56 protein-coding genes (2 of these 56 only partly in view) are annotated in these 56120 nt (G+C 64.9%); 28 read left to right on the forward strand and 28 right to left on the reverse strand.

Annotation, left to right across the window (positions count from 1 at the left end):
* The 4 genes from C4S73_RS07025 to C4S73_RS07040 all read left to right on the forward strand — a co-directional run.
* Positions 1-129: the 3' portion of an HIT domain-containing protein gene (locus C4S73_RS07025; RefSeq protein ID WP_103871729.1), read on the forward strand. Its footprint begins 300 nt before the window's first position; the window shows 129 of its 429 coding nt (coding positions 301-429); the start codon falls outside the window, past its left edge; it ends in the stop codon at positions 127-129.
* A 62-nt stretch (positions 130-191) separates the two neighbouring features.
* Positions 192-656 carry a carboxymuconolactone decarboxylase family protein gene (locus C4S73_RS07030; protein WP_103871881.1) on the forward strand — a complete coding sequence of 155 codons (465 nt, stop codon included), beginning with the start codon at positions 192-194 and terminating at the stop codon, positions 654-656.
* Positions 657-765: 109 nt separating this feature from the next.
* Positions 766-1239: a carboxymuconolactone decarboxylase family protein gene (locus C4S73_RS07035; RefSeq protein ID WP_103871730.1), complete on the forward strand. Its 474-nt coding sequence runs from the start codon at positions 766-768 to the stop codon at positions 1237-1239.
* 9 nt (positions 1240-1248) lie between these two features.
* Positions 1249-2151, forward strand: coding sequence for a sigma-70 family RNA polymerase sigma factor (locus C4S73_RS07040; protein ID WP_244595473.1), 903 nt, complete (start codon positions 1249-1251; stop codon positions 2149-2151).
* Here the strand turns inward: C4S73_RS07040 and C4S73_RS07045 are convergent.
* The 5 genes from C4S73_RS07045 to clpS form a co-directional block, all read right to left on the reverse strand.
* Positions 2148-2504 carry an AzlD domain-containing protein gene (locus C4S73_RS07045; protein WP_103871731.1) on the reverse strand — a complete coding sequence of 119 codons (357 nt, stop codon included), beginning with the start codon at positions 2502-2504 and terminating at the stop codon, positions 2148-2150. The two genes, C4S73_RS07040 and C4S73_RS07045, sit on opposite strands and share 4 nt — an antisense overlap.
* Positions 2501-3223: an AzlC family ABC transporter permease gene (locus C4S73_RS07050; protein ID WP_103871732.1), complete on the reverse strand. Its 723-nt coding sequence runs from the start codon at positions 3221-3223 to the stop codon at positions 2501-2503. The genes C4S73_RS07045 and C4S73_RS07050 overlap by 4 nt, the downstream gene beginning before the upstream one ends.
* A 156-nt stretch (positions 3224-3379) precedes the next feature.
* Entirely contained in the window at positions 3380-3658 is a 279-nt protein-coding gene (locus tag C4S73_RS07055; RefSeq protein ID WP_103871733.1) for a hypothetical protein, read from the reverse strand.
* 4 nt (positions 3659-3662) lie between these two features.
* Entirely contained in the window at positions 3663-6197 is a 2535-nt protein-coding gene (gene clpA / locus C4S73_RS07060; RefSeq protein ID WP_103871734.1) for an ATP-dependent Clp protease ATP-binding subunit ClpA, read from the reverse strand.
* 46 nt (positions 6198-6243) lie between these two features.
* Positions 6244-6585, reverse strand: a complete 342-nt coding sequence (gene clpS, locus C4S73_RS07065; RefSeq protein ID WP_103871883.1) for an ATP-dependent Clp protease adapter ClpS — start codon at positions 6583-6585, stop codon at positions 6244-6246.
* 280 nt (positions 6586-6865) lie between these two features.
* Here clpS and kdsA point away from each other — a divergent pair, with 280 nt between their 5' ends.
* Positions 6866-7735, forward strand: coding sequence for a 3-deoxy-8-phosphooctulonate synthase (kdsA, locus tag C4S73_RS07070; protein WP_103871735.1), 870 nt, complete (start codon positions 6866-6868; stop codon positions 7733-7735).
* Entirely contained in the window at positions 7728-8933 is a 1206-nt protein-coding gene (locus C4S73_RS07075; protein WP_103871736.1) for an MFS transporter, read from the forward strand. Before kdsA ends, C4S73_RS07075 begins: the two co-directional genes overlap by 8 nt.
* 17 nt (positions 8934-8950) lie before the next feature.
* Here the strand turns inward: C4S73_RS07075 and queF are convergent, their stop codons facing one another.
* Positions 8951-9406: a preQ(1) synthase gene (queF, locus tag C4S73_RS07080; protein WP_103871737.1), complete on the reverse strand. Its 456-nt coding sequence runs from the start codon at positions 9404-9406 to the stop codon at positions 8951-8953.
* A gap of 386 nt (positions 9407-9792) precedes the next feature.
* Here queF and C4S73_RS28150 point away from each other — a divergent pair, with 386 nt between their 5' ends.
* The gene (locus C4S73_RS28150) at positions 9793-9933 is read left to right on the forward strand and encodes a hypothetical protein (protein WP_160115684.1); all 141 of its coding nucleotides are present in this window, start codon (positions 9793-9795) and stop codon (positions 9931-9933) included.
* Here the strand turns inward: C4S73_RS28150 and C4S73_RS28875 are convergent, their stop codons facing one another.
* On the reverse strand, positions 9934-10059 hold the full coding sequence (locus C4S73_RS28875) for a hypothetical protein (RefSeq protein ID WP_280177576.1): 126 nt from the start codon (positions 10057-10059) through the stop codon (positions 9934-9936).
* 248 nt (positions 10060-10307) lie between these two features.
* On the opposite strand from C4S73_RS28875, the gene eno reads away from it, so the two are divergent.
* Positions 10308-11591 (forward strand): phosphopyruvate hydratase, encoded by a 1284-nt coding sequence (gene eno / locus C4S73_RS07085; protein ID WP_103871738.1) that lies wholly within the window; start codon positions 10308-10310, stop codon positions 11589-11591.
* A 19-nt stretch (positions 11592-11610) separates the two neighbouring features.
* On the opposite strand, the gene C4S73_RS07090 is transcribed toward eno, so the two are convergent.
* Positions 11611-12282: a hypothetical protein gene (locus C4S73_RS07090; RefSeq protein WP_103871739.1), complete on the reverse strand. Its 672-nt coding sequence runs from the start codon at positions 12280-12282 to the stop codon at positions 11611-11613.
* 182 nt (positions 12283-12464) lie between these two features.
* On the opposite strand from C4S73_RS07090, the gene C4S73_RS07095 reads away from it, so the two are divergent.
* Complete coding sequence (locus C4S73_RS07095; protein ID WP_103871740.1) at positions 12465-13457, forward strand: DMT family transporter; 993 nt, start codon at positions 12465-12467, stop codon at positions 13455-13457.
* On the opposite strand, the gene C4S73_RS27865 is transcribed toward C4S73_RS07095, so the two are convergent.
* The 10 genes from C4S73_RS27865 to C4S73_RS07140 all read right to left on the reverse strand — a co-directional run bounded on the left by C4S73_RS27865 (position 13365) and on the right by C4S73_RS07140 (position 25351).
* Positions 13365-14177, reverse strand: a complete 813-nt coding sequence (locus tag C4S73_RS27865) for a hypothetical protein (RefSeq protein ID WP_146071292.1) — start codon at positions 14175-14177, stop codon at positions 13365-13367. The genes C4S73_RS07095 and C4S73_RS27865 overlap by 93 nt on opposite strands.
* On the reverse strand, positions 14174-15310 hold the full coding sequence (gene tgt, locus C4S73_RS07100; protein WP_103871884.1) for a tRNA guanosine(34) transglycosylase Tgt: 1137 nt from the start codon (positions 15308-15310) through the stop codon (positions 14174-14176). Before tgt ends, C4S73_RS27865 begins: the two co-directional genes overlap by 4 nt.
* A 193-nt stretch (positions 15311-15503) precedes the next feature.
* Positions 15504-15857: an ArsC family reductase gene (locus tag C4S73_RS07105; protein ID WP_200827944.1), complete on the reverse strand. Its 354-nt coding sequence runs from the start codon at positions 15855-15857 to the stop codon at positions 15504-15506.
* Between the two features lie 43 nt (positions 15858-15900).
* Positions 15901-16605: a glutathione S-transferase N-terminal domain-containing protein gene (locus C4S73_RS07110; RefSeq protein WP_103871742.1), complete on the reverse strand. Its 705-nt coding sequence runs from the start codon at positions 16603-16605 to the stop codon at positions 15901-15903.
* 143 nt (positions 16606-16748) lie between these two features.
* Positions 16749-18017, reverse strand: coding sequence for a YncE family protein (locus tag C4S73_RS07115; protein WP_103871743.1), 1269 nt, complete (start codon positions 18015-18017; stop codon positions 16749-16751).
* Between the two features lie 138 nt (positions 18018-18155).
* A complete protein-coding gene (locus C4S73_RS07120) occupies positions 18156-21089 on the reverse strand; it encodes an FAD-binding and (Fe-S)-binding domain-containing protein (RefSeq protein ID WP_103871744.1) in 2934 nt (977 codons plus the stop codon).
* A gap of 149 nt (positions 21090-21238) precedes the next feature.
* On the reverse strand, positions 21239-22765 hold the full coding sequence (locus C4S73_RS07125; protein WP_103871745.1) for a tripartite tricarboxylate transporter permease: 1527 nt from the start codon (positions 22763-22765) through the stop codon (positions 21239-21241).
* Between the two features lie 9 nt (positions 22766-22774).
* Positions 22775-23278 carry a tripartite tricarboxylate transporter TctB family protein gene (locus C4S73_RS07130; RefSeq protein WP_103871746.1) on the reverse strand — a complete coding sequence of 168 codons (504 nt, stop codon included), beginning with the start codon at positions 23276-23278 and terminating at the stop codon, positions 22775-22777.
* 192 nt (positions 23279-23470) lie between these two features.
* Positions 23471-24454, reverse strand: coding sequence for a Bug family tripartite tricarboxylate transporter substrate binding protein (locus tag C4S73_RS07135; protein WP_103871747.1), 984 nt, complete (start codon positions 24452-24454; stop codon positions 23471-23473).
* Positions 24455-24658: 204 nt separating this feature from the next.
* A complete protein-coding gene (locus C4S73_RS07140) occupies positions 24659-25351 on the reverse strand; it encodes a GntR family transcriptional regulator (RefSeq protein WP_244595474.1) in 693 nt (230 codons plus the stop codon).
* 190 nt (positions 25352-25541) lie between these two features.
* Here C4S73_RS07140 and C4S73_RS07145 point away from each other — a divergent pair, with 190 nt between their 5' ends.
* Positions 25542-26744 (forward strand): pyridoxal-phosphate-dependent aminotransferase family protein, encoded by a 1203-nt coding sequence (locus C4S73_RS07145; RefSeq protein ID WP_103871885.1) that lies wholly within the window; start codon positions 25542-25544, stop codon positions 26742-26744.
* A gap of 504 nt (positions 26745-27248) precedes the next feature.
* Here the strand turns inward: C4S73_RS07145 and C4S73_RS07150 are convergent.
* The gene (locus C4S73_RS07150; protein ID WP_103871749.1) at positions 27249-27482 is read right to left on the reverse strand and encodes a hypothetical protein; all 234 of its coding nucleotides are present in this window, start codon (positions 27480-27482) and stop codon (positions 27249-27251) included.
* Between C4S73_RS07150 and C4S73_RS07155 the strand changes: the two genes are divergently transcribed.
* The 7 genes from C4S73_RS07155 (at position 27481) to C4S73_RS07185 (ending at position 35425) form a co-directional block, all read left to right on the forward strand.
* Positions 27481-28485 carry an LLM class flavin-dependent oxidoreductase gene (locus C4S73_RS07155; protein ID WP_103871750.1) on the forward strand — a complete coding sequence of 335 codons (1005 nt, stop codon included), beginning with the start codon at positions 27481-27483 and terminating at the stop codon, positions 28483-28485. The two genes, C4S73_RS07150 and C4S73_RS07155, sit on opposite strands and share 2 nt — an antisense overlap.
* 23 nt (positions 28486-28508) lie before the next feature.
* A complete protein-coding gene (locus C4S73_RS07160) occupies positions 28509-29861 on the forward strand; it encodes an LLM class flavin-dependent oxidoreductase (RefSeq protein WP_103871751.1) in 1353 nt (450 codons plus the stop codon).
* Between the two features lie 80 nt (positions 29862-29941).
* Positions 29942-30493: a GNAT family N-acetyltransferase gene (locus tag C4S73_RS07165; protein WP_103871752.1), complete on the forward strand. Its 552-nt coding sequence runs from the start codon at positions 29942-29944 to the stop codon at positions 30491-30493.
* Between the two features lie 59 nt (positions 30494-30552).
* A complete protein-coding gene (locus C4S73_RS28880) occupies positions 30553-32346 on the forward strand; it encodes an amino acid ABC transporter permease/ATP-binding protein (protein ID WP_103871753.1) in 1794 nt (597 codons plus the stop codon).
* A gap of 29 nt (positions 32347-32375) precedes the next feature.
* Positions 32376-33311 carry an ABC transporter substrate-binding protein gene (locus tag C4S73_RS07175; RefSeq protein WP_103871754.1) on the forward strand — a complete coding sequence of 312 codons (936 nt, stop codon included), beginning with the start codon at positions 32376-32378 and terminating at the stop codon, positions 33309-33311.
* A 117-nt stretch (positions 33312-33428) separates the two neighbouring features.
* Positions 33429-34349 (forward strand): ABC transporter substrate-binding protein, encoded by a 921-nt coding sequence (locus C4S73_RS07180; RefSeq protein WP_103871886.1) that lies wholly within the window; start codon positions 33429-33431, stop codon positions 34347-34349.
* 23 nt (positions 34350-34372) lie between these two features.
* The gene (locus C4S73_RS07185; RefSeq protein ID WP_103871755.1) at positions 34373-35425 is read left to right on the forward strand and encodes an LLM class flavin-dependent oxidoreductase; all 1053 of its coding nucleotides are present in this window, start codon (positions 34373-34375) and stop codon (positions 35423-35425) included.
* A gap of 9 nt (positions 35426-35434) precedes the next feature.
* Here the strand turns inward: C4S73_RS07185 and C4S73_RS07190 are convergent, their stop codons facing one another.
* Positions 35435-35971: a 2'-5' RNA ligase family protein gene (locus tag C4S73_RS07190; RefSeq protein ID WP_146071294.1), complete on the reverse strand. Its 537-nt coding sequence runs from the start codon at positions 35969-35971 to the stop codon at positions 35435-35437.
* A 384-nt stretch (positions 35972-36355) separates the two neighbouring features.
* Between C4S73_RS07190 and C4S73_RS07195 the strand changes: the two genes are divergently transcribed.
* The 6 genes from C4S73_RS07195 to C4S73_RS07220 are packed head-to-tail and all read left to right on the forward strand — an operon-like array spanning position 36356 to position 43206.
* Positions 36356-36778, forward strand: a complete 423-nt coding sequence (locus tag C4S73_RS07195) for a Rid family hydrolase (protein ID WP_160115685.1) — start codon at positions 36356-36358, stop codon at positions 36776-36778.
* Between the two features lie 4 nt (positions 36779-36782).
* Positions 36783-37952 (forward strand): NAD(P)/FAD-dependent oxidoreductase, encoded by a 1170-nt coding sequence (locus C4S73_RS07200; protein ID WP_103871758.1) that lies wholly within the window; start codon positions 36783-36785, stop codon positions 37950-37952.
* Positions 37953-38002: 50 nt separating this feature from the next.
* On the forward strand, positions 38003-39574 hold the full coding sequence (locus C4S73_RS07205; protein WP_200827945.1) for an ABC transporter substrate-binding protein: 1572 nt from the start codon (positions 38003-38005) through the stop codon (positions 39572-39574).
* A 4-nt stretch (positions 39575-39578) separates the two neighbouring features.
* Positions 39579-40520, forward strand: coding sequence for an ABC transporter permease (locus C4S73_RS07210; RefSeq protein WP_103871759.1), 942 nt, complete (start codon positions 39579-39581; stop codon positions 40518-40520).
* Entirely contained in the window at positions 40517-41422 is a 906-nt protein-coding gene (locus C4S73_RS07215; protein ID WP_103871760.1) for an ABC transporter permease, read from the forward strand. The genes C4S73_RS07210 and C4S73_RS07215 overlap by 4 nt, the downstream gene beginning before the upstream one ends.
* The gene (locus C4S73_RS07220) at positions 41419-43206 is read left to right on the forward strand and encodes an ABC transporter ATP-binding protein (protein WP_103871761.1); all 1788 of its coding nucleotides are present in this window, start codon (positions 41419-41421) and stop codon (positions 43204-43206) included. Before C4S73_RS07215 ends, C4S73_RS07220 begins: the two co-directional genes overlap by 4 nt.
* A 333-nt stretch (positions 43207-43539) precedes the next feature.
* Here the strand turns inward: C4S73_RS07220 and C4S73_RS07225 are convergent, their stop codons facing one another.
* Both C4S73_RS07225 and C4S73_RS07230 read right to left on the reverse strand, forming a co-directional pair.
* Positions 43540-44544: a Gfo/Idh/MocA family protein gene (locus C4S73_RS07225; protein ID WP_103871762.1), complete on the reverse strand. Its 1005-nt coding sequence runs from the start codon at positions 44542-44544 to the stop codon at positions 43540-43542.
* A 23-nt stretch (positions 44545-44567) separates the two neighbouring features.
* A complete protein-coding gene (locus C4S73_RS07230; RefSeq protein ID WP_103871763.1) occupies positions 44568-45716 on the reverse strand; it encodes an NAD(P)/FAD-dependent oxidoreductase in 1149 nt (382 codons plus the stop codon).
* A gap of 152 nt (positions 45717-45868) precedes the next feature.
* On the opposite strand from C4S73_RS07230, the gene C4S73_RS07235 reads away from it, so the two are divergent.
* A complete protein-coding gene (locus C4S73_RS07235) occupies positions 45869-46615 on the forward strand; it encodes an IclR family transcriptional regulator (protein WP_103871764.1) in 747 nt (248 codons plus the stop codon).
* Positions 46616-46669: 54 nt separating this feature from the next.
* Here C4S73_RS07235 and C4S73_RS07240 read toward each other — a convergent pair whose 3' ends face one another.
* The 5 genes from C4S73_RS07240 to argH form a co-directional block, all read right to left on the reverse strand.
* Complete coding sequence (locus tag C4S73_RS07240; protein WP_103871765.1) at positions 46670-47434, reverse strand: amino acid ABC transporter ATP-binding protein; 765 nt, start codon at positions 47432-47434, stop codon at positions 46670-46672.
* Entirely contained in the window at positions 47431-48144 is a 714-nt protein-coding gene (locus C4S73_RS07245) for an amino acid ABC transporter permease (protein WP_103871766.1), read from the reverse strand. The genes C4S73_RS07240 and C4S73_RS07245 overlap by 4 nt, the downstream gene beginning before the upstream one ends.
* Positions 48141-48803, reverse strand: coding sequence for an amino acid ABC transporter permease (locus tag C4S73_RS07250; RefSeq protein WP_103871767.1), 663 nt, complete (start codon positions 48801-48803; stop codon positions 48141-48143). The genes C4S73_RS07245 and C4S73_RS07250 overlap by 4 nt, the downstream gene beginning before the upstream one ends.
* A gap of 33 nt (positions 48804-48836) precedes the next feature.
* Positions 48837-49673, reverse strand: coding sequence for a transporter substrate-binding domain-containing protein (locus tag C4S73_RS07255; RefSeq protein WP_103871768.1), 837 nt, complete (start codon positions 49671-49673; stop codon positions 48837-48839).
* 104 nt (positions 49674-49777) lie between these two features.
* The gene (argH, locus tag C4S73_RS07260; RefSeq protein ID WP_103871769.1) at positions 49778-51310 is read right to left on the reverse strand and encodes an argininosuccinate lyase; all 1533 of its coding nucleotides are present in this window, start codon (positions 51308-51310) and stop codon (positions 49778-49780) included.
* Positions 51311-51482: 172 nt separating this feature from the next.
* On the opposite strand from argH, the gene C4S73_RS07265 reads away from it, so the two are divergent.
* The 4 genes from C4S73_RS07265 (at position 51483) to C4S73_RS07280 (ending at position 55479) form a co-directional block, all read left to right on the forward strand.
* Positions 51483-52496: a LacI family DNA-binding transcriptional regulator gene (locus C4S73_RS07265; protein ID WP_103871770.1), complete on the forward strand. Its 1014-nt coding sequence runs from the start codon at positions 51483-51485 to the stop codon at positions 52494-52496.
* A 103-nt stretch (positions 52497-52599) separates the two neighbouring features.
* Positions 52600-53385, forward strand: a complete 786-nt coding sequence (locus C4S73_RS07270) for an SDR family NAD(P)-dependent oxidoreductase (RefSeq protein ID WP_103871771.1) — start codon at positions 52600-52602, stop codon at positions 53383-53385.
* Between the two features lie 48 nt (positions 53386-53433).
* The gene (locus C4S73_RS07275; protein WP_103871772.1) at positions 53434-54276 is read left to right on the forward strand and encodes a cyclase family protein; all 843 of its coding nucleotides are present in this window, start codon (positions 53434-53436) and stop codon (positions 54274-54276) included.
* Positions 54277-54351: 75 nt separating this feature from the next.
* Complete coding sequence (locus C4S73_RS07280) at positions 54352-55479, forward strand: NAD(P)/FAD-dependent oxidoreductase (RefSeq protein ID WP_103871773.1); 1128 nt, start codon at positions 54352-54354, stop codon at positions 55477-55479.
* A 468-nt stretch (positions 55480-55947) separates the two neighbouring features.
* Here the strand turns inward: C4S73_RS07280 and C4S73_RS07285 are convergent, their stop codons facing one another.
* Positions 55948-56120: the 3' portion of a winged helix-turn-helix transcriptional regulator gene (locus C4S73_RS07285; protein ID WP_244595475.1), read on the reverse strand. It continues 91 nt past the right edge of the window; 173 of the gene's 264 nt are visible here — the last part of the coding sequence; its start codon lies beyond the right edge, outside the window; the stop codon is at positions 55948-55950.

The raw sequence follows: 56120 nt of genomic DNA on the forward strand, positions 1-56120 counted from the left end.
CACATGCATGTCCATGTCATGCCGCGCCATGACGGCGTTGCGCTGCGGCCCCATACCAGCGCCATGGAGAAGAACGAAATCCTCGCCGCCAGGGCTGAAGAAATCCGGGACGCGCTGAAAAATCTCTGAGCGATGTCACAACGGCCTGGGCTGCCTCGTCTTGTTTCCATCAGACATGGATGGAGACGATCATGACCCAACGGCTCAACGCTTTTCAGGCCTCGCCCGCAGCGATCAATGCGCTGCTGGCCACATCGAAATACACCGAGGAGTGCGGGCTCGAACACAGCCTGCTCGAACTGGTGAAGATGCGCGCCTCCCAGATCAATGGCTGCGCCTACTGCCTGCACATGCATGCGATCGACGCACGCAAGGCCGGCGAGACCGAGGCGCGGCTCTATCTGCTCAACGCCTGGCATGAATCGGACCTCTACACCCCGCGCGAGCGCGCCGCGCTTGGCTGGACCGAGGCTCTGACGCGGCTCTCCGAGGCTGCGCCCAGCGATGCGGCCTTTGCCGAATTGCGCGCGCATTTCAGCGAGGCCGAATGCGTCGACCTGTCCATGGCCATCAGCGTGATCAACAGCTGGAACCGGATCAATGCCGGCTTCCAGACGCGCCATCCGCAGGATCGGCAGCGGCCGGTCGCAGCCTGACCAGGCGAGATACCGCAAGCCGCCACCCATTTTCGGCATTATGCTGAGCGCAGCGGATCGAGCCAGAAGCGGCTCGATCCGCTGCGCGTACACCTTTTGGAGACGCCCCATGAGCAAGCGCTTGAATCCCTACACCGTCGCGCCCGAGACCATGAAGCCGCTGATCGCGCTCGAAGCATCCATCAAGGAGAGCGGGCTCGAACACAGCCTGATCGAACTGGTCAAGATGCGGGCGTCGCAGATCAACGGCTGCGCCTATTGCCTGCACATGCACTCGTCCGAGGCGCGCCAGGCCGGCGAAAGCGAAGCGCGACTGTATCTGCTCGATGCCTGGCACGAATCCGAGCTCTACAGCCCGCGTGAGCGCGCTGCCCTGGCCTGGACGGAAGCCCTGACCCTGATTTCCCAGACACATGCTCCCGACTCCGCCTATGAGGAGGCCCTGCGCCATTTCGGCGAAGCGGAGATGGTGAAATTGACGCTGCTGATCGGCACGATCAACCTGTGGAACCGGATTGCGATCGGCTTCCGGTCCAACCATCCCAATGATCGCCCCCGCGCATCGGCCGCTGCAGCAGGTTGACCACCCGTTTTGCTGACCACGACAACAACAGCCGAACCGGTATTCGAGGCCCATCGCCGCTACCTGAGCCAGCTTGCCTACCGCATGCTCGGCTCGGTCAGCGATGCCGAGGACATCGTGCAGGATGCCTGGTTGCGCTGGAACGAGGCCAGTCGCGAGGAAGTCGTCGACCCGCGCGCCTATCTGGCGCGCATCGTGACGCGGCTATGCCTCGACCAGATGAAATCGGCGCGCCGGCGCCGCGAACTCTATGTCGGCGCCTGGTTGCCTGAGCCCCTGATCGAGACGCTCGGCGCTGCCAATTCGCGCGATGACGATCTCGACGTACCCATCGCGTTGATGGTGGCGCTGGAGCGGCTCTCGCCGCTCGAACGCGCGGCCTTCCTGCTGCGCGACATCTTCGATGTCGAGTTTTCCGAGATCGCTCGCATGCTCGAACGCAGCGAAAGCACCTGCCGCCAGCTCGCCAGCAGGGCGCGCCAGCATGTTCAGCAGGACAAGGTGCGCCATCACGTGTCACCAGCCGATGCGGAGCGCTACGCCAAGGCCTTTTTCGAGGCCTCACATGGTGCCGACCCGCACGCCCTGCAGAGCCTGCTGGCACGCGACGTCGTGTTGCATAGCGATGGCGGCGGCAAGGTGCTCGCCGTCCTCAACCCGATATTGGGCGCGGACAAGGTGACCCGCTTCTACGCTGGCCTCGCGCAGAAGGTCGCAAAGCTCGGTCTCACGACGCAAGCCTATGAGCCGGTTCTGATCAACGGAATGCCGGGCTTTATCAGCCTCGAGCGCGGCGAGACCTTGCAAACGACGGCGCTCGATATCCGCGACGGCAAGATCGTCGCGGTCTACATTCTGCGCAATCCCGACAAGCTGAGACATGTCCGGTCACCCGCCGCAGCGCCGATCTAGATCAGCAGCCAGCCGCCCCCGACCAGCACGACCTCGCCTGCCAGAACCGCCCACAGGACCTTGCGCCTGTCGAAGATCATGATCGCCAGCGTGACGGCGAGTGCGCCGACCCGCAGGCCGAGCGGCAAGGCAGCCAACGCGCCGGGCGGCGCGATAATGAGTTTGGCGACGACACCGGCCAGAAGTGCGGTCGCAACCGAGCGCACCCACTCGACCACGGCGGATTCCGGATCGATGCGGCGCGAAAAGGCGACCGCCAGCCAGCGCCAGATTTCCGTCGGCAGGACAGCAAAGAGCAGCAGCGCGAGATAAGGCCATAATGGGCCATCGAGCCAGGCGATCGGCTGGGTCATGCCGCTCTCCGCCGGCGTTGCCAGGCAAAGGCCACGCTGCCGCCGATCAGCCCGGCAATGATCAGGTCGAACCCTCCCCCGATCAGGCGGTCGAACAGAGGGGCGAGCGTCAGCCCCAGCGCCATGGCGACGACGTCCCCGCGATGGCGGACGCCGGCCGCCAACGAGGCGAGAAAGAAGATCGGCGTCAGGCAGAGCAGCCCTGCCGCCAGCGGCACCGGCAATGCACTGATGAGATAATAGCCCGCATAGGTGCCAAGCGCGCTGACCGCCATGCAGGTGTTGGCGAAGCCCAGGAAATAGGCCGTGCGCTGATGCGGCGCGATCGCCGGCAGGCGCCGCAGCCCTTCCGTCCAGGCGGTGACGGCGACATAATGGGCCAGCAGGAGCTGCATCCCGAGGCCCTGCCCGGGCCGTTTCAGCAGCGGCAGGATCGCGACCGTCATCGGCAGGAAGCGCAATGAGGCGAAGCCGATGGCGATCGCAATCGCGCTCCAGGCCGCGCCAGCCGCGATCGATCCGAAGAAGATGACCTGCGAAGGACCGGCCCAGACCAGGATGGTTGAGAGGACGGCGACATCGACGGGATAGCCGACATCGCGCGCCAGAGAGCCGATGCCGACCAGCCCGAGGCCCACGACCCAGGCGGGCAGCGACAGCGCGTCGCGCATGCCGGCGAGCGCCACGCGCTTCCAGTTCCAGTCGGCCGATACGGTCATGGAATGGTTTGCAACACTGCCGGTTAGCGGTCGAAGGGACAATGCCGGCGCCTGAAACAGCGCCGGCCCGTCCGTTCTAACCCGCAATGTCGGGCAAGCCGACCTCCGACAGCAAACTGTCGGCCCTGCGTCAATTGCAAAGGACGAGTGGCCCGGTCAGTGCGAGGCCTTGAATGCCAGGCCGATCAGCTCGTTTCCGAAGTCGATCAGTTCTTTGGGGATGCCACCGATCGACTTCACGCCGAGATAGATCAGGTAGATGAAGGCCGGGACCAGAATCCAGCCGAGCACCTCTTCGAAAACCTTGCGCCGGCGCCGGCGGCGGTCACGCTTCTCGAACCAGCCGAGTTTCTGCTTGCGCGCAGGAACGGCGTGGTCGGGCCCAGGCTCTGCCGCCTGCGCCGCGAGACCGGCGGATTTTCGTCTGAAAAACACGACATCAGGCCTTCGTCAACGGAACCTTCGGTACGCTTCTGACAGGCCGCTGCGTCGCCTTGGGAGGCTCGGCCGGTCCACCAGACTTTCCGCCGTCACCGCTGCCCTTGCCGCCCCGACGCGAAGGCGTCGCGGCAGCCGGCTTTGCAGCAGTTGCGGCCTTGGCGCGTGGCTTACGCTTTTCGGCCGCTGCTGCAACATCCTTTTCAGGCTTCGGCTTGACCGGACCGTCGGGGAATTCGAGGCCGAGCACCTTGATGCCCGTCTCCGACTGCACGACCACGACCTTCACGGCGCCGCCATTCTTGAGCCGCCCGAACAGAACCTCGTCCGCCAGCGGCGTTTTGATGGTCGACTGGATAAGCCGCGCCATCGGCCTTGCGCCCATAGCCTCGTCATAGCCGTTCTCGACCAGCCATTCGCGGGCTTCGTCGCTGAGCTCGATCGTGACGTTGCGGTCGGCGAGCTGAGCCTCGAGCTGCAGCACGAACTTGTCGACGACGCGCGCCACCACGGTCTTGGGCAGATGGCCGAAGGAGATCACCGAGTCGAGCCGGTTGCGGAACTCCGGCGCGAACAGCTTGTTGATCGCCTCCGTATCGTCGCCTTCGCGCTTGGTCCGGGTGAAACCATAGGCGTTGCGTGCCATGTCGGCCGCCCCCGCATTGGTGGTCATGATCAGGATGACGTTCCTGAAATCGACCTGCTTGCCGTTATTGTCGGTCAGCTTGCCGTGATCCATGACCTGCAGGAGGATGTTGAACAGGTCCGGATGGGCCTTCTCGATCTCGTCGAGCAGCAGCACGGAATGCGGATGCTGGTCGATCTGGTCGGTCAGAAGCCCGCCCTGGTCGAAGCCGACATAGCCGGGAGGCGCGCCGATCAGCCGTGAGACGGTGTGACGCTCCATATATTCCGACATGTCGAAGCGGATCAGCTCGACGCCCAGCGAAGACGCAAGCTGACGGGCAACCTCCGTCTTGCCGACACCGGTGGGCCCGGCGAACAGATAGCAGCCGATCGGCTTCTCGCCATCGCGCAGCCCGGCACGCGCCAGCTTGATCGAGGAGGACAAGGCCTCGATCGCCTTTTCCTGGCCGTAGACCGTGCGCTTCAGCGTGTTTTCGAGGTTGCGCAGCACCTCGGCGTCGTCCTTCGAGACCGTCTTGGCCGGGATGCGAGCCATGGTGGCGATCGCGGCCTCGATCTCCTTCACGCCGATGACCTTCTTGCGCTTGTTCTCGGGCACCAGCATCTGCGAGGCGCCGGTCTCGTCGATCACGTCAATCGCCTTGTCCGGCAGCTTGCGGTCATGGATGTAGCGCGCCGAGAGCTCGACCGCCGCCTTGATGGCATCGGCCGTATAGCGCAGCTTGTGGAACTCCTCGAAATAGGGCTTCAGCCCCTTCAGGATCTCGATCGTATCGGGAACCGATGGTTCGTTGACGTCGATCTTCTGGAAGCGACGCACAAGCGCCCGGTCCTTCTCGAAATACTGGCGGTATTCCTTGTAGGTCGTCGAGCCGATGCAGCGCAGTCCGCCCGAGGCGAGCGCCGGCTTCAGCAGATTGGACGCATCCATCGCGCCGCCCGAGGTCGCGCCAGCGCCGATCACCGTATGGATCTCGTCGATGAACATGATCGCCTTGGGGTGGGCCTCGATCTCCTTCATCACCTGCTTGAGGCGTTCCTCGAAATCGCCGCGATAACGCGTGCCCGCCAGCAATGTGCCCATGTCGAGCGAGAAGACGGTCGCGTCCTCCAGCACCTCAGGCACCTCGCCGCGGATGATCTTCAGCGCCAGGCCTTCGGCGATGGCGGTCTTGCCGACGCCGGGATCGCCGACGAGCAGCGGGTTGTTCTTCTGCCGGCGGCAGAGGATCTGGATGGTGCGCTGGACCTCGGCCTCGCGGCCGATCAGCGGATCGATGCGGCCGTCGCGCGCCTTGCGGTTGAGGTTGACGCAATAGGCGTCGAGCGCGCTTTCCTTCTTCTTCTTGTCCTTGTCGGCGTCGTTGGCCTGGTCGGCGCGGGAATCACGCTGCTGCTGCTCGGGCTCTTCCTCGACACCGCGCACCGGCCTCGCCTCGCTGGCGCCGGGGCGCTTGGCGATGCCGTGGCTGATGTAATTGACCGCGTCATAACGCGTCATGTCCTGCTCCTGCAGGAAATAGGCGGCATGGCTCTCGCGCTCGGCGAACATGGCGACGAGCACATTGGCGCCCGTGACCTCCTCGCGGCCCGAGGACTGGACATGGATGACCGCGCGCTGGATCACGCGCTGGAAGCCTGCCGTGGGCTTGGAATCGTCGCGCCCATCGGTGACGAGATTGGTCAGCTCGGCATCGATGTAGTCGACGAGATTGCGCCTTAGCGTGTCGAGATCGACGCTACAGGCGCGCATCACCGCGGCCGCGTCCTGATCGTCGACGAGGGCGAGCAGCAGATGTTCAAGGGTGGCGTATTCATGACGGCGCTCATTGGCCAAAGCCAGAGCCCGGTGAAGCGCCTGTTCGAGACTGCGCGAGAAACTCGGCACTGATAGCGCTCCTATTTCGATTCCGGAAACGTGGTCGAATTCAAGATCACTTCTTCTCCATCACGCATTGCAGCGGATGCATGTGTTTTCGAGCGAGGTCCATCACAAGGGTCACCTTCGTCTCGGCGACCTCATAGGTAAAGATGCCGCACTCGCCGACGCCGTTCTGATGCACATGCATCATGATCTGCGTGGCTTCGGCGCGATCCTTGTTGAAGAACCGCTCCAGAACATGAACGACGAATTCCATGGGCGTGTAGTCGTCGTTCAGCAGCAGGACCCGGTAGAGATTGGGCTTGCGGGTCCGCGTGCGGGTCAGCACGGCGGTGCCGGCACCGTCCCGCCCACCATCGGCCGGCGGGCCCGAGCGTTTGGGGCGATCGGCCATTCTCACATCTTCCTCGACCGCCAGCGACCAGGGCGCGATGGCGGCATGCAACCCTGTGCCATCCCTTGCCATCATCATCCTCGCCGCCGCTGTCCTCAACTTCGATCCTGTCGCGTTCCCACCCGAGATAGTGCTTCGCGAATGAATTTACAGACCTCCCCGCTGCTTCGCCAGTCCGTTTGACATGATGTCGTGCAAGTTGTGATCGCAGGACGGAGGAACTTGACCCCGCGCCCCTCCCGGACATAAGCCCGGCGACATTTTCCGACAGGATCCCGCCATGACCGCCAACGCCATCGTCTCAGTCGGCGCCGATCTCGCCCAGCCGGTCCGTTTCGGCAATGCGCTCCCGCTCGCCATCATCGCCGGCCCCTGCCAGATGGAGAGCCGCGACCACGCGCTCGAAATGGCGTTCGCGCTCAAGGAGATAGCCGACAAGCTCGGCTTCGGCCTGATCTACAAGACCTCCTTCGACAAGGCCAACCGCACCAGCGCCAAAGGCCAGCGCGGCATGGGCATGGCGGCGGCCCTGCCCGTCTTCGCCGAGATCCGCGAGCGCACGGGGCTGCCGGTGCTGACCGATGTGCATGACGCCGCCCAGTGCGCGCCCGTGGCCGAGATCGTCGACGTGCTGCAGATTCCGGCCTTTCTCTGCCGCCAGACGGACCTGCTTGTCGCAGCCGCGAAGACCGGCCGCGTCGTCAACGTCAAGAAAGGCCAGTTCCTGGCACCCTGGGACATGGTCAATGTCGCAGCCAAGATCACCGAAAGCGGCAACCCCAACGTGATGCTGACCGAGCGCGGCGCCTCCTTCGGCTACAACACGCTGGTCTCCGACATGCGCAGCCTGCCGATCATGGCCGAGATCGGCGCGCCGGTGATTTTCGACGCGACACATTCGGTACAGCAGCCGGGCGGCAAGGGCTCGTCCTCCGGCGGCCAGCGCGAATTCGTGCCGGTACTGGCTAGAGCGGCCGTCGCGGTCGGCGTCGCCGGCGTCTTCATCGAGACGCATCCCGACCCCGACAAGGCCCCCTCGGACGGGCCCAACATGGTGCCGCTCAGCGAGTTCTCCGCGCTGATCGCAGAGCTGCAAGGCTTTGATCGCCTTGCCAAGGCGCGGCTGGCGCCTACGCTGGCTTATGTCTGAGACACAAGCTGCGGCACCGACGCCGGCCTCCCTTCGCCCCCTCATCCTCGTCCTAGGCGCCTGCGGCTTCGCATCGACCTTCACGATGCGCATTCTCGACCCGCTGGTGCCGACGCTGGCGACGGAATTCGACCGGACGATCCCGCAGGTCGCGGCCGTGGCGACGGCGTTTTCCTTCGCTTATGCGGTCGGCCAGCCCTTTCTGGGGCCGATCGCGGATTCCGTCGGAAAGCTGCGAACGATCTCGGTCTGCCTTGGACTGCTGGCGCTGCTCTCTGTCGTCGCCGCCTTCTCGGCCTCCTTCGACATCCTGACGGTTGTGCGCGCCTCCACCGGCATCGTCGCCGGCGGCGTCATTCCGGTGGCGATGGCTGCCATCGGCGACCGCGCTCCGATGGCCGAGCGCCAGATTATGCTCGGGCGCTTCCTGGTGCTGATGATCGTCGGGCAGATGGCCGGCGCGGCCTGCTCGGGCATCATCGCCGAGCATTTCGGCTGGCGCGGCGTCTTCGTCATGGCCGGTGCCATGGCCGCAATCGCCGCCCTGCTGGTCGTGCTCGTCCTCAAGCCGCGTAAAAATGCGGAGCGAGCGCCGCTGAGCTTCAAAGGCGCTTTGGCGAACTATGCCGCGGTCTTCGCCAATCCCAGGACGAAACTGCTTTATGCGCTGGTCATCACCGAAGGCAGCCTGATCTTCGGCATGCCGCCCTATGTCGCCGCGATCCTCAAGGAGCGCTCCGAGATCGGGCCGTCGCTTGCAGGGCTCGTGATTGCCGGCACGGGGCTGGGCGGCATCATCTACGGCCTGCTGACGCGCATTCTCGTCGAACGGCTGGGCCCCGCGCGGATGACGATCACCGGGGGCCTCCTGATGGCAATCGGCTATGGGCTGTTCGCGCTGCCCTTCCTGCCATGGTGGAGCGCGATCGGCTTCTTCGTCCTGAACGGCTTCGGCTTCTTCCTGATGCACGGCACCTTTCAGGCGCAGGCGACGGAGCTCGCGCCAACCGCGCGCGGCTCGGCGGTGGCGCTCTTCGCCTGCTCGCTGTTCCTGGGCCATGCGATCGGCCCGGTCGTGATGGGGCTGGCGCTCCATCTGCTCGGCCCGACCGGTGCAATCCTGCTGTTTGCGCTGGGCATCGGCCTGCTTGGCCTCGTCACGCCCCGCATCCTGCCGCTGGCCGGCAGCCGGACCTGAGACGCAGCGGGCGCTTTTCAGCGCCCGCGATAGGGTGCGACGCCCTGATCAGGCAGCCATAGCCCCTTGGGCGGCTCGCCCGTCTGCCAGAACACGTCGATCGGGATGCCGCCGCGCGGATACCAGTAGCCGCCGATGCGGAACCAGGTCGGGTCCAATAGCTCCACGAGCGTCTTGCCGATGCCGACCGTACAATCCTCGTGGAAGGCGCCGTGATTGCGGAATGCGGCGAGGTAGAGCTTCAGCGACTTGGATTCGACCAGCCAATCGCCCGGCAGATAGTCGATCACCAGGATGCCGAAATCCGGCTGACCAGTGACCGGGCAGATCGAGGTGAATTCGGGACAGGTGAAACGGGCGAGATAGCTCGTGCCGGCATGGGGGTTGGGCACGCGATCGAGCCGCGCTTCCTCCGGGGAGGTCGGCAAGTGCGTGGCTTGACCCAGCTGCAAGGTGGTGGCGTCGATCGACATCGGATGCTCCTGAAGTTTGGCGCCTTCTAAAGCGCTGGCGTCCCCGATGGAAGCGAGGCGTCACTCACGCGCCACGCCTGCACGTACCACGCACGGCTCGCATGTCGGGCGGCAAGCCCGTAGCCGCAGCGCGACAGCAACCCGAAACATCGACGGATAAAAATCTCGAATACTCTATAATATAGCTATAATTTTACTCGTATTTTATCGATCTTCCACAGCTCGACTTGTCAATTTCTGGTCTAACACACTAACAGTACGCCCACCCGGACTAGGCCTGAACGATTTAATTCAAAACAATGATAATTGCAGGAATACTATTTCTGGTAGGCATCCTGATCGGCCTCTCCTACAGATTCATGGCGATACTGGCAGCGAGCCTGGCAATGACGCTCGTCATCGTGCCGCTATGGCTGATGCGCGACGAACTGACGTTCTTCAGCCTTTTCGTCTGGATCGGCTACCTCTTCGCGCTTCAGAGCGGCTATCTCGTCGGAGGCTATGTCGGCACGGAAGACGACAGCTGACTACCAGAGCCAGATGAGCCGGCCGGAGACGAGGCAGAGCGCACTCCACCACAGCACGGTCACGGCAACCCAGATCAGTACGGTCGACAATGACGGACGCCGGTGGCCTGGCAAAATTTGGAACATGATTGTTTCCCGATGACACAGTCTGCTGATGACCTTGGGAAAGCAGCAAGATCGGGTCCGCAATGCGACGCTGCCGTGAAGGTTGCGGTTGCCTTGCGTCATCGGCCCGTGTTCGCCGCGGTTTGAGCCGGAACATCGTCTCCCTTCGAGTCCCGCGGCAGAAAAGAACACGGATTGAGGCTTCCCGAGCGGGAGCCTGTTGGTTAGAAGCGCGCTCATCAACGTCCTCGTCCGCCACGGAGCCTCCCATGACCGCGATCATCGACATTATCGGCCGCCAGATCCTCGACAGCCGCGGCAATCCCACGGTCGAGGTCGATGTCGTGCTCGAGGACGGCTCGATGGGCCGCGCCGCCGTACCGTCGGGCGCCTCCACCGGCGCGCATGAGGCCGTCGAACTGCGCGACGGCGACAAGAGCCGCTATCTCGGCAAGGGTGTCCTCAAGGCGGTCGAAGCCGTCAATGTCAGCATCGCCGAAGCACTCGTCGCCATGGATGCCGAGGACCAGGCAGCCATCGACGAGACGATGATCGAACTCGACGGCACCCCCAACAAGAGCAAGCTCGGCGCCAACGCCATTCTCGGCGTCTCGCTCGCTGTCGCCAAGGCAGCCGCGGAGGCTGTCGGCCTGCCGCTCTATCGCTATGTCGGCGGCACCGCCGCGCGCGTCCTGCCGGTGCCGATGATGAACATCGTCAATGGCGGCGCCCATGCCGACAATCCGATCGACTTCCAGGAATTCATGGTCATGCCGATCGGCGCGACGTCCTTCTCGGAAGGGTTGCGGATGGGTTCGGAGATCTTCCACACGCTGAAGAAGGCGCTGCATGACGCCGGCCACAACACCAATGTCGGCGACGAGGGCGGCTTCGCGCCGAACCTGAAGTCGGCGGAGGCCGCGCTCGACTTCGTCATGGAAGCGGTCGAGAAGGCCGGCTACAAGCCCGGCGAGGACATCGCGCTCGCCCTGGATTGCGCGGCGACGGAGTTCTTCAAGGACGGCTCGTATGTCTATGAAGGCGAACGCAAAACCCGCGATCCAAAGACGCAGGCCAAGTATCTCGCCAAGCTCGTCGCGAACTACCCGATCGTCTCGATCGAGGACGGCATGTCGGAGGACGATTGGGAGGGCTGGAAGACCCTGACCGATCTGGTCGGCTCCAAGTGCCAGCTCGTCGGCGACGATCTCTTCGTCACCAACGTCACGCGCCTGTCGCGCGGCATCAAGGCGAAGACGGCCAACTCGATCCTGGTCAAGGTGAACCAGATCGGCACGCTGACCGAGACCCTCGCCGCGGTCGAAATGGCGCAGCGCGCCGGCTATACCGCCGTGATGTCGCACCGCTCGGGCGAAACCGAGGACGCCACCATCGCCGATCTCGCGGTCGCGACCAATTGCGGGCAGATCAAGACCGGCTCGCTCGCCCGCTCGGATCGGACTGCGAAATACAACCAGCTGCTGCGTATCGAGGAAGAGCTCGGCGCCCAGGCGATCTATGCCGGCCGCAGCGCCCTGAAGGCGCTCGCCTGAGCAGCGAAAGGCTGCCGCGCTACCAGCGCGGCAGCAGGCCAGTGGCCTGCGACACGGTCCAGGAGCCAGCCGCGCCGACAAGCCCGGCTGCGCTCGTAACCATCCCCGTCGCACGCGCCAGGGGTTCGGGAATAGCCCGGCCCAGCAGTTCGGCAGGCGGCCTCGGCGCGTCGGAATCCGTAACAGAGACGACAGCGGTAACCGCAGGCGGCGTGATCTGCATGGGGGCGCTGACGGCCACGAGCTTCGGCCGCTCGACGGTTACGACGGCCTTGCGGACAGGCGCGGCCGCCACGACCGGAGCATGTTGCTCGGTTTCCAGCACGAGATCGGCCACCTGCGCCGGCTGCGCGAAAACCGGCTGCGGCCAGTTGACCGACATCGGCATCGCAAGCGAGGCCGGGGTTGCGCGGAACCCACCGAGGGCGGCCGTGCCTGCCTCGATCTCCGAAGCGTCGCGATGGCGCTCCCTGATCTTGCCATTGGCGGCCACCGGCGAGATCCAAGCAGCCGCCTGAGATTTGTCCACTTTCGTCTCCGCCACTGCGGGCGCGTCGCGCCTGCCGAACAGGAAATCGGGAACCGCAAAGACTCCGGCGACACCGGCGGAAACGGCGACGGACATGACAACCTGACCGCCAAAATTGCGCATGAACCGGCTTGCAGTGGCGTAGGAGAACGATTCGAGCATCGACAGATTTCCCAATGGACGATGCGAGAAAAACCGTGGCGCCGGGCATCAGAAAGGCCGAAAACGGGCTTAATTGCGATGCGTCATCAGCCCACGCGCTTTTTTGCGATGCACAAGCCACGCAGGGCGCCATGCGTGCAGGCACGTAACGCAGGCCATGCGTTCAACGATATGTAAGGGCCATGCATCAGACCGTATCTCTGTCAGGCGCCACCGCGGCGCGAGAACGGCGGCGCTGGCGGCTTGCCGTCGCGGGAATGCTGCTGAGCGTCCTGATCTTCGGCTCCAATTTCGTCATCAGCCGCCATGCCGTCCTCAACGGATTGAGCCCGCACGACCTGCTGGCGCTGCGCTTCGGCACGGCGGGCCTGCTGCTTTTGCCGATATTCCTGAGACCGGGCCTGGCCAAATGCGGTGGCGTCGGCTGGAAGCGAGGTTTCTGGCTGGCGGTGACCAGCGGCTTCCCGATGACCTATCTGATGCTGACCGGGCTGACGCTGGCGCCCGCCGCGCATGGCGCGACGATCGGGCCGGGCACGGTGACCCTGATCGGCATCATCGGCGGTGTCGTCCTGTTTGGCGCCGTGCTCTCGGGCCGTCTCATCTTCGGCATACTCGGCGTGCTCAGCGGACTGGCCTGCCTCGCCGTAGCAGGCAGCACGGGCTCGACCGCGGGCACGTTGCGCGGCGATCTGTGCTTCCTTGGGGTCGGCCTGCTCTGGGGCTTCTATCCCCTGCTGATCCAGCTCTGGAAGATCGATGGCCTGAAGGCGGCAGCGGTCGTCTCGGTGCTGTCGATGGTCTATCTGCCGTTCTACTTCCTGTTCTTCTTCCGAGGGTTCGACGTCGCGCCGTGGTGGGTGCTGCTGCTCCACGCGCTGAATCAGGGCGTGCTCAACGTCATCATCGGACTGTGGATCTGGGGCTGGGCGGCTCATGTGCTTGGCGCCGCCAGCGTCGGCCGCTTCCCGCCGCTGATCCCGGTCACCGGAACGCTGCTCGCCATCCCTATACTCGGGGAAATTCCCGGTCCGCTTCAGGTCGCGGGCTTCGCGCTGATCATCGGCGGCCTGTTCATCGCCTCATGGCGACGCCCGGGGCGGACGCCGAGTGTTGCCCAGCCGAGCATTGCCCATCAAGGCGAGGTTCCAGCCGCTGCAGATCACAAGTCCTAGCGCCAGCGCCGGCCATGTCCCGAGCGGCACGGCGGTCAGGTGAACCACGGCGATCCCCAGTCCGAAGCCGAGCAGCCCAAGCACGCTATTGGCGATGACGGCGGCAGCAACCGGCCCGCCCATGCGGGGCTGAAGCATGACGACGAGGCTCGATAGCACGATAGGCAGGCCAGCAAGCACGCCCGACCACATCCCCCCGACATGGGAGCTCGCCATGGTCGCAGTGCCGGCGAGCAGCGCGACACAGGCTGCCCGCAACGGGATCGCATACCATGGCCGCTCCGGCGGGCCGGCAGGCCGTGCCGCCAGATAAGGCCGGACCGCCAGATGCACCGCGCCGAAGATCAGCGGGGTGAGACCAACGATCGCGGCGAAGGGCAGCGCAAGCGTTCTGAGCGTCAAGACAGCCGCGAGCCATACGAGCAGGCCCAACCCCAGGCTCGGGAGGGTCGTGAAGCGCTGGGCGAGCAGCACATAGACCAGCATCAGGCAGGCATTGGCGAGGTTGGATGCCATGCTGCCCAGGGCCGCCTCCGCTATGAAGGCGGGGCCGTGGTCCAGGGCCAGGAAAACATAAACGGGTCCGAGCGAGATCGGCAGGGTCGCGATCATCGCCGCCAGAAGCGGGCCGGAACGCTCCGCCAGCAGCGAGCAGCCGACGACGATGCCGGCCGCAATCGCCATCTTGATCAGCAGCAGGCCAAGCCAGGCGTCGATCACACGGGCTCGCCCTTCAGCCAGCCTTCCTTGGTCTCGGCGATGAAATCATCCAGCCGGCCCGCTGCGATCGCGCCGCGCAGGCCCGCCATCAGATCCTGGTAATAGGCCAGGTTCACCCAGGTCAGAAGCATCTTGCCGAGCATTTCCTCGGCCTTGACCAGATGATGCAGATAGGCGCGCGAATAGGTGTTCGCCGCCGGGCAAGTCGATTGGGGATCGATCGGCCGGGAATCGTCGGCATGTTTGGCATTCTTCAGGTTCATGCGACCGAAGCGCGTGAAGATCTGGCCGTGACGGCCAGCGCGCGTCGGCATCACGCAATCGAACATGTCGATGCCGCGCGCGACCGCCTGGACGATGTCGTCGGGCGTGCCGACGCCCATCAGATAGCGCGGCTTCTCCTGCGGCAGATGCGGCTCGACCGTTTCGATCATCGCCAGCATGACGTCCTGGGGTTCACCGACCGCGAGGCCGCCGATGGCGTAGCCCTTCAGGTCCATCGCGACCAGGCTCTTGGCGCTCTCGATGCGCAGAGCCGGCACCTCACCGCCCTGGACGATGCCGAAGAGCGCCCTCCCCGCCGGATTTCCGAATGCCGCCTTGCAGCGCTCGGCCCAGCGCAGCGACAGCCGCATCGCCTTTTCGGCGACGGCGAGCTCGCAGGGCAGCGAGACGCATTCGTCGAGCTGCATGACGATGTCGGACCCGAGCAGGTTCTGGATCTCGACCGAACGCTCGGGGGTGAGCACATGCTTCGAGCCATCGATATGCGACTGGAAGGTGACGCCCTCCTCGGTCAGCTTCCGCAGCTGCGAAAGCGACATCACCTGGAAGCCCCCGGAATCGGTGAGGATCGGATGGGGCCAGTTCATGAATTTGTGCAGGCCGCCGAGCCCCGCCACCCGCTCCGCGCCGGGACGCAGCATCAGGTGATAGGTGTTGCCGAGCACGACATCGGCGCCCAGCGCCTTGACCTGTTCGGGATACATGCCCTTCACGGTCGCAGCCGTGCCGACCGGCATGAAGGCCGGCGTACGGATGACGCCGCGCGGCATGCGGATTTCGCCGGTACGGGCGGCACCGTCCCGGCCGAGCAGGTGGAAGCCGAATTCGGTTGTCGTCGAGCTTGTCATCGAGATTGTCATGGCGCTGGCAGGTAGCGCAGCGCGCGGCGGAGAGGAAGTCCCGCGCGCGCTGGCCGCCTGTGACGCAGAGGCGGCGCGGCTAGATCATCGGATGGGATATCGCACCCGATCCGCTGATCTAGCTCTTTGTTTTTGCATCGGCTTTTCCCGAAAATCGGATTCCACCTTTCGGGCCCGTGCTCTAAGCCGCCGCGAACGCCGCCTGATAGATTTCGGGCTTGAAGCCGACGACCCGGCGCGTGCCGAGATCGAGGACCGGGCGCTTGATCATGGAGGGCTGGGCCAGCATCAGCGCGATGGCCCGGCCGGCGTCGAGGTTCTGCTTGTCAGCGTCGGGCAGCGCTCGAAACGTGGTTCCGGCGCGATTGAGCACCGTCTCCCAGCCGTGCTCCTCGACCCACCCCGTCAGCGTCGGACGATCGATGCCGCCCGCCTTGTAGTCGTGGAACGCATGGGCAATCCCATGCGTCTCCAGCCAGCTACGCGCCTTCTTCATCGTGTCGCAGTTCTTGATGCCGTAGATCGTGACGGTCACGCGATATGCTCCGGAAATGCTGTCTGGCTCGGGCGGTTCGACATCACGGCCGCTGGGGGATGTCGAGGCCGCGCTGCACCGCCGGGCGCGCCAGGCAGCGCTCCAGCCAGATCGGCACATTCGTCAGCGTCGCGTAGTCGACAAGTTCGCCCGCGCCGTAGAAGCCAACCAGATTGCGCACCCAACCGAGGATGGCGATATCGGCGATGGTGTAGTCGTCGCCCATGATCCAGGCGCGGGTGGCAAGCCTGTCCTCGAGCACACCGAGCAGGCGCTTGCTCTCGCTGGCATAGCGATCACGCGGGCGCTTGTCCTCATATTCGCGCCCGGCGAATTTGTGGAAGAAGCCGAGTTGGCCGAACATCGGGCCGATCGCCGCCATCTGGAAGAACACCCACTGGATGGTCTCGTAGCGCTGGGCAGGATCCTTCGGCAGCAGCTTGCCCGTCTTCTCGGCGAGGTAGAGCAGGATCGCGCCGGACTCCCACAGGCCGAGCGGTTTCCCGCCCGGACCGTCGGGATCGATGATCGCCGGGATCTTGCCGTTGGGGTTGAGCGAGAGGAATTCGGGCCCCCAGGTCTCATTCTTGCCGATGTCGATGGTATGCGGCTCGTAGGGCAGCCCAAGTTCCTCGAGCACGATCGAGGCCTTGACCCCATTCGGTGTCGGCAAGGAGTAAAGCTGAATCCGGTCGGGGTGTTTTGCCGGCCAACGCTTGGTGATCGGGAATGCGGAAAGATCGGACATCCGGAGCTCCAGGGGGAATCGAGGCAGTTTCGCGCAGGACGATAGCCTCGGTTCGGCAGGGCGCAACTTCACATCCGTATCATCTGCCCCGCCTTCGATCCGGCCACGGTCGGTCCGCAGCCGGATCGCCAAGGTGTGAAGCTCTACGGAGCCTGGAAGGCTCCGATCATATAGCTCTCATTGCCGATCTCGGTGACACGGCCTTTGACCTCGTAGCTGGCGAGATCGACGATCCAGATCACGCTCGAATTCGGTTTGCCCTTGGGCGCGCCGGTGATCGCGGCGTATTTGCCGTCGGGCGTGATGGCGATGCCGCGCGGGCGCGAGGGCTCGCCGCCGGGCGTCTTCAGTTCGACCCGCTTGATCGTCGCGGGCTGGCCGGCGATCGCCTTCTCGACATCGATGAAGTCGATGTTGTTCGAGCGGAAATGCGTCGAGAGGATGCGTTTGCCATCCGGCAGGAAGGCGGCCACGAAGGGGCGTGTCGGGACCGACTTGTCGTCCGTGCCGACCAGGACGCGGGCAACTTCCGCCTTGGCGGGATCGGACAGCGCCTTTTCGACATCGATGATCGAGACCGTGTTGCCGGGCGTATCGGTCTGGGCGTTTTCGCGCGAGGCATGCGCCACGAGCTTGCCGTCAGGGCTGGTCGAGATACCGAAGCCACCGGCCTGCACGGGAATGCGCGCGACTTCCGCGCCCGCCGCGCCGGCAATGGCCTTCTGCAGGCTGATCACCGAAATGTCGTCGGTGCCGCCATTGGCGCCGAAGATCGTGCCGCCACCGAGCGGGCTGATCGTCACGCCGTTGGTGTCGGGGAAGCAGCCGAATTTCGGGTCCGGCGCCCGGTGAGGCACCGGGTCGGGCGGGCACGGGAAGCCGGGCTTGCCATAGGCCTGCTCGATCCGCTGGATGACCTTGTTGGTCGCGAGGTCGACGATGCTGATATGGCGGCCGCCATCCTCGTCGCCTTCGCGCTCGGCATGGGCGAGAGCCGCGTGCTTGCCATCGGCGGTGATGGCAAAGCCGGTCGGCCCGAAGCCTCCGGTCTCGATATAGCCCTCCACAGCCGCGAGTGTGTTGTTACTGGCGGGGTCGAGCGCCTTCTTCAGGTCGATCACGGTCACGGTGCCGGCATGGCCATGCTGGAAGGCGGCGGCGGCTTCCGGCCTGGTGCGGCCGGAATGGTTGATCGCATAGGCGCGCTTGTAGTCGGGTGCGATCGCGATCGTGATCGGCTGGCCGCTGGAGATGACCGTCTTGCCGTCAACCTCAATGTCGGGCGTGACGCGAAGCCGGTTCACCACGGCTTTGGCCGTGCCGTCATTGGCCGGGTCGATCGCCTTTTCGAGGTCGATCACCAGGACGACATTGTCCCAGCGACCGCTTGCGAGGAAATAGTCCTTCGCCATTGCGCCTTGTGTCCCTCCCGAAAAACTGAGCGCCGTCACACCAGTCAAAAACATCGTCCGTAGCATGGTCCGTCCTCCTCGGTTCGCCCGTTTCCCGGGCCTGTCGTTCGGATATCGGCGGCGCTCGGCTTGGTCCGGTCAGGTCTCCAGCGCCATGTCTTGCAGCGCCATGTCGAGCACGCGCGCGACGTGCAGCGCCTCGCGTGCCGCGCCGTCGTGGATCTGGTGGCGACAGCTCGTGCCGTCGGCCACGATGAGATCGCCCGCCCCCGCCTGGCGCACGGCCGGAAGCAGCGAAAGCTCCGCCATGGCCAAGGAGACGTCGATCGTCGCGGCGCCATAGCCGAAGGCGCCCGACATGCCGCAGCAACTCGACTCGATCGGGCGGACATCGAGGCCGGGTATGGCGCGCAAGGTCGTCTCGACCGCGCCCATCGCGGCAAAGGCCTTCTGGTGACAATGGCCGTGCAGATGCGCGATGCGGCCGCCCTGATCCCTCAGCGGCAGGCTGGTCGTGCCCGCCTTGAGGTCGGCCGCCAGCAGTTCCTCGAGCAGGAAGGCAGCCTTGGCGGTCGGCTCGACCTCCTCCTTCGGCAGAATCGCTCCGAACTCGTCGCGGAAGGTCAAAAGGCAGGAGGGTTCGAGCCCGACGATGCGCGCGCCCCTGGCGACATAAGGTGACAGCGCGGCCAGCGTGCGTCTTGCTTCCGTGCGGGCGTCATCGACCAGCCCGGCGGAGAGGAAGGTGCGTCCGCAGCAGAGCGGCCGGCCGCCATCCTCGGCCAAGACCTTGTGGATGCGATATCCACCCGCCGCTAGCACCCGTTCGGCCGCTTCCAGATTCTCGCGCTCGAAATAGCGGTTGAAGGTGTCGCCGAAGAGGACGATGTCGCGACCGTCGCCCCGAACATCGGCCGCCGTCGCGGGCTTCCCGCCTTGCGACCAGGGCCTGCGCCAGACCGGCAGACTCCGGCGCGCACTGAAGCCGAGCCATTTTTCGCTCAGCCGCGCCAATAGCGGAATCTTGTCGCGCAGGTTCATCAGAGGCGCCAGCTTCGCCGCCCAAGGCGCATAGCGCGGCAGGAACGCGATCAGCCGCTCCTTCAACGGCAGGCCGTGGCGCTGATGGTAGTGATGCAGGAACTCGATCTTCATGCGCGCCATGTCGACGCCGGTCGGGCAATCGCGCTTGCAGCCCTTGCAGGAGACGCAGAGATCGAGCGTTTCCTTCATCTCCGGCGAGGTGAAGGCGTCCGGTCCGAGCTGCCCGGAAATGGCGAGCCGCAGCGTGTTGGCACGGCCGCGCGTGACATGCGTCTCGTCCTTTGTCGCGCGGTAGGACGGGCACATCGTGCCGCCGGACATCTTCCGGCAGGTGCCGTTGTTGTTGCACATCTCGACGGCGCCGCCGAGGCCGCCCCAGTCGGACCAGTCGAGGGCGGTCGCAGCAGGAACCGGCGTCGCATAACCCGGCGGAAAGCGCATCAGCGAGCGATCGTCCATGCGCAGCGGGCGGACGATCTTGCCGGGGTTCAGGCGGTTGTCGGGGTCGAAGCCATCCTTGACCTGCTCGAAAGCGCGGGTGAGCGGCGCGCCGAACATCGGCTCGACGAATTCCGAGCGCGAAATGCCGTCGCCATGCTCCCCGGAATACGAGCCCTTGAACCGGCGCACCAGCTCGCAGGCCTCCTCGGCGATGCCGCGCATCGCCTTCACCCCCGCCTCGTCCTTCATGTTCAAGATCGGGCGGACATGGAGGCAGCCGACAGAGGCATGTGCATACCAGGTGCCGCGCGTGCCGTGTCTCTCGAACAGGGCGGTGACGGCGTCGGTGTAATCGGCGAGGTGCTCGAGCGGGACGGCGCAATCCTCAATGAAGGAGACCGGCTTTCCGTCTGATTTCATCGACATCATGATGTTGAGGCAGGCTTCTCGCACCTCCCAGACTGGCTTCTGGCGGGCGGGCTCGACGACCTCGACGACGGCGTCGGAAAAGCCGTGATCGGCCATGCATTGGTCGAGGCGTTTCAAATCGTGCTTCAGCGCGCCGAGATCATCCCCGGCGAACTCGACCAGCAGCAGGCAGTTGGGTTGGCCCCTGGTGATGTCAGCCAGAGTGCGCACAAACAGCGGAATGTCGGCGCCGAGCACCAGCACGTTGTTGTCGACGAGTTCGACTGCGGCTGGACCGAGCGCCACGATATGACGCGTCGTCTCCATGGCGGCGCGGAAGCTCGGGAAATGGCAGACGCCCATGACGCGATGCGCCGGCAGCGGCGACAGCTTCAGCGTCGCCTCTGTGGTGATGGCAAGCGTGCCCTCCGACCCCACCAGCAGATGCGACAGGTTCGGGTTCGCCGGCAGCAGTTCGTCGAGATTGTAGCCGCCGACGCGACGCTGAACTTTCGGGAAGATCGCCTCGATCTCAGCCCCGTGCCCATCCGCGAGCTGGAGCATGCGGGTCATCAGATCGCGCGCCCGCACGGAGGTGTTGCTGCCGATGGCCGAGGCGCCCAGCGCAAAGGGTTCGCCATCGTGGAACATCGCGCGCATCGAGACGACATTGTCGACCGTCTTGCCGTAGCGCAGCGAGCGCGCGCCGGAGGAATTATTGCCGGTCATGCCGCCTATGGTGCAGCGGCTCGCGGTGGAGGGTTCGACGGGGAAGAACAGCCCGTCCTTCCTGAGATGCGTATTGAGCTGTTCCAGCACGAGCCCCGGCGCGACCGAGATCGTCTGCGCAGCTGGATCGTAATCGCGGATCGCGTTGAAATGCCGGCTCATGTCGAGGATCAGCGCATCGCCGATCGGCTGGCCGTTCTGCGAGGTGCCGCCACCGCGCGCGATCACCGGCACGCCATGCTCGGCCGCGATCTGGAGGCTCGCGGCGATATCGGCCTCGTGTTTCGGGAAGACCACACCCTGGGGAATGATCTGGTAGATCGAGGCGTCGGTGGCATAGCGCCCGCGCGTGAAAGCGTCGAAGCGCACCTCGCCTTCGAGCGCCTGGACCAGCCGGCGTTCCAGGCCGAGATTGCGGGCGTGGGGTTTGGCGAGAGCAGTCTGGTTCATCGTTTCGCAGTTCCGACCAACATCCGCGCCGTCATCCCGGACGCAGCGAAGCGGAGATCCGGGATCCATCGTAGAATGCTGAGCCCTCCGATGGATTCCGGGTCAAGCCTGGAATGACGGTGTGGTTCAAGTGTCTGCGCCATGACCGCTCAACCGACCTCTGCCGGCTTCTCCTGACGCCGCCCCCTGCCCCGCGCAGCGCCGATCAGGTCCATCACCGGCCCCCATAGCAGCAACAGCAGCGCCAGAACCACGAGCGTGCCGACCAGGCCGTTGGCGGCGAAAACGTTGAGGCTGCCGCCCGAGCCGAGCAGCGCCTGCCGGAACGAATCCTCCGCCCTGTCGCCGAGCACCAGCGCCAGGACGAGCGGGGCGAGCGGATAGTCGAGCTTCTTGAAGACATAGCCGACGATACCGAAACCCAGCATCAGCCAGATGTCGAAGATCGAGTTCGAGATCGTGTAGGCGCCGATGGCGCAGACGATCAGGATCACCGGCGCGACATAGGAGAACGGCACCCGCATGATCGCCGCGAACAAGGGAACCGTGGCGAGGACGATGATGAGGCCGGCGAGATTGCCGAGATACATCGAGGCGATCAGCCCCCAGACGAACTCCTTCTGCTCGACGAAGAGCAGCGGCCCGGGCTGCAGGCCCCAGACCAACAACCCCCCGAGCAGAACTGCAGCAGTGGCCGAGCCGGGAATGCCGAGCGCCAGCATCGGCAGCAGCGCGCTGGTGCCGGCGGCATGGGCTGCGGTTTCCGGCGCCAGGACGCCCTCGATCTCGCCCCTGCCGAAATTCGCGCCGCGCTTGGAGAAGCGCTTGGCGAGGCCATAGCCCATGAAGGATGCCGCAATCGCGCCGCCGGGCGTCACGCCCATCCACATCCCGACCAATGCCGAGCGCACCAGCGTCGCCCAGTAGCGCGGCAGGCCGGCCCAGGTGCGCAGGACGACCCTGAGGTCGATTTTTGCCTGCTTGCCCTTGAAGACCAGGCCTTCCTCGACCGTGAGCAGGATTTCGCTGACGCCGAACAGGCCGATGACCACGACGAGGAAATCGAAGCCGCGCATCAGCTCCGTCGAGCCGAAGGTCATGCGCAGATCGCCCGAGATCGAATCGAGCCCCACCGCCGCGAGCAGAAAGCCGATGCAGAGCGAGGCGAGGATTTTCGCGCGGTTCTCACGGCCCATGCCGATGAAAGAGCAAAAGGTCAAAAGGAACACCGCAAAGAACTCGGCCGGGCCGAAGCGCAAGGCGAAGGACGCGACGAGCGGGGCGACGAAGGTGATCAGGATCACGCCTGACAACGCCCCGATGAAGGAGGCGGTGAAGGCGGCCGTCAGGGCTTCCGCGGCTTTGCCCTGCACGGCCATCGGGTAACCATCGAAGGTCGTCGCCACCGACCAGGCTTCGCCGGGAATGTTGAACAGGATCGAGGTGATCGCCCCGCCAAACAGCGCGCCCCAATAGATCGAGGAGAGCAGGATGATCGCCGAGGTCGGGTCCATGCCGAAGGTCAGCGGCAGCAGGATCGCGACGCCATTGGGGCCGCCAAGGCCCGGCAGCACGCCGACGATGATGCCCAGCACCACCCCCACCGCCATGAAGCCGACATTGTGCCAGGAAAGCGCGACCTGAAAGCCGGCCATCAGCGAGGCGAAATCATCCATCGTTTGACCTCAGTAGCCGAGCGCGGCTTCGAGCGGGCCTTTGGGCAAGGGCACGCGGAACTGGAGTTCGAACACCCAGAAGCAGACGAGCGGCACGAGGATCGCCGTCAGCACGATCGACCACCAGCGCGAGGTCGCGACGACCCCCATGAAGACGATGATGAAGACGCTCGCCGCCACATAAAGTCCGAGCGGCTGGATCAGCGCCACGAAGAGCAAGAGCGGCCCGAGCACGCGCGTGACCTGGCCGAGCTGCTCATAGGTGACGAAGACCCCGTCCTGCGGCGAGCGAAACGACTGCACGAGGATGAAGAGCGAGGCGGCCAGGAAAATCCAGCCGACACGTGCCGGAAAGAAGCCGTTCTCGGGCCCGTTATCCCAGCCTGCGCCGCGACCATAGGAGTCGTAGAGCACGACGAAGGCGAGTGCGATCAGAACGAATGCCACGATGCGTTCGACCGGGCGGCGCGAGAGGCCGCGTGGGGCGCTTTCCGTTTCGATTGGCAAGGTCATTGGTCGTTCTCCGCGACGTCATCCCGGACAAGCCGCGAAGCGGCGCCGATCCGGGATCCATTCCTGATGCGTTCGGGTGGATCCCGGGTCTCCCTTCGGTCGCCCGGGATGACGCACGCTTTGACGTGGTCGCCGCGCTGGCCGAGGCTACCTTGGCCGTGCCTCACTTGGCCTTGCCTCACTTGGCTTGCCTCACTTGGCCATGAAGCCGGCGTCGCTCATCAGCTTGGCGTGCTTTTCCTCGTCGGCCTTGAGGAACTGCACGAAGGCGTCGCCGTCGCGATAGTCGGGCACCAGCGCGCTGCGCGCGAGATAGTCCTTCCATTCGGCGGTGTCGGAGACCTTCTTGAACAGGCCGACATAATAGGCCTGCTGATCCTTGGTGACCTTGCCGGGCATGAACATGCCGCGCAGCATCTGGTAGGTGACGTTGAGCCCCTGCGACGTGCAGGTCGGGATATCGGCCCAGGACTTTCCGTCTGCGACCGGCGTCGTATAGGCCATTTTCTGCTCGGAGAAGACGCAGAGCGGCTTGGTCGCGCCGCCGCGCCAATTGGCGACATCCTCGGCGGGATTGTTGGTGCTGGCCTCGATATGGCCGCCCGAAAGCTGGGTCGAGGCCTGGCCGCCGCTGGTATGGGGGATATAGGCGAACTTGACGCCGCCGGCCTTTTCCATCGCGAAGACGATCAGGTTGTCCTCGCGCTTGGAGGAGGTTCCGCCCAGCTTCAGCGGGAGCGACGCCGCCTTGGCGGCCGCCATGAAGTCGCCGGCGTTTTGATAGGGCGCCTTGGCGTTGACCCAGAGCACGAATGAATCCTGCGCCATCATCGCGACCGGGGTGTACTCGGTCCAGTTCAGCGGCAGCTTGGTCGCCATCGGCGTCATGAAGATGCCGCTCGAGGTCGTGATCAGCTTATGGGGATCGCCGGCCGATTTCTGGATTTCGAGCATGCCTTCGGCGCCACCGGCGGCGGGCTTGTTGACGACGATGATGGGCTGGCTGCTGAGATTGTTCTTCTGGATGATGCCCTGAATGGTCCGGGCCATCTGGTCGGAGGCACCGCCGGCGGCGAATGGCACCACGATCTCGATTGCCTTGGTCGGCTCCCAGGCGAATGCAGGCGTCACGCCTGTGAGAAGACAAGCGGATGCGGCAAGCCAATGCTGCTTCATGATGTCGAATCTCCCTTTGGTCGCGCTCTGATGGCGTCGTGGCAGGGAGCCTAGAACCAATAAATTTTGCATTCAATCCGAAAATCGCAACGCAAGCGATTGACTGCGAAAGACCGGCTCCATCAGCCGGCGGTTATACAAAGCTGTCGACAAAGCGCGGCATCGACAGCAGCCACCGAGGCAGCGCCCTGAAACCGAAGCCTGTCAGGCCGAAGCCTCGGCCTGAGCCGCCTTGCGCTTGTTGCGCAGGTGCAGGAACAGGATGTCGCTGAGCTCGTTCCCGGCGCGCCGGCGCAGCGCGTCCAGGATCATCTCATGCTCGCGCATCGCCTCGCCCCAACGATCGCGCTCCTTGGCGAGGTTGGCGGAGTAGCGCACGCGGCGGATGCGTCCGGCGAAGCTCGCATAGGTCGCGCTCAGCGCCGCATTGGCGGCCGCCTCGACGATCATGCGGTGGATCGCCTGATTGCACTGGAAATAGCCGTGCATCTCGCGGCGCAGGTAAAACCGGTACATATCATGGTGAACGCGCTCGATTTCCGCCACTTCGGCGTCCGATATGCGCTCGCAAGCCAACCGTCCGGCCAGAGCTTCAAGACCGCCCATCACATCGAACAGCTCGCGCAATTCTTCGGAGCCGAGCTCGCGAATCCGGGCACCGCGATTGGGCAGCAGATCGATCAACCCCTCGGCAGCGAGCACCTTGAGGGCTTCGCGCAAAGGCGTACGGGATATCCCGAAGCGCTCGCAAAGTTGGCGCTCGGGCACGCGCGCGCCATCGGCAAGGTGGCCCTCGACGATGTAGTCACGCAGCGCGACCAGCAATTCGTCATGCAAGGAAACGCCCGGCCGCGCGGACTCGCCCTGAAGCGGCATCGCTGGCGCGACGACCGGCATATCGGCTTCCTGCAGGTCAGAAATCGGGGTTATCATCATTATTCGCTACTTTAAGCGGCGCGCCCTGTCGAGATCGCGAGCGCCATAATTGCATTATAGCACTCAGTTGCATTCCTAAAAAATGAATGCAAAAGATCGGCATCACGCGACATCCACCGACAGAATGCGTCGCGCCCAGGGAGACAATGCCATGGCAACGCAGCAGGGCCGCCATTTTCTGCACATCCCCGGCCCGAGCCCGATTCCGGACCGCATCCTGCGAGCCATCGCGATGCCGATCATCGATCACCGCAGCGCCGAATTCGCGACGCTGGGCAAGGAGGTCCTCGAAGGCTGCAAGACGATCTTCAAGACCAAACAGCCCGTCGTGATCTACCCGGCGTCCGGAACCGGCGCGTGGGAGGCCGCGATCGTCAATACGCTGTCTCCGGGCGATACGGTTCTGATGGCGGAAACCGGCCATTTCGCCACGCTCTGGCGACAGATCGCGGCGCGGTTCGGCATCACCGTGGACTTCATTCCCGGCGACTGGCGTCGCGGCGCCGATCCGGCAGCGATCGAGGCCAGGCTCGCCGAGGACAAGGCTCACACCATCAAGGCGGTGATGGTCGTCCATAACGAGACCTCGACCGGCTCGACCAGCCGCATCGCCGAGATCCGCAAGGCCATCGACGCGGCCGGGCACCCTGCCCTGTTCATGGTCGACACCATCTCCTCACTCGCCTCGGTCGATTACCGGCATGATGAGTGGCAGGTCGACGTCACCGTCTCCGGCTCCCAGAAAGGGCTGATGCTGCCGCCGGGCCTGAGCTTCAATGCCGTCTCAGAGAAGGCCATGGCGGCCTCCCGGACCAACACCCTGCCGCGTTCTTATTGGGACTGGCAGGAGATGGTGAAGATCAATGCGGGCGGCTTCTTTCCCTACACGCCGGCAACCAACCTGCTCTACGGCCTCAAGGAGGCCATCGCGATGCTGCATGAGGAAGGCCTGCCTGCCGTCTTCGCCCGGCACCAGCGCCTGGCCTCGGCAACCCGCGCCGCCGTCAAGGCCTGGGGGCTGGAAGTGCTCTGCGAGAATCCGGCCGAGCAGTCGCCGGTGCTGACCGCCGTGATGATGCCGCCGAGTTACGACGCCGACAAATACCGCAAGGTCGCGCTGGAGAAGTACAACATCTCGCTCGGCTCGGGGCTGGGCAAGGTTGCCGGCAAGGTCTTCCGCATCGGGCATCTCGGCGAGTGCAATGAGTTGATGCTGCTGGGCGCGCTGTCGGGGGTCGAGATGGGGCTGGCGGCAGCGGGCGTGCCGCACCGCAGCGGCGGCGTGATGGCGGCCATGGCGGATCTGGCGGGCTCGGACGAGCCTGTCACGGGCAATGTCGCCGCCGTAGCCTGAGCAAGACCACTCGGCACCAAACCGACGGGACGACACATCCAGGCGCGGGCCATAGCCCGAGCCTGGATTTTTTATGGGTCCGTGCGCCCATTGCAACGAGCGGCCGGCACAATGACCGCCATCGCCGCCGCGCATGCGGGGCAAGAGCAGGCGGCCTGCCCCCAAGAGCGCAGACTCTCACGCGAAACGCCGCGAATGGCGTGCGGGAACGGCCATCAGCGAAATCCGCTCGTCCTCGACCGCTGCGAGAGGTCGTTATCCCAGCGTCGGCCCGAATTTCGGCAAGACGTTTCATTGACCTGGCGCGGTCCATGGAGAATTATTCAAGTATCGAAACGGCCTCGTCCGGAGCGATCGCGGGATTTGCTGGAGCAGCTTGCACCGCGTCATCAATGCTAAAAGCACCACGATGAATTCGTGGGCTCCCGATCGCTGGAGACCGATTCATGACCTTCCGTTTTGCGGGCTCAATAGTCGCCGCGACAATACACTCGTCGATTAGAACTACAGTATCGGACCGAATATCATATTCGATCCGATACTGTAGGCCTTTGATTTCGCATCGGCTTGTCCCGAAAACCGCGTTCCACTTTTCGGACCGATGCTCAGCCCGATGTTGATCGCATCAGCCCCGCGAGGCTGACGCGGCAGGCGCCGCGCGCCCATCCCCCAACACAGCATCATGGAGGTGCCGGCGCTCGTCGGTTCCGCCAGACGCGCATCTGTGAAATTCGCCATGGCCTATCGTCTCAGCCTGCTCGACAAGAGCCCCATCCTCGATGGGGAAAGCGCCAGCAGCGCGCTCTCGCGCACCGTTGCATTGGCTCAGAAGGCCGAGCGCTGGGGCTTTCATCGCTTCTGGCTCGCCGAACATCACGGCATGATTGGGCTCGCCAGCTCCGCCCCGGAAATCCTCGTCTCCTACATTCTGGCCAATACCTCGCGGATCCGCGTCGGTTCGGGCGGCGTGCTGCTGCAGCACTACAGCCCCTACAAGGTCGCGGAGAGTTTCAATCTCCTCGCTGCACTTGCGCCCGGCCGCGTCGATCTCGGCATTGGCAAGGCGCCGGGCGGTCTGCCGCTCTCGACCAAAGCACTGCAATGGCATCACGGCCCGGACAACAAAACCGAGCTTGCCGAGCAGTTGCGCCAGCTCAACGGCTTTCTCGACCGGCGCATCGATGCCGACCACCCCTTGTCCGGCGCGCTTGCAGCCCCCATTCCGCCGACGCCGCCTGAGCGCTTCCTGCTCGGCGCCAGTCCCGACAGCGCGCGACTCGCCGCCGAGCATGGCTGGAGCTTCGTCTTCGCGGGACAACTCAATGGCGACCCGGAGGCAATCGAACGCAGCTTCGACGCCTATGCCGGAGCCGGAGGCAAGGGTGAACTGCTGCTCGCGCTCGCCGTCCTTGCAGCCGAGACGCAGGACGAAGCCGAGCGGCTGGTTTCCGGCGTCAAGATCGTGCGGCTGCATCTGAGCAGCGGGCAGAGCGTTAATCTCGGCAGCGAGGAGCAGGCGATCGAATTCGCCCGCCAATCGGGCGCAGACAGCTACCGCACGGAAATCCGCCGGCCGAGCATTCTGGCCGGCACGGCCGCGCATATACGCCGCGAACTCGATGCGCTGCACCGACGCTTCGGCGTCCGCGAATTCATCCTCGACACGCCCGTCGCAGCCAAATCCGAACGGCTCGCCTCGATCGCATTGCTCGCCGACGAAATCCTCGCCGTCGACGCCTGAACCCAGCAGCGGAGAGCCTCGCCATGAGCGGCAAACGCATCACCTTCGGCATCATGCTTCAAGGCCCCGGCGGCCACATGAATTCATGGCGCCATCCAAGCAGCCCGCCCGACGCCAGCGTCAATCTCGAGTTCTTCCAGCGCACGGCACGCAAGGCCGAGGAGAACGGCATCGCCTTCGCCTTCGTCGCGGACGGGCTCTACATCAACGACAGGTCGATCCCGCATTTCCTCAATCGCTTCGAGCCGATCTCGATCCTCTCGGCGCTGGCTGCGACGACGAGCAAGCTGGGTCTCGTCGGCACGGTTTCGACCTCCTATAGCGACCCGTTCACGATCGCGCGGCAGTTCGGCTCGCTCGACCTGATCAGCGGCGGGCGCGCAGGCTGGAATGCCGTGACCTCGCCGCTGGAAGGTTCGGGCCGAAACTACAGCCGTCCCCATCCAGAACACGCCCTGCGCTACGAGATCGCGACCGAGTATCTCGACGTGATCAAGGGGCTCTGGGATTCCTGGGACGACGACGCCTTCGTGCGGGACCGCGAAAGGGGCGTCTTCTTCGACAAAGAGAAGCTCCATACGCTTTCTCACAAGGGTCGCTTCTTCTCCGTCGAAGGCCCGCTCAACATTGCACGCTCGGCGCAGGGACAGCCGGTCGTTTTCCAGGCCGGCGCGTCGGAGGCCGGCATCGGCCTTGCCGGCAAGCATGCCGACGCCGTGTTCAGCAACAATGTCGCGCTCGAAGAAGCGCAGGCCTTCTACCGCAACATCAAGAACAGCGCGATCGCCCATGGCCGCAGCGCGGACGACATCAAGATCTTCCCCGGTGTCGGACCGATCGTCGGCAAGACTGCAGCGGAAGCCGAGGAGAAATATCGGGCGATCCGCGAGCTCGTCTCGATCAACGAGGCCCTGCTTTATCTCGGCCGCTATTTCGATCATCACGATTTCAGCGCCTATCCGCTCGACCAGCCGTTCCCCGATCTCGGCGAAATCGGCAAGAACAGCTTCCGCTCGACCACCGACCGCATCAAGCGCAACGCTGCGCTGAAGGGCTTGAGCCTGCGCGAGGTCGCGTTGGAGGCAGCGACGCCGCGCACCGACTTCATCGGCGCGGCCGATGTCATCGCCGACCAGTTGATCGCCCGTGTGGAGCGACAGGCCGCCGACGGCTTCATCCTCGGCTTCCCCGTCATCGCTGAAGGCTTCGACGACTTCCTGCGGCTCGTCCTCCCGATCCTCGAGGAGCGCGGCGTCCATGACCGGACATTGCCGGGCACCACGCTGCGCGACCATCTCGGCCTGCCCCGCCGCGAAAGCCGTTACGCCCAGGGTGACGGCAGCAGCGTTCAGGCTCTCAGAAAGACCGCGGGCTGATGACGATCCACACAGCCGCAACCTATTGGGCGCGCCTTGCTCAGACATTCCTCGCCTGAACGACCGGAAAGGTAACCACCATGTCCGACAGCTTCATCTACACCACGCCGCTGGATGTCCGCTCCCAGCCTCTCGTCGAGGCGCTGACCTGGGAATATGCGACGCGCTACGGCAGCTATTTCGGCGAACCGCCGGGAGCCGAGATGAGCCGCTATCCGGCCGAGCTGTTTGCTCCGCCGCACGGCAATTTCGTGCTGCTGGTCCGCGATGGACGCACCATCGCGGGAGGCGCCTTCAAGCGCTATGACGAGCGTACCGCCGAGTTGAAGCGCATCTGGACGCATGCCGATTTCCGCCGCCAGGGCCTTGCGCGCAAGATCGTCGACGAGCTGGAAGCCCAGGCGCTCCGCCAGGGCTACGCCAGGATCTATCTGACCACCGGATTCCGCCAGCCGGAGGCGAGCGCGCTCTATCTGCGCACCGGCTACACGCCGCTCTTCGACACGACGGTCGATCCCGAGATCCACAAGAAGCTGGCCTTCGAGAAGGATCTGGCCGCCGCGGCGGGCCGGCCCTTCAACGCCGCCGCCCATACGCCGCATCCGCCGCAGGCCTCTTCCAGCGCAGCCTGATCAGGCGCGGTTCCGGGCGCGACGATTGCGCGCCGTCCCCCCAGCGAAACGTGAGCAACATGGCCCTGACCGGCAATTTCGACGCAGTTGGCGCCAGCGCCCTGCAAACCGAACGCAAGCGCGATTTTAGGCATTTTCGCGTCGTGCCGGCGACATATCCGGCACGCACGGTCGGCACCGTCTTCGCCGTCATCGTGATCTTCGCGATCCTGAACTCGGTCTTCTCCAATCCACGCTGGGGCTGGGATGTCTTCGCCGAATGGTTCTTCGCCGAGCCCGTGATCGCGGGACTGGGCCGAACCCTGCTGCTGACGCTGCTGGGCGCGACCTTCGGCTTCCTGCTCGGTACGGCGCTGGCGCTGGCGCGGGTGTCAGGCTCGCCGCTGCTGGCCTCGCTGTCCTGGGCGTATGTCTGGCTGTTCCGCTCGATCCCGCTGATCGTGCTGCTGCTGGTGTTGAATAATCTCGGCTATCTCTACGAGACGATCACGCTCGGCGTGCCTTTCACCGACATCTCCTTCTTCAGCTACCAGACCACGCAGCTGCTGACGCCATTTGCGGCGGCGGTTCTCGGGCTGACGCTCAATCAGGCAGCCTTCTGCTCCGAGATCATTCGCGGCGGCATCCTGTCGGTCGACCAGGGCCAGCTCGAGGCGGCTGCCGCGCTCGGTCTGCCGCGCTCGCGCCAGGCATCCCGGATCGTGCTGCCGCAGGCGATGCGCACCATCCTGCCCACCGGCTTCAACGAGATCATCGGTTTGGCCAAGGGCACGTCGATGGTCTACATCCTCGCCCTGCCGGAACTCTTCTATACGATCCAGATCATCTATCGCCGGAACCTTGAAGTCATTCCGCTGCTGATGGTTGCGACGGTCTGGTACCTCGTCATTCTCAGTGTACTGTCCTTCATCCAGCATCATATCGAGCGCTATTACTCGAAGGGCGCGCTGCGCAATCCGCCGCCTTCGCTGATCGGGACCGCGCTGGTCCGCCTGCGCCGCACGCCGACGACCACCACCACCACAGTGCGCCCGGTCGCCGAGCCTGCCCGCGCCGACCCGGCTGTGACCAACTGGACCTCGCTCACCCGTGGTGGCGGCGAAGTCCGGATTCAGGGCGTGAGCAAGAGCTTCGGACCGCTCAAGGTGCTCGACGATGTCAGCCTGACCGTCCCACCCGGCAGCGTCACGGTCATTCTCGGCCAGTCGGGATCGGGCAAGTCGACGCTGCTGCGCTCGATCAACCATCTGGAGCGCGTCGATGACGGCTTCGTCGCTATCGATGGCGAGCTGATCGGCTACCGCCAGGACGGCGACACGCTCTACGAGCTGAAGGAGAAGGACATCCTGAAGCGCCGGGTCGATGTCGGCATGGTGTTCCAGAACTTCAACCTGTTCCCGCATCTGACCGCGCTCGAAAACGTCATCGAGGCCCCGATCGTGGTGCGCGGTGCGAGCCGTGAAGAGGCAGCCGCCCGGGCCCGCGAACTGCTCGCCCGCGTGGGTCTCAGCGAAAAGGCCGATGTCTATCCGCGCCAGCTGTCGGGTGGCCAGCAGCAGCGCGTCGCCATCGCACGGGCGCTGGCATTGCGGCCCAAGGTCCTGCTCTTCGATGAGCCGACCTCGGCGCTCGACCCTGAACTGGTCGGCGAAGTGCTCGACGTGATCAAGGAGCTCGCCCGCTCCGGCACCACGCTGATCATCGTCACCCACGAGATCGGCTTCGCGCGCGAGGTCGCCGACCGCGTCGTCTTCATGGAGCAGGGCCGCATCCTCGAGACCGGCGCGCCCGAAGCGGTCTTCAACGCCCCCGAACACCCGCGCACGCGCGAATTCCTCGCCAAAGTTCTCTGATCCTCCTCACGCCCAAGGACATCCTGCCCATGATTGCCGCAACCAGACTCGCCCCGCTCCTGCTCGGTGCCCTGATCGCCGCCGCCACCCTCTCCAGCAGCGTATCGGCGCAGCAGGTCTTCGATCTCAGCCCCGAGCAGCCCGGCCGGCCACGCGCCGAGAAGAACGAGGAGGCGATCAAGCTGATCGGGAAGGACGCCAAATTCGCGAAGGACGGCGTCTTCACCGTCGCGATCGCCTCGACCCGCCTGCCCTTCGGCGCCTATGGCACGGACACCAGGACGCTCGTCGGCTCCGAACCCGATATCGCGCAGCTCGTCGCCGACAGCCTCGGCCGGAAGCTCGAGATCGTCAGTGTCGCCTGGGCCGACTGGCCGCTGGGCGTTGCCTCGGGAAAATACGATGCCGTCGTGTCCAACGTCACGGTCACCGAGGCGCGCAAGGAGAAGTTCGACTTCTCGACCTATCGCAAGGACCTGCTCGGCTTCTACGTGAAAGCCAGCAATCCGATCAGCATCAAGGAGCCGAAGGACGTTGCCGGCCTCAAGGTCATCGTCAGCTCCGGCACCAACCAGGAACAGATCCTGCTGCGCTGGAACGAGCAGAACATCAAGGATGGCCTGAAGCCCGTCGAGTTGCAGTATCACGACGACGACGTCGTGCTGTATCTCGCGCTCGAATCGGGACGCGCCGACGCCTATCTGGGACCCAATGCCCTGCTCGGCTTCAGGGCGGCGCGCGAAGCCAAGACAAGGCTCGCCGGCAATTTCAGCGGCGGCTGGCCGCTTCTCGCGGAAATCGCGGTGACGACCCGCAAGGGCAACGGCCTGGCCGAGGCGATCACCCAGGCCATCAACACCCAGATCGGCAACGGCAACTATGCCAAAGCGCTCACGCGTTGGAATCTCGCGCCCGAGGCGATCGAAAAATCCGCCACCAATCCGGCCGGCCTGCCCAAAAGCTAGCTTCATCGCTCAACGCCGCCGCCTCCGACAGGGAGCGGCGTGGGTCGGCCCGACCAGCGCGGCTGCCAGCACGTAGATTTTCAAAAGACGGAGACAATCATGATCCTGCGGCGCGCAATGCTGTCGTTCATTCTCGGCGCCTCGGTGGCGGCCGGCCTCGTTCCGGCCGCGCTGCGCGCGCAGGACAAGTTCGATTTCAGCCCGGAACAGCCCGGCCGGATCAGGGCCGGGACGAACCCCGACGCCATCAAGGCGATCCCGCAGAGCTTCAAATTCGCCGAGCCCGGCGTGCTGACTGTCGGGATCAGCCCTGGCGGCCCGCCGCTCGGGGCCTATGCGACCGATACCAGGACCGTGGTCGGCGCCGATCCGGATTTCGCGCAGCTCATCGCCGACAGCCTGGGGCTGAAGCTCAATCTCGTCGCGATCGCCTGGGCGGACTGGCCGCTCGGATTGACCTCCGGCAAATACGATGCGGTCATTTCCAATGTCGGCGTCACCGAGCAGCGCAAGGAGAAGTTCGACTTCTCCACCTATCGGCTCGGGCTGCACGGCTTCTTCGTGAGAACAGACAGCAAGATCGCGGCGATCAAGGAGCCCGCGGATGCCGCCGGCCTGCGCATCATCCTCGGCCCCGGGACCAATCAGGAGCGCATCCTGCTGGAATGGAACAAGCAGAACGTCGCCGCCGGGCTCAAGCCGCTGGAGCTGCATTATTTCGACGACGAGGCCTCGCGCCTGCTGGCTCTCGCTTCGGGCCGCGCCGATGTGATCGTGCAGCCGCATGCTCAGCTCGTCTTCTTCGCCGCGCGCGACCAGAACCTGAAGAAGGTCGGCACGCTCAGCGCCGGCTGGCCGCTGAAATCCGACGTCGCCATCACCACGAAGAAAGGCAACGGGCTGGTCGACGCGCTGACGCTCGCCACCAACACGCTGATCGGGAACGGCAAATATCGCCAGTCGCTCGCGCGCTGGGGCATCGAGGCGGAGGCCGTCGCGCTATCCGAGACGAATCCGCCCGGCCTGCCCAGGCTGTAAGCGACAGGGCCAGGATCGCTCAGATGACCTCCCCGCTCGCCATCGGCCATGTCGGCTTCCTGACACCCGGCAATTATGCCGAGAACGATCCCCTCAAGGGGCTCGAAGACACGCTTCAGCTCTTCGCGCTCGGCGAACAACTCGGTTTCGACAGCGCCTGGGTGCGCCAGCGCCATCTCGAACCCGGCATATCCTCGGCAAGCGTCTTCCTCGCAGCGGCGACACAGCGCACGCAACGGATCGAACTCGGCACGGCCGTCATCCAGATCGGCTATGAAAATCCGTTCCGGCTGGCGGAGGACCTTTCGCTGGTCGACGTGCTCGCGGGCGGGCGGCTCAATGTCGGCATCAGCGCCGGACCGCCGCCTCATGCCAGCCTGCTCGGACAACGCTTCCTCGACGGCGACGGGAGCGGCATCGACTATTCCCACGAGCGCGTCGCGCGGCTGGCCGCCAATCTCGACGGCGCCTATCTGGGGAGCGCCGATACAGTCATCACCTCGGCGGCCGGGCGTCTGCGGCCGCGCCTCCAGCCCTATGCGCCGCGTTTGCGCGAACGCCTCTGGTATGGCGGCGGCTCACTGCGCTCGGCGCGCTGGGCCGGCAGCGCCGGCCTCAACCTGCTGATCGGCAACATCAATACGGGCGAAGGCACGGATGATTTCCTGACCGCGCAACTGCGCCATCTCGACGCCTATCGCGAGAGCTTTGCCGGTTCGCATGAGCCGCGCATCGCAGTCGGGCGCGTCATCGTCCCGCTCGACAGCGCCGACGCTCAAACCCGCCGGCGCTATCTCGACTATGCCGCCAGCCGCACTGAGCGCACGCTGGCGCCGCAAGGCGAGCGGCGAACCCTGTTCTGCCCGGACATCGTCGGCACAGCCGAGCAGATCCTTGAGAAACTGACCCGGGACCCGGTCCTTGGGCGGGTGCAGGAGTTGCGTCTGGAGCTGCCCTACCAATTCGAAGCCGAGGACTATCAGCAGATCATCGGAGATTTCATTCGGCTGATCGCGCCGGAGTTGGGATGGCGAGCACGTCCTGTCATCGAAGCTAATCTACGGCTGACCGCCTGAATTGCGCAGTCAAACAGCGCTCGGGGTCCGGTTCAGCGGCCAGCGCCCGAGCTGTTCGTAACGTGTCTGGCCGCTGAAACTATGGATCAGGACGAAGTCATTCACCGTCCAGCGGATGGGGTGCAGCCCGGTCGCCGCTACGATGCGCCTGTCGTAAAGCACGGTGAGATGGGGCGTGAATGTACAGCGTCCTTGAAAACCCCTGGCAAGCATCGCGCGGCGCAGACCGTCATGAAGCGCGCTCAGCGCTGGCATCTCGTCGCTCGACGACAACACCAAGGGGTACATCCCGGCCTTGGGCGAAAAGCTCATGACTTGATCGAAGCTTACCGCGAAGCCTCCAGCCGATATCGTGTCCGCCGCCTGAACCATTGTCTTGACGAGCTCGACTGACGGACCCGCGGATGGCTCGCAGCCTTCAAGGGCGATGCCGAGAAGCGAGACATGATAGCGCTCAGGGGCGATCAATCGCCCGTTCAGGTGAAGGTCCAGGCAAAGTCGGCTGGCGACTTCCTGAATCCGGATGGCACTCTCCTCGTCCGGCAATACGGCGAAGAAATAGCGATCGACACGATTCCCAGCGCCGGCCGGAGCATCGGAACGGCCTCTATGGCTGAAGGGCGGCCGAGCCTTCGGCAAGACCACGCCTGCCAGCGGAGCTCCCTCCTGTGCATCGAACTGGAACGTAAGCTGCATACGTCTATATAGAACATAGCAAGAACACTCTCAACAGCGAAGAGCGCCAGCCGGCACGTTGGCTCGAACCTTCACTCACTGCCAGAAAGCGCCCTGGCTCGGAAAGTCCGCTCCCGAAAGCATGTCAGTTTATTCCGATATTCGGTATCTACTCTGAAACCAGCGCCGATTACCGGTCGAGTATTGACACCACCTCCGCCGCGGCTTTTCATGCTGACAACAGAGGGGGTGTCCGTGGCTGTCGTCGAGAGAGTGAAAAGCGGGAGCAAATTCGAGGAGCTGTACTGCTTCTCGCGGCTCGTGAAGGTCGAGAACTGGATTTACTCGTCGAACACGGCCGGGCGGAATTATCAGACCCGCGAAATGCCGGAGGATGTCGCAGCGCAGGCGACCCAGGCGCTCAACAATCTGGAGGGCGCGCTTCGTGCGGTCGGAGCGACCTTGCAGGACACTGTGAGGTTCACGGTCTGCGTCGGGCATCCTGACGATCTGGGTGCGGTGCTGGCGACCATCGCCGACCGCATTCGCGGCAGCGATCCCGCCCATACGATCCATATCGGTCCGCTCCCGCATGCCGAGATGAAGGTCGAACTCGCACTGGTCGCCTATAAGCGCGATCCCGCAACGCCCGACATCGTCACTTCCGTCAAAGTCTGAGCCCATGGCCGACGTCGTCATCATCGGAGCGGGCATCAGCGGCGCGGCCAGCGCCTATGAGCTGGCCAAGGAGGGCCTCGACGTCGTTCTGGTCGACCGGTTCGGGCCGGCCGCCATGGCCTCTGGCTGGACGCTGGCAGGCGTGCGCCAATCGGGCCGCCATCCGTCGGAGCTGCCGCTGGCCAAGGCCGCCGTTGAAATCTGGAACACGCTCGCCGAGGAACTCGACGGACCGACACATTACCAGCGCGGCGGCAATCTGCGGCTTGCGCGGACCGAGCACGAGATTCCCGTGATCGAGACGCTGGTGAGAGAGCAGAACGCGGCGGGTCTCGACCTGACGCTGCTCTCCAGCAATGCCGAGATCCGGGCGCTGGCGCCGGCCATTTCCGAGCGCGTGATGGTCGCGTCCCACTGCCCCACCGATGGCAGCGCCGACCCTGCTTCGACCGTGACGGCCTTCGTCGAGGCGGCCAAGCGGCTGGGCGTCACCACACGGTTCGGCGAGCGCGTGCTGCGCATCGAGACCAGCGGTGGCCGGGTCAGCGGCGTCGTCACCGACAAGGGCACGATTCCCGCGGCCAGGGTCGTCATCGCCGCCGGCATCTTCGGCAACGAGCTGCTGACGCCGCTCGGCTACGAGGTGCCGCTGCAGGTGCCGATGGTCACCGTTCTGCGCTCGACGCCCATCGACGCCACGCTGCGGCAGGTCATCGGCGTCGCCAATGCCGATTGCGCCGGGCGGCAAGAGTATAACGGGCGTTTTCGCGTCACCAGCGGCCTGCAGGATTGGCACGGGGTAATGAAGGAGAGCGAGACGGAGGCCGGGATCCGGCCAAAAGTCCTGCCGACCGGCCAGAGCATGGCCGAGGTCGTCAAGCTGTTTGGCGAGGTGGTGCCCGCCTTTGCCGGCGCGCAGGTCGAGGAGTTCTGGGCGGGCTTGCTCGACATGACGCCCGACGCGCTGCCGGTGCTAGACAACACGCTGGAGACCGAGGGCCTCGTCGTGGCGATGGGCTTTTCGGGGCACGGCTTTTGCCTCGGCCCGATCACGGGCAGGATCATCTGCGATCTGGTCCAAGGCCGGCCGTCGCGCATGCCGATCGAGCCGTTCGGCATTCGCCGCTTCTCGGCGCTGCGCAACATGCCGGAGCCCGCGACGCTGCACGGATAGGACGCGTATCGACCACGACGCTTCGCCTTCAACAATAACAGGGGAATGGCATGGCTTTCAGGACAAGAACTCTCAAGTCGACCGCACTTGCCACGACGGCACTCGCCACAACTGCTTTCGGCTTCCTGCTCGCAGCTGGCGCCCAGGCGCAAACGTTGCGTGTCGCGGTACCCGGCAACGACATGGCGAGCCTGGATCCTTATCGCGCCACGGCGACACTCGATGTGAACGTCGTGAACTGGGTGTTCAACGGCCTCGTGCGCATCAAGCCGGGGCAGATCAACCCGGAGCTGATCGAGCCCGATATCGCAGAAAGCTGGACCTCGACACCGGACAAGAAGGAGTGGACCTTCAAGCTGCGCGACAATGTGCAGTGTCAGGGCGATTATGGCGCGCTGACCGCCGAGGACGTCGTCTTCTCGCTCAAGCGCGCCTCCGCCAAGGAAACCTCGAGCTTCTTTGCGGATTATCAGGCGCTCCAGTCGATCGAGGCGCCTGACGCCAAGACGGTCAAGATCACGCTGAAGGAGCCGGTCCCGAGCCTGCTGGGATTGCTCGTTCCCTATCATGGCGGCAACATCGTCTGCCGCAAGGCGGTCGAGAAGCTCGGTGACGAGTTCGCCCGGACGCCGATCGGAACCGGCCCGTTCCAGGTCGTCGAGTACCAGCCGCAGCAATATGTGAAGCTCCGGGCCAACGCGAAATACTTCCGTGGCGCGCCGCAGATCAAGGAAATCCTCTTCCGCTACATGGCCTCGGATTCAAGTCGCGACCTCGCTTTCCAGTCGGGCGAGATCGATCTGGTGAACGGCAAGTTCGAGGATAGCTGGATCAAGCGGATGAGCCAGCTGCCGGAGACGACCGTCGACGTCATCGGCCCCACCGAGATCCACAGCATCTATCTCAACACCTCGCAGAAGCCGCTGGACGACATCCGCGTGCGCCAGGCGATCGCCCATGCCGTCAGCCGCGATGCGCTGGTCAAGTTCCGCGGAACGATGCTGTCCAAGGCCGCCGATTCTGTGGTGCCCAACGGCTATCTCGGCCATGTCCCGGTGCCGCTGCCGCAATACAACCCCGCAGAGGCCAAGCGGCTTCTGGCAGAGGCGGGCTTTGCCAACGGCCTGAACATCAAGTCGATCCAGACCACGCTGCCGGCGATGCTGACGACGATGCAGGTGGTGCAGTCGCAGTTGAAGGCCTCGGGCATCAATCTGGACCTTGCGCTCGTCGACCACCCGACCTTCCATGCCCAGATCCGGCAGGACCTGTCGCAGGTCGTCTATTACGGCGCGGCGCGCTTCCCCGTGGCCGATACGTTCCTGACGCAGTTCTTCGATTCCGCCAGCAGCATCGGCAAGCCGACGGCAGTGACGAACTTCGCCCATTGCGATGCCGCCGATGCCGAGATCAAGGCCGCACGCACGGAGCCCGACATCGAGAAGCAGAAGGCGCTCTGGGCTACCGCGCAGAAGAAGATCGTCGACGCGGTCTGCGCCGTGCCGATGTATGAGATGGGCCAGCCCTGGGCATGGAAGAACAAGCTCACCTTCGGCTACAAGGTCGTCGGTTCGCTCGGCCTTTCGCCGCCCATCGACGAGACCACTCGACTGGCCAACTGAGCCAATGGCGGGTTTCGTCTTCCGGCGCCTGGGTTTTGCGGTCGTCACGCTGTTTGCCGTCCTGACGCTGGTGTTCTTCGTCGTCCGGATTTTGCCGGGCGACCCCGCCATGGTCATCCTCGGCGACCAGGCGAGCGCGGCAACGATCGCCGCGCTGCGCACGAGGCTCGGGCTCGACCTGCCGGTGACCACGCAATATGCGCGCTTCATCCTCGGCGCGCTCGGCGGCGACTGGGGCACGTCCATGGTCACGCGGCGTCCGGTGATGCAGGAGGTGCTGAACGTCCTGCCCCACACGCTCGAACTGACTGCGGTCGCGCTGGTCCTGGGCATCGCGATCGGTGTGCCGGCGGGCGTCTGGGCCGCCGTCAACCGCAACCGCATCCCCGACTATGTCACGCGCATCGTGTCGCTCGTCGGACTGTCGGCGCCGGCCTTCGTCTCCGGCATCGTGCTTCTCCTGGTCTTCGCGATCGCGCTGAGCTGGTTTCCGGTGATCAGCGGCGGCCAGGCGACGACATTCACCGGGCGCCTGCGCGAGCTTGCGCTGCCGGCCACCAACCTCGCGCTGATCATGGCGGCCTACGTGACCCGCGTGACGCGCTCGGCCATGCTCGAGGTGCTGAGCCAGGACTATGTCCGCACCGCCCGCGCCAAGGGCGTTCCGGCGCGCGTCGTCGTCTGGCGCCATGCTTTACGCAACTGCCTCATTCCCGTCGTGACGGTGATCGGGCTCTATCTCGGCATCCTCATCGGCAATTCGGTGCTGACCGAGATCGTCTTCAACCGGCCTGGCCTCGGCAAGCTCATCGTCGGCGCGCTCGCGCAGCGCGACTATACGATGCTGCAGGGCATGATGGTGATCTACACGCTGATCGTCGTGCTGGTGAACCTCGCCACCGACCTCGTCTACGGCCTCGTCGATCCGCGGGTACAGTTCAAATGAGCGAAGACACAGGCGCTGCCATCCCGCAACGGCCCTCCGAGCTCACCTCATTGTTGCGGCTGTCGGGCCAGGCGCTGCGCCGCGCCTTCGCCAGCAATCTCACGACATGGATCGGGACGGCGTTCTTCGGGACCATCGTGCTGCTTGCGCTGCTCGCGCCGCTGATCGTCCCGTTCGATCCGATCGAACAGGACATCGTCTCGCGCCTGCAACCGCCCGATATGGAGCACTGGCTCGGCACCGATTATTACGGCCGCGACACGCTGTCCCGGCTCCTCGTCGGCGCGCGCTATTCGCTGGTCATCGGATTGACCTCGATCGTGCTGGCCGTCGTCATCGGCACGCTGATCGGTCTCTTTGCCGGCTATTTCGGCGGGCGGCTCGACATCGTCGTGATGCAGGCGATGGATGTGGTCCTCGCCTTTCCGGCGCTGATCCTTGGCCTGATCCTCGTCGCCATGCTCGGCGCGACAGTGACAAACATCGTCATCGCCATCGCCTTCACGGCGATTCCACCTTTCGCGCGGATCGCACGGGCGCCGGTCATTGCGCTGCGCGAGCGCGAATTCGTCCAGGCCGAGCGGGCGCTCGGCTTCTCCGACATGCGCATCATGTTCCGGCATGTCCTGCCCAACATCCTGCCCGACATCCTGGTGATGGCGTCGCTCTGGATGGCCACCGCAGTGCGCACCGAGGCCTCGCTCGCCTTCATCGGGCTCGGCATCGCGCCGCCGACGCCGACCTGGGGCGGCATGGTGCGCGAAGGGTTCGAGAACATCCTCGACAGCTATTCGCTCGCGCTGTTCCCGAGCCTTGCCGTCCTCGTGCTCGTTCTGTCGCTCAACCTGATCGGCGATGGGCTGCGTGACGCCATCGATCCCAAGCTGAAGGTCGAAGCGTGAACGATCAGCCCTCTCCGGTCCTGCGCGTCGACGGGCTGAAAATCGGGTTCGGCCGGTTCGACGCCGTCAAGGGCATCTCCTTTGATGTGAATGCCGGCGAGACCGTCGCCCTCGTCGGCGAATCCGGCTCGGGCAAAAGCGTGACTGCCCTGTCGATCATGCGGCTCCTGCCGGAGACGACGACGATCTCGGGGCGGATTTCGCTCTCAGGCACCGACATGCTGGCGTTGCGCGGCGACGCCCTGCGCGGGGCACGCGGGCGGCTCGCCGGCATGATCTTCCAGGAGCCGATGACGAGCCTCAACCCGGTTCTCAAGACCGGTTTCCAGGTCGCTGAAGCGCTGCGCTACCATGGTAACGTGTCGCAAAAGGCGGCCGAAACGGAAGCTCTTCGCCTGTTCGACCGCGTCCGCATCCCCGATGCGAAGAGGCGCTTCGCGGAATATCCCCACACCCTCAGCGGCGGCATGCGCCAGCGCGTGATGATCGCGATGGCGCTGGCCTGCCGGCCGAAACTGCTGATCGCCGACGAGCCGACCACGGCGCTCGATGTGACGATCCAGGCGCAGATCCTGCAGCTCCTCACCGAGCTGCAACGCGAGAGCGGCACCGCGATCCTGTTCATCACCCACGACATGGGCGTCGTCGCCGAAATCGCCGATCGCGTCGCGGTCATGCGGCATGGCGAACTGGTCGAGGACGGCACGACGCGCAGCCTCTTCGAGGCCCCCCGCCACGACTACACCAAGGCGTTGCTGGCGGCAGTGCCTCGGCTCGGCGATATGCGCGGCAGCACATCGCCGCGCCGCTTCGCGCAGGCGCATGCCGCCGAACCCGTACCGGTCTCGGAGCCCACCGGGAGTCAACCGCTGCTGGCAGTCGAGAATCTCGTCACGCGCTTCCCGATCAAGGCGGGATTTTTCGGCCGCAAGACGGGCGCCGTCCATGCCGTCGAGGATGTGTCGTTTGCGGTGGCCGCGGGCGAGACGCTGGCGCTTGTCGGCGAATCCGGTTGCGGCAAGTCGACGACCGGCAAGAGCCTGCTGCGGCTGGTCGAGCCGCAATCGGGCCGCGTCACGCTCGAAGGCGTCGACCTGCTCGCCAGCGATCCTGCCGTGCTGAGGCTGGCGCGGCGTCGCATGCAGATGATTTTCCAGGACCCCTACGGTTCGCTCGATCCACGCCAGACCATCGGCTCGGCGATCGCCGAGCCGATCCGGGTCCATGGCATCGCTGCGGGCTCGGAAGTCGATGATCGCGTCGCGACGCTGCTCAAGCGTGTGGGGCTCGATGCATCCCGCATGGCGCGCTTCCCGCATGAATTCTCCGGCGGCCAGCGCCAGCGCATCGCGATCGCGCGCGCTCTGGCGCTCGACCCCAGGCTCGTCATCGCCGATGAGGCCGTGTCGGCGCTCGATGTTTCGATCAAGGCTCAGGTCGTCGATCTGATGATCGACCTGCAGGAGGCGTTCGGCCTGTCCTATCTGTTCATCAGCCACGACATGGCCGTGGTCGAGCGGGTCAGCCATCGGATCGCCGTGATGTATCTCGGGCGGATCGTCGAGATCGGTCCGCGCGCGGCGGTGATCGAGAACCCGCAGCATCCCTATACCCGCCGCCTGCTCGCTGCGGTGCCGGTGGCCGATCCCCGAGCGCGCGGACGTTTCGAGGGCGTCGGTGCGGCCGACGAGCTGAAAAGCCCGATCCGGCCGCCGGGCTACGAACCGCCACCGCAACATTTCCGCATGGTGACGGAGGGGCATCTGGTGGCGCAGGAGGCGTGATCGGGTGCCCTCTCCTCAGCCCTCATCCTGAGAGCCTGGCCAAGAATGTCGTAAGCAATTTCAGTCGGTTGGCATTTCGCATCGAAAGGCGCCGTCATCCCGGGCGACCGCAGGGAGACCCGGGATCCATTCCGGAGCGCTTACCGGTGGGGTTCCGGAATGGATCCCGGATCTCCGCTTCGCTGCGTCCGGGATGACGGCGCGTTTTTCGCTGATGTTCAAGTCTTTGAAAACAGGGATAGCATTATCGGCCAGGCTCTGAGGAGCGTCAAAGGCGCGGCTCCTCAGGATGAGGGCTGAGGAGAGGGTAGAGGAAGTTGTTGCCCCTTAAAATCAGGGCGTCTCCCAGCGTCCGCTGGTCTCCGAGCGCAGCAATGCGTCGATGATGCGCATGTTCTTCACCGCATCCGCGACGGGGTAGTCGAAGGGCTTGTCCTGCCGGATCGCCTCCGAGAAGGCATCGACCTGCAGCGTGTATTGATCGCAAGGGTCAAAGCGCTCGCTCACGGCGCCGCCGGCATAGAGATCGCGTGCGTCGTCGATGACGATCTCGGTGGGCTTGGCCGGGTCGGCATTGAACGGCACCTTGACCTGAACCCTGCCCTTCGTGCCGAGAATCTCGACCTCCTGCCGCGCCGTGAGCTGGGTCGCGCAGGAAAAGACGAGCTGTCGCCCGTCGGGAAATTCGATCAGCCCGCTGGTCAGGCGATCGACCTTCATGACCGGATCGCGCTGAACCGAAGCCATGACGCGCAGCGGCTCGGCACCGAACAGGAAGCGCGCTGTGGCAATCGCATAGCAGCCGATATCGTAGAGGCCGCCGCCGCCGATCTCGGCCTGATTGCGGATATTAGCGGGATCGGCATTGCTATAGGCGAAGATGGTCCGGATCAGGCGCGCCTCGCCGATCTTGCCCTCGGCGACAAGTGATCTGGCGCGCAGCCACTGCGGATGATGGCGGACCATGAAGGCCTCGGCGACCCGTTTGCCCGTGCGCTTCTCGGCATCGACGAGTTGCTGCGCTTCATCGGCCGTGAGCGCGACCGGCTTCTCGCAGAGCACGTGCTTGCCCGCCTCCATGGCCTTGATGCTCCAGGGCACATGCAGATGGTTGGGCAACGGGTTGTAGATGGCCTCGACAGCCGGATCGGCCAGCAGGGACTCGTAGCTGTCATAAGCGGTGGGGATGCCGAGCTTTGCAGCCGCCTCGCGGCCCCGCACGCCGTCGCGCGAGCCCAGGGCGACGACAGTCGTTGCCCGCCCCTTCTGCATCGCAGGAATGACCTTCTCCAGGCCGATCCTGGCCGTGCTGAGGATGCCCCAACGTACCGATTCCATCGCTCGTCCTCCCAATCTGTTTCTCAGCCGTGCAATTCGACGACCGTGTTTGGCGACATCCCGGCAAAGCGTGCGAGCCTGAACGGCTCGATCGGCAATGGCGAAGCCTGCCCAAGGGCAAGTGCGCTCAGGATCTGGCCGGTGACAGGGCCCAGGCAAAAGCCGTGACCGGAGAAGCCCATGGCCACGACGAGACCACGCGGTGAATCGAAGGCCTCGATCACCGGAATCGCATCCGGCGTCTGGTCGATCAGGCCGCACCAGGTCTCCGCGATCCTGAGATCGGCGAAGGCAGGCAGCAGCCCAACGAAACGCGTGAGCAGATCGCGGATGCTGGCCGCCGCAGGACGAACGGATGGCAGCGGGTCCTCGGTCATGGCGCCGTCCCAGACTTCATGACCCCCGCCGAAGCGGATCTGGCCATGCGCCTCCTGTCGCGCAGTCGTGTCGCCATTGGCAACGCCAACAACCGGAACGAATTGCGGCGGGATGGCGACCGAGCGGATCATCGTGGCGCTCATCGTCTCGAACGGCACATGCAGACCCAGCGGGTCGAGCAATTCGTTGCCGAAGACGCCCGCGGCGACCACAACGCTTCCTGCCGGGATGCGGCCCTTGTCGGTGACAACCCCTGCGATGGCGCCATCGACGACTTCGAGCGACAGCACGCGTTCGCCAAAACGCGTCGCGACACCCAGACGCTCGGCGGCGACGATATAGGCTGCCACGGTCGCCGTCGGGTCGGCATGCCCGTCAGTGGCGCAAAAGGACCCGCAGACCACGTCGCGAGAAACGAGAGGAGCGATGCGCTGGATCTCTGCGCTTTCGATCAGGGAGATATCGAAGCCGTCGGCACGTTGAGCCGCGACCAGGCGGCGGATCGTCGCCGCTTCGGCCTCGTTGCGCGCGCAGCGCAGATTGCCGCCGCGGCGGTAATGCGTGGGAGCGCCCAGGCGCTGGTCGAGATCAGTCCAGCGGGCGACGGCAGCCTTTGCCAGCGGCCACTCGGCAATGTGGCGGCCGGATTGACGCACGCCTGCCAGCGTCCAGCCCGATGCCATCGCGGCAGGTGCGTATCTGTCGATCAGGACGACATCGGCTCCTGCGACGGCCAGCTCATAGGCCGTGGCCGCGCCACTGATCCCGGCGCCGATGACGACGACATCCGCCATGCGATACACTCCCGCTGCATTGCGCGGTCCTGTGGCCGCCTCGACAGATTGAAGTATCCAGGTCTCAAGCGTCAATCGGATTCCGAATAACGCTATTGAATCGATGTTAAAGTCCGTTTATCGGAATGTGTCGTTGATTGGAGATAGGTTTCATGGTGAGCGAAAGCTCGACGAATGTTGAACGGGCGGCCGAAATCATGGTCCATCTCGGACGTGCCGGCGTTCCTGGTCTCTCCCTTCAGCAATTGTCGGAAACGCTCGGCGATGCCAAATCCGCGACGCGACGCGCCCTGGTGGCGCTTTCGGTGCGCGGCTTCGTCGAGGCCACCGGCAAGCGCGGGCAGTACCGACTCGGCCCGGCGATCTACGGTCTTGCTAATCGATCGAGCTCGACCAGCGAACTCGCTCGCCGGTTCCGGCCGGCGGTGATGGAGGTGGCGGCCAAAACGGGGCAATCGAGTTTCCTGCTGGCGCGAGCGGGGTTCGACGCGATCTGCATCGACATGCATGAAGGCGCCGCTTTCGTGCAGACGCTCACCGGGGGTATCGGCGGTCGCGTGCCGCTCGGAATCGGCCCGGGGAGCATCGCCATCATGCTCGGGCTCGACGCCGCGACGCGCGAGGCGGTGATCCGGAACAATGGTCCGCGCTACGGCCAGTATAATGGGGCGGACGCTGCCCATGTCCGCGACAAGCTCGCGCGAGCGGCCATCCAGGGCTGCAGCTACGATATCGGCGAGACCTATTCGGATGCCGGCGGTGTCGCCGTGCCGATTCCCGTCAGCCCCAGCGATGCGACCGCCGCCATCTCGATCGCGATCCCGGCCATCAATCTGGATCCCGACCGTGCGCATGCGATTGCCGAACTGATCCGAAACCAGATCGCCAAATGCATCTGACGCAGGAGTGAGTTCGACCTCCCCGTCGGCCATGGCTGGCATCGAGGGTGGTTCTCAGGCCGTACGCGGCGCGAGATGCCGCAGGAACTCGACCAGGCGCTCCGATTGCGGGCGCGCGATCAGGTCCTCTGGCCGGCCCTGCTCGACGATGCGCCCGCCTGCCATGAAGACGAGCCTGTCGGCAACCTGACGGGCGAAGCCGATTTCGTGGCTGACCACGATCATGGTCATGCCGTTGCGGGCGAGGTCGAGCATGATGTCGAGAACGTCCTTGATCGTCTCGGGGTCGAGCGCCGAGGTCGGCTCGTCGAACAGAAGTGCCTTTGGGTTCATCGCCAATGCGCGAATGATCGCGACGCGCTGCTGCTGCCCGCCCGACAACTCCACCGGATAGGCGTGGGCCTTGTCCGCGAGGCCGAAGCGCGCGAGCAAGGCGAGCGCCCGGTCCTGCGCCTCAGCTTTGGTGGCGCGACCACGCAGCACCGGTGCCAACGCGATGTTGCGCAGGATGGAGAGATGCGGGAACAGCGAATAATCCTGAAAGACCATGCCGAGATCGGGGCGAAGCTTCGTCCAGGCGCGCTGGTTGGACAGCGGAATCTGCCGGCCCTCAAAAGTGACGGTGCCGGAAGAGGCCATCTCCAGCCCGTTCATGCAGCGGATGAAGGTGCTCTTGCCGGAGCCGGACGGGCCGATGATGCTGACGACCTGGCCCTTCTCGATCTCGAAATCGACATGGTCGAGAGCCGATACGGCGCCATAGTTCTTGCACAGGCCGCTGATCGCCAGGAGCGGCGCCGATGCCTGCGGCGCAGTCATGAGACGGTCTCGGGCAGCAGGGATTTCGCGGTGCCGGTCTTTCTGGAACCGCCCCGCGCCGCGAGCACGCTTTCAAGCCAGCGCGATGCGAATGACAGCGTCGAACAGAGCAGGAAGTAGATCACCAGCACGAAGGCGTAGACCTGGAATGCCGGGTCGATGCCCTGCATGACGGTAGTGCGCTCGACGACGAGACGGCTGATCTGCAGGAATTCCGGCACGCCGACGAGGGCGCCCAATGTGGTCGACTGCACCAGCAGGGTCAGCAGGCCGGCAAAGGCCGGGATGATCGCCCGCATCGCCTGCGGGAGGAGGATCTGGATGAAGATTTCCGGCTCGGTCATGCCAAGCGCGCGCGCGCTCTGGGCCTGATGCCTGGGCACGCCCAGCAGACCGCCGCGCACGATTTCGGCGCCATTGGCACCACCCCAGAGCGAGAGCCCGATCACGGCTGCCGCATAGGGAGTGAGTTGCAGGCCGAAGAGAGGCGCGCCGAAGAAGATGAAGAAGATATTCACGATCAGCGGCACGGCCCGCAGCAATTCGACATAGCCGCGCACGACAAGGCGCAGCAGGCGCGAGCGGGTGACGGCGAGCGTGCCGAGAATGAAGCCGATGATCGTCGAGGCGATCAGTGTGACGACGCCGATCTGCAGCGTCGCAAGCAGGCCCCGCAGGAAGAGCGGCATGTTGTCGAGGATGAGGCTCATATGCGGAATGGCCTCTGCAAGACGTATTCGAGCCAGTTCGCAGCCGCAGACAGCAGGAAGACAAGGGCGACATAGACGACGAGCAGGACGGAAAACATTTCGAGCATGCGGAAGTCCATCGCCATCTTGTCGACGGCGACGAAGGTCAGTTCCATCAGGCCGATGGCCTGCAGCATGGCGCTGTTCTTGAGTAGGGAGACGCATGTGTTGAGCATGCTGGGCAAGGCAACGCGCAAGCCCAGCGGCAGCCCGACCAGCGCGAGGAATTGCCATTTTCCAAGGCCAAGCGCGGTTCCCGCCTCGTGCAGATCCTTGCCGACGGTGGCAAGTCCGCCGCGAAGGCTCTCGATGTGGAAGGCTGCTGCCCATAGCGCGAGCGAGACGACGCCGGCCCAGAACAATGGCAATGTCAGCCCCAGCGCCGGCAGGCCGAAGACGATGAAGAACATCTGCACGAGCAGCGGCGTGTTGCGCATGAACTCGACATAAAACCACAGCAGCGGCGACAGAAACGGGATGCGCAGATAGCGGATCGTGGCGCCGAAGACCCCGAGTGCGAACGCGATCAGCATCGCTATGGCACTGACCTCGATCGTCACCAGAAGCCCGCGCCAGAGCGCGGGCAACTGCTTGGCGAGATAGGCGGGATCGAAATCCACGGCGCGCTCCCGGTTTCGTCGGTTGCCGGCGGCTCAACCTTCGGGCGGGAACGGCGCGGGCGGAAACAGGGTCTTGTAGAAATCCCACTTGTCCTGCGAGACCCAGGTTTCGATCCAGGGGCCATAACGCTTCTCAGTGGCCATGCGAGCCATGGTCGCGTTGAGATAGGCCAGCCATTCCGGCTCGTTCTTGCGAACGCCGACACCACCGACGGACACGGCGAAGGGCTCGCCGACAAGGCGCACGCTCGGGTCCTTCTCGGCGATGACCTTGAGCGTGGCGACATCGGCCGCCATCACATCGGCCCGCTTCTGCTTGAGGGCCTGCAGCGCGTCGGAGATCGAGTTCAGCCGCAACGTCTTGACGTCGGGCTCCTTGGCGTCGAACCAGGCGGCTTGCGTCGTGCCCTTGAGCATCGCCACCATCTCTGCCTTCTTCACGTCGGCGAGTTTGGTGACGGGCGAATCCTTCAGCACGAGCAGATCGCTGCCGCCCCAGTTGTAAGGCGTCGCATAGTCGATGACCCGGGCGCGCTCCGCCGTCTTGCCCAAGGTCGCGATCAGCATATCGACCTTGCCACCGGTCAATTGGGGAATGCGGTTTTCCGCCGTCACGCAGATCATGGCGGCCTTATCGGGCGAGCCGAAAGCCCAGGCGGCGATCTGCTTGGCCATTTCGACCTCGATGCCGGCGAACTGGCCTTTCTGGTCCTGGAAACCGTATGGCGGCTGGTCGCAGCGGACGCCGACACGCAGTTCGCCCTGGGCCTTGATCGCGGCGGGCAGAGGCGGCAGGTCCTGCGCTTTGGCGGGTGCTCCAGCGAGAAGCCCGGCGGTTGCGAGGCAGATGGACAAGGCACGTCTCAACATGTCGGCTTCTCCTGCTAGGGTGAGTGGATCAGGCTATGCGGCGTAGATCGCGTCCTTGGTGGCAGCGGCTGGCCGGTCGGCAGATGCGCGTGGGCGGTAGCCGGTCATGGTCTGCCTGCCCGGCGCGAGGGCGCGGCAAACGACGATGGATCGGCCAAAAGCTGGAGCCTAGCTGCAAGCGCCTCTGCCGCCCCATCCAGCCGCGAAGCCCGCTCTGCCCTGGCGGCAACGTCGCGCGCGAGCACAAGGCGGGCCTCAGTGACCATTCGCGCGACTTCGGACGGAGCCGTTCCGCCAACGGTCCGGCGCGCCATCACCGCCTGGCGCGGGTCGAGGCAGGCACGAACGAAACTGTCGTCGATACCGAGCTTGTGCCCCAGGATCGGCTCGGCGATCCGCTCGACGAAAGCGGCATCGATCTCATTTGCGCCGAGACCTTGCGCGAGCGCTGCCCGCACCATGGCTCCGACCACATGGTGGGCCTGGCGAAACGGCAGGCCGGCATCGCGGACGAGCCCGTCTGCAAGGTCCGTCGCCGTCGAGAAGTTCGCGCTGCAACGCTTCTCCAGCAATTCGACACGGGGAGCCGCGCTCTCGACGATGCGCGCGAACAGAGCGAGGTCGCCGGGCACCCGCGCAAGTGCAAGCCAGAGATCGTCGAGCCCCTCGCGGATGGCATCGAGCGAGATCGAGAAATTCGTGCCGCGCGCCGCCGCAAGTGTCGAAGTCAGGGCGCCGATGGTGCGGGCGGCTTCCGCGCGCAGATATTCGAGCGCGATCGGATTCTTCTTCTGCGGCATGATGCTGGACGTGCCGGCGATGCGGTCGGGAAGCATGATCGCGCCGAACTCGTCGGTGAAGCCGACATAGAGATCCTGTACGGCGCGGCTCCATGTGATCGAGAGCGTGGTCGCGGCAAAGAGCAGTTCCATGGCGAAGTCGCGCGAGGCGACGGCATCGAGGCATGAGGTCGCGACCCGCGAGAACCCCAGCAGGCCGGCGGTCAGTTCGCGGTCGATCGCGAAGGAGGTCCCGCCGAGCGCCGCCGCCCCCAGGCTGCAGGCGTCGATCCGCGCATAGGCATCGTTGAAGCGGGCGGCGTCACGCTCGAGCGCAGTGGCCAGCGACACCATCTGATAGCCGAAGGTGATCGGCTGAGCCGGCTGCAGATGCGTGTAGCCGGGGACTATCGTCTCGAGATGAGCCTCCGCCTTGTCGAGCAGGGCTGCACGGGCCTCGTCGAGGGCAGCTGTGATGGCGAGCCAGTGACGCCGGGCCTGCATCCGGTGAAGCGTCGCGCCGATGTCGTTGCGGCTGCGCGCGATATGGATGCGCCCAGCGAGGTCGGCTCCCGCGATCTCGGCCAGCCGGGCCTCGAAGGCCAGATAGGGGTCTTCTAGATCGGGATCGGTCGGCAGCGCCGTTCGCCCTTCCGCCGCGATCTTTTGCAAGGCGGCTGCGATTTCCTGCGCCATCTCGGGCGCGAGAATGCCGGTCTCCGCGAGCATCACCAGATGCGCCTGGTTCAACGCGCACATGTCGCGGAAGTCCGCATCGCCTGCCCCGGCGATGGACGGGGCATAGATCAGGCTCCGGATCTCCTCGATCGGACCTTCGCTGAGCCGGCCACCGGACATGACGTCGTCCCCAATTCGTAGCGGTTGTCGAAACGCGTATGATCGTTAGGATCACTCGCGTAATCGATTTACGCAATCGATTACATGCTGAAGAATCGGCGTCGTCAAGAGCAGCCGGCAAAATTCGGGGAGGCGCGCATGGGCGCTGCTCACCCTCACGGAGAGACCTCACATGCGCCGCCCAACAATGGACGATGTCGCACGCAGCGCCGGCGTCTCGAAGGCAACCGTGTCCCGCGTTCTTGCCGGCATTGCCAACGGCGCCACGGAGGCGACGGCCCAGCATGTTCGCCAGGTCGCCAGCGACCTCGGCTATGTCGTCAATTCGCTCGCCTCGAGCCTGCGCAGCCGGCAGAGCTTCACCATCGGTCTGGTCATCGCCGATGTCTCGAACCCATTTTTCGGCAACATCGCCAGCGGCGTCGAGGCCCGCCTGTCCGAGACGGGCTACAGCGTCATTCTCGGCAATAGCGGCAATCGGCTTGAGCGGGAAAAGGCGATCGTGCGGCTTCTTGTCGAAAAGCAGATCGATGGCCTCATCGTCGCCCCCTCGACTGAGACGGGCGACCATTTGCGCGAGGCGCAGGAGCGCGGAGCCCGTCTCGTGCTGGTCGATTCGCAGATTTCGGCGGTGGCTGCGGACACGGTCGCGATCGACAATCGCGCCGCCGCCCGCGCCGCCGTCGAACATCTCCTGGCGCTCGGCCATCGCCGCATCGCGATCGTCTCGGGCCCTCTGACGGCAGCGTTCGATATCGAGCGCCTCGATGGCTATCGCGACGCACTGCAGGCCCATGGCATCGCGCCTGCGCCCGATCTGGTCCTCGTCGGCGATCTCGGTCCCGATGGCGGCCGCAAGGCCGCCGATGCGATCGTCGGCATGGCGGAACGGCCGACAGCAGCCTTCGTCACCAACAACATGATGACGCTCGGCCTGCTTGTCGGCTTCTCCGAGCTTCGCCTGCAGATTCCCGAGGATGTTTCGGTGATCGCCTTCGACGATCAGGACTGGTATTCGATCTGCCGCCCGCCCCTGACCGGAATGGTCAATCCGGGCTATGAAATGGGGCGAATGGCGGCGGAACGTCTGCTTCGCGCCATCGATTCAACCCAGCCCCTGCCGCCCGAACGCATCCTGCTGCCATACGCCCTGAAGGAGCGCGAAAGCGTTCGTGACCTGCGTTAGAGCCGCCCTCACCCGCATTTGACAGCGCGACCTTGTCATGTAATCGATTTACGTAATCGATTACATGTTGCAGCCGACATAGCTGCGACGGAAGGGCGACGTGATGACCCGGCGGCTTGACGGCAAGATCGCAATCCTGATCGGCGCAGCCTTGGGGATCGGCAAGGGCATCGCGGCAAAGCTCGTCGCCGAGGGAGCGGAACTCGTCGTCGGAGACCGCAATGTCGAGGCGGGCCTCGCCACGATCAAGGAACTCGGCTTGCAGGAAGATCGGTTCTTCGCGGTCGACGCCTCGCAGGAGATCGACCTCGAGCAGCTTGCGGCGATCGTGCTCGGCCGCTTCGGCAGGATCGACATTCTCGTCCAGAATGCCGGCATCTACCCGTTTTCGCTCATCGGCGACACCTCCGTCGCGCAATGGGATCACGTGCTGGCGGTCAATCTGCGCAGCGCATTCGTCGCGACGCGCGCCTGCCTGGCGCCGATGAAAGCCCAGAATCAGGGCCGGATGATCTTCACCTCCTCCATCACGGGCCCGAGGGTCGTCAGCCACGGCCTGGCCGCCTACGCATCGGCAAAGGCCGGCATCAACGGCTTCATCAAGGCTGCGGCACTGGAATTCGCCGCCCACGGCATCACCGTGAACGGGGTCGAGCCCGGGAACATCCTGACCGAGGGGCTGCAAAGCGACCGCTCGCCGGAATTCATAGAAAGCATGCACCGCTCGATTCCGATGGGCCGGCTGGGCCTGCCCAGCGACATCGCCAATGCGGTCGCCTTCCTGGCCTCCGAAGAAGCCTCATACATCACCGGCACGACCATCATCGTCGATGGCGGCCAGACCTTGCCGGAGAGCAAGGACTTCCTCGACCCCGCAACCTGGCATTGAAACACTCGCGGGCAATCGAGGAATTGCGACCAGCCGAAGGAGCGTAAGATGACGTTCTTGCCTGACGAGACAGTGGCCGAAAAGGCCTTGCCTGACGCGACCTTGCCGGGGCTCTGGCCGCTGGTTCGGATATTGCGGACATGCCGCTTCGTCGATCTGACGCACGGATTCTCGGCGGAGACGCCCCATAGTCCGGATTTCGGACCCGCTCGCATCAAACAGCTCTATGGCTATGAGGACGAGCTGAATGGCCGCCCGGCTGGCTTCCTCGCGCATGAATTCAGCTTCGCCGGACAATATGGCACGCATGTCGACCCGCCCGGCCATTTCCACCGCGGCATGCGGCTTCTCGATGAACTGCCGGTGGCGGAGATGGTGCTGCCGCTGGCGGTGCTGGACATCACGGCGGCGGTTGAGCGCGATCCCGACAGTTGCGTGGGACTGGCCGATCTGGAGCGCTGGGAGAATGTGCATGGCCGCGTTCCAGCCGGCGCTTTCGTGGCGTTGCGCAGCGGCTGGTCGCGACGCTGGCCAAGTCAGGAGCACATGCTGAACCGGGACGCCGCCGGCATACGGCACTCACCCGGCTGGAGCCTGGCTGTGTTGCGCAAATTGTTCGAGGAGCGCGGCATCGCCGCTTGCGGACACGAAACGATCGACACCGATCCGGGCCTGACCCTGAGCCTCACGGGCGAAGGGCCGCTGGAACGCTATGTGCTCGGGCGCGACCGCTGGCAGATCGAATTGATGGCCAATCTCGATGAGGTTCCGGAGGCCGGTGCGATGCTGGTGGCGAGCTGGCCGAAGGCCATCGGAGCCTCGGGATTTCCCGCGCGAATCTTCGCGATCCATGGGCGAAATGAAGCGCCCGACCGACACGATGCAGCATAGCCGCGGCATGTTGCGTGCCCACCAACCCAACGCTGCCAGCCCTGGCGGCTCCTCCTCCGGCAGAGGCTTGATCGCATGACATCCCCGCCTCCCAACTCCCGGTTCGTCGTCATCGGCGGCGGCATATTCGGCAGCTCGGCTGCCCTGCATCTGGCCCGCCTTGGCGCTCGCGTCACATTGGTGACGGACGGCGCGCCTGCGAGCGGCGCGTCGGGGCGGTCGCTGTCATGGCTCAATTCCGCGCGTTTGCGCTCGGCCGCCTACCACCAGCTGCGAATGGCCGGTCTGGAGCGCTATCGCGCGCTGGCGGCCCGGCATCCAGATGCCGCCTGGCTGCGCTTCGACGGCGGGTTGACCTGGGACGCCGACAGCGACGCCAACGCCATCGCGGAGGTGTTCGCGCATGAACAGAACATCGGCTACCCCGCACGGCATTTGAGTGCGGATCAGGTCGCGGCGGTGACGCCGGGTGTCGATGCCCGTGCGATCCCGCCCCAAGGAGCAATCTTCAACCCCGACGAGGGCTGGGTGGATCTTCCCTCCCTGATCGACCTGCTGCTCGGCGAGTTCACCGCCCTCGGCGGCAGGCTCGTGAGGGATGCCGGAGAGGCCTCCGTGGTGATCTCGGGCGATCGCGTCACCGGCGTCACCACCGTAGGCGGACAAAACTTCCCGGCCGATGCGATCCTGCTGGCAACTGGTCCTGCCGTGCCGAAGATCGTCGCGAAGGTCGGGTGGCGTATTCCCGATGCGACGCCGATCGGTCTTCTCGTCAGGACGAAGCCTGCAGATCTGCGCCTGCGCGCCGTGCTGAACACACCTCGCGTGGCGGTGCGGCCGGCACTCGGCGGCACGTTGGTGCTGGATTCCGGCTGGTCGGAGAAGGAGGTCGTCGTCAATCGCGATGGCAGCTACGATGCGAAGGCTTCCACCGTGCAGGGCCTTCTGGCGGAGGCCTCCAAGGTTCTCGAGGGCAATCCGAAGCTGGAGCTCGCATCCTGCGGCATCGGGCCAAAACCCGTTCCGGAAGGCGGCGAGCCGGTATTTGGGCAGCTCGATGGCGTCACCGGCTATTACGTCGCCTTCAGCCATAGCGGCGCGACGCTTGGCCTGATCGCGGGGGAACTGATTGCCGGCGAGATGCTGACGGGCGAGGCGCACCCGCTGTTCGCGCCATTCCGCCCCGATCGCTTCGCGCAATAGCGGGGGCGCCGTCGTAGATGACACGCTTCAGCGGCGCTATCCGTCCGGATCCGGCCGCCGCCACTACCTAGAACCTATCGCGACTTCGTTATTCCCACTCGATTGTGCTGAAGCATCATAACCGTTTGATCCATCGAGCAAAATCTTTCCGCCGACGACGAAGAACCGTATCCCGGATCCGTCAGAAATTCTCGGTCTTGAATTCAAAGGAGAATTTCGGCGATCCGCGATTTGCTCGATTGCAAAGATTATCGCTACCTGTTGGTCGATTTTCTGCGGAGTTTTCCGCAAAGGCAGCGTCTCCAACCCGCCAAAAGACCGCAGCGATGGTGAAGTCCGTGCCGCCAGTCGTGTGACGTTGCGACCGGATTTGAGCCCGTTTCGCTCCCGTGCCCCAGACGGATTGCACCAGGAACCGACATGGAAGGGCGCTCGGAAAGCGAGCATTCGCCGGGGCCGCCGGTCGAGTCAGGGGGCGGTGCGACCGCCCGGCGCCAGCAATGCTTCGCTGCGCGCGAGCGCAGCGTCGACCTCGCGCCCCCGTGTCGTCAGGACGTATTCGACATGGCGCACGCGCTCACTCAAATCGCGACGCTCGACATAGCCGGCCGCCTCCAGCGCCTTCAATCTCGCAGACAAGA

It is taken from the genome of Allobosea lathyri (assembly GCF_900108245.1).
In the GTDB taxonomy this organism is placed as follows: Bacteria; Pseudomonadota; Alphaproteobacteria; order Rhizobiales; family Beijerinckiaceae; genus Allobosea; species Allobosea lathyri.

Coding starts and splice junctions, on each gene's coding strand:
- C4S73_RS07030 (WP_103871881.1), top strand. CDS start 192: ATGACCCAACGGCTCAACGCTTTTCAGGCCTCGCCCGCAGCGATCAAT.
- C4S73_RS07035 (WP_103871730.1), top strand. CDS start 766: ATGAGCAAGCGCTTGAATCCCTACACCGTCGCGCCCGAGACCATGAAG.
- C4S73_RS07045 (WP_103871731.1), bottom strand. CDS start 2,504: ATGACCCAGCCGATCGCCTGGCTCGATGGCCCATTATGGCCTTATCTC.
- C4S73_RS07050 (WP_103871732.1), bottom strand. CDS start 3,223: ATGACCGTATCGGCCGACTGGAACTGGAAGCGCGTGGCGCTCGCCGGC.
- clpS (WP_103871883.1), bottom strand. CDS start 6,585: ATGGCCGATCGCCCCAAACGCTCGGGCCCGCCGGCCGATGGTGGGCGG.
- kdsA (WP_103871735.1), top strand. CDS start 6,866: ATGACCGCCAACGCCATCGTCTCAGTCGGCGCCGATCTCGCCCAGCCG.
- C4S73_RS07075 (WP_103871736.1), top strand. CDS start 7,728: ATGTCTGAGACACAAGCTGCGGCACCGACGCCGGCCTCCCTTCGCCCC.
- queF (WP_103871737.1), bottom strand. CDS start 9,406: ATGTCGATCGACGCCACCACCTTGCAGCTGGGTCAAGCCACGCACTTG.
- C4S73_RS28150 (WP_160115684.1), top strand. CDS start 9,793: ATGACGCTCGTCATCGTGCCGCTATGGCTGATGCGCGACGAACTGACG.
- C4S73_RS28875 (WP_280177576.1), bottom strand. CDS start 10,059: ATGTTCCAAATTTTGCCAGGCCACCGGCGTCCGTCATTGTCGACCGTA.
- eno (WP_103871738.1), top strand. CDS start 10,308: ATGACCGCGATCATCGACATTATCGGCCGCCAGATCCTCGACAGCCGC.
- C4S73_RS07090 (WP_103871739.1), bottom strand. CDS start 12,282: ATGCTCGAATCGTTCTCCTACGCCACTGCAAGCCGGTTCATGCGCAAT.
- C4S73_RS07095 (WP_103871740.1), top strand. CDS start 12,465: ATGCATCAGACCGTATCTCTGTCAGGCGCCACCGCGGCGCGAGAACGG.
- tgt (WP_103871884.1), bottom strand. CDS start 15,310: ATGACAAGCTCGACGACAACCGAATTCGGCTTCCACCTGCTCGGCCGG.
- C4S73_RS07110 (WP_103871742.1), bottom strand. CDS start 16,605: ATGTCCGATCTTTCCGCATTCCCGATCACCAAGCGTTGGCCGGCAAAA.
- C4S73_RS07115 (WP_103871743.1), bottom strand. CDS start 18,017: ATGGCGAAGGACTATTTCCTCGCAAGCGGTCGCTGGGACAATGTCGTC.
- C4S73_RS07120 (WP_103871744.1), bottom strand. CDS start 21,089: ATGAACCAGACTGCTCTCGCCAAACCCCACGCCCGCAATCTCGGCCTG.
- C4S73_RS07125 (WP_103871745.1), bottom strand. CDS start 22,765: ATGGATGATTTCGCCTCGCTGATGGCCGGCTTTCAGGTCGCGCTTTCC.
- C4S73_RS07130 (WP_103871746.1), bottom strand. CDS start 23,278: ATGACCTTGCCAATCGAAACGGAAAGCGCCCCACGCGGCCTCTCGCGC.
- C4S73_RS07135 (WP_103871747.1), bottom strand. CDS start 24,454: ATGAAGCAGCATTGGCTTGCCGCATCCGCTTGTCTTCTCACAGGCGTG.
- C4S73_RS07140 (WP_244595474.1), bottom strand. CDS start 25,351: ATGCCGGTCGTCGCGCCAGCGATGCCGCTTCAGGGCGAGTCCGCGCGG.
- C4S73_RS07145 (WP_103871885.1), top strand. CDS start 25,542: ATGGCAACGCAGCAGGGCCGCCATTTTCTGCACATCCCCGGCCCGAGC.
- C4S73_RS07155 (WP_103871750.1), top strand. CDS start 27,481: ATGGCCTATCGTCTCAGCCTGCTCGACAAGAGCCCCATCCTCGATGGG.
- C4S73_RS07150 (WP_103871749.1), bottom strand. CDS start 27,482: ATGGCGAATTTCACAGATGCGCGTCTGGCGGAACCGACGAGCGCCGGC.
- C4S73_RS07160 (WP_103871751.1), top strand. CDS start 28,509: ATGAGCGGCAAACGCATCACCTTCGGCATCATGCTTCAAGGCCCCGGC.
- C4S73_RS07165 (WP_103871752.1), top strand. CDS start 29,942: ATGTCCGACAGCTTCATCTACACCACGCCGCTGGATGTCCGCTCCCAG.
- C4S73_RS28880 (WP_103871753.1), top strand. CDS start 30,553: ATGGCCCTGACCGGCAATTTCGACGCAGTTGGCGCCAGCGCCCTGCAA.
- C4S73_RS07175 (WP_103871754.1), top strand. CDS start 32,376: ATGATTGCCGCAACCAGACTCGCCCCGCTCCTGCTCGGTGCCCTGATC.
- C4S73_RS07180 (WP_103871886.1), top strand. CDS start 33,429: ATGCTGTCGTTCATTCTCGGCGCCTCGGTGGCGGCCGGCCTCGTTCCG.
- C4S73_RS07185 (WP_103871755.1), top strand. CDS start 34,373: ATGACCTCCCCGCTCGCCATCGGCCATGTCGGCTTCCTGACACCCGGC.
- C4S73_RS07200 (WP_103871758.1), top strand. CDS start 36,783: ATGGCCGACGTCGTCATCATCGGAGCGGGCATCAGCGGCGCGGCCAGC.
- C4S73_RS07205 (WP_200827945.1), top strand. CDS start 38,003: ATGGCTTTCAGGACAAGAACTCTCAAGTCGACCGCACTTGCCACGACG.
- C4S73_RS07210 (WP_103871759.1), top strand. CDS start 39,579: ATGGCGGGTTTCGTCTTCCGGCGCCTGGGTTTTGCGGTCGTCACGCTG.
- C4S73_RS07215 (WP_103871760.1), top strand. CDS start 40,517: ATGAGCGAAGACACAGGCGCTGCCATCCCGCAACGGCCCTCCGAGCTC.
- C4S73_RS07225 (WP_103871762.1), bottom strand. CDS start 44,544: ATGGAATCGGTACGTTGGGGCATCCTCAGCACGGCCAGGATCGGCCTG.
- C4S73_RS07230 (WP_103871763.1), bottom strand. CDS start 45,716: ATGGCGGATGTCGTCGTCATCGGCGCCGGGATCAGTGGCGCGGCCACG.
- C4S73_RS07235 (WP_103871764.1), top strand. CDS start 45,869: ATGGTGAGCGAAAGCTCGACGAATGTTGAACGGGCGGCCGAAATCATG.
- C4S73_RS07240 (WP_103871765.1), bottom strand. CDS start 47,434: ATGACTGCGCCGCAGGCATCGGCGCCGCTCCTGGCGATCAGCGGCCTG.
- C4S73_RS07245 (WP_103871766.1), bottom strand. CDS start 48,144: ATGAGCCTCATCCTCGACAACATGCCGCTCTTCCTGCGGGGCCTGCTT.
- C4S73_RS07255 (WP_103871768.1), bottom strand. CDS start 49,673: ATGTTGAGACGTGCCTTGTCCATCTGCCTCGCAACCGCCGGGCTTCTC.
- argH (WP_103871769.1), bottom strand. CDS start 51,310: ATGTCCGGTGGCCGGCTCAGCGAAGGTCCGATCGAGGAGATCCGGAGC.
- C4S73_RS07265 (WP_103871770.1), top strand. CDS start 51,483: ATGCGCCGCCCAACAATGGACGATGTCGCACGCAGCGCCGGCGTCTCG.
- C4S73_RS07270 (WP_103871771.1), top strand. CDS start 52,600: ATGACCCGGCGGCTTGACGGCAAGATCGCAATCCTGATCGGCGCAGCC.
- C4S73_RS07275 (WP_103871772.1), top strand. CDS start 53,434: ATGACGTTCTTGCCTGACGAGACAGTGGCCGAAAAGGCCTTGCCTGAC.
- C4S73_RS07280 (WP_103871773.1), top strand. CDS start 54,352: ATGACATCCCCGCCTCCCAACTCCCGGTTCGTCGTCATCGGCGGCGGC.